General features: G+C 56.2%; 58 protein-coding genes (1 of these 58 only partly in view). 30 read left to right on the top strand and 28 right to left on the bottom strand.

Annotated elements, in window-relative coordinates:
* The 3 genes from NOR51B_RS08620 to NOR51B_RS08610 all read left to right on the top strand — a co-directional run.
* Positions 1–203, top strand: partial view of a hypothetical protein gene (locus NOR51B_RS08620; RefSeq protein ID WP_040481961.1) — the 3' end only. The gene continues 487 nt to the left of window position 1, outside the view; only the last 203 of its 690 coding nucleotides appear in the window; its start codon lies beyond the left edge, outside the window; it ends in the stop codon at positions 201–203.
* A 518-nt stretch (positions 204–721) separates the two neighbouring features.
* A complete protein-coding gene (locus NOR51B_RS08615) occupies positions 722–1213 on the top strand; it encodes a GNAT family N-acetyltransferase (protein WP_040481960.1) in 492 nt (163 codons plus the stop codon).
* A gap of 154 nt (positions 1214–1367) precedes the next feature.
* Entirely contained in the window at positions 1368–2624 is a 1257-nt protein-coding gene (locus NOR51B_RS08610) for a GGDEF domain-containing protein (RefSeq protein ID WP_009021025.1), read from the top strand.
* Between the two features lie 320 nt (positions 2625–2944).
* On the opposite strand, the gene NOR51B_RS08605 is transcribed toward NOR51B_RS08610, so the two are convergent.
* From NOR51B_RS08605 to NOR51B_RS08590, 4 genes are all read right to left on the bottom strand, one after another.
* The gene (locus tag NOR51B_RS08605; RefSeq protein ID WP_009021329.1) at positions 2945–3529 is read right to left on the bottom strand and encodes a YSC84-related protein; all 585 of its coding nucleotides are present in this window, start codon (positions 3527–3529) and stop codon (positions 2945–2947) included.
* 285 nt (positions 3530–3814) lie between these two features.
* On the bottom strand, positions 3815–4795 hold the full coding sequence (locus tag NOR51B_RS08600; protein WP_009020567.1) for a polysaccharide deacetylase family protein: 981 nt from the start codon (positions 4793–4795) through the stop codon (positions 3815–3817).
* Between the two features lie 52 nt (positions 4796–4847).
* The gene (locus tag NOR51B_RS08595; RefSeq protein WP_009021720.1) at positions 4848–5513 is read right to left on the bottom strand and encodes an N-carbamoylsarcosine amidohydrolase; all 666 of its coding nucleotides are present in this window, start codon (positions 5511–5513) and stop codon (positions 4848–4850) included.
* Positions 5514–5605: 92 nt separating this feature from the next.
* A complete protein-coding gene (locus tag NOR51B_RS08590) occupies positions 5606–6361 on the bottom strand; it encodes an SDR family NAD(P)-dependent oxidoreductase (protein WP_009018943.1) in 756 nt (251 codons plus the stop codon).
* A 104-nt stretch (positions 6362–6465) separates the two neighbouring features.
* On the opposite strand from NOR51B_RS08590, the gene NOR51B_RS08585 reads away from it, so the two are divergent.
* A complete protein-coding gene (locus tag NOR51B_RS08585; protein WP_009019720.1) occupies positions 6466–6933 on the top strand; it encodes a nucleoside deaminase in 468 nt (155 codons plus the stop codon).
* 29 nt (positions 6934–6962) lie between these two features.
* Here NOR51B_RS08585 and NOR51B_RS08580 read toward each other — a convergent pair whose 3' ends face one another.
* The 4 genes from NOR51B_RS08580 to NOR51B_RS08560 form a co-directional block, all read right to left on the bottom strand.
* Complete coding sequence (locus tag NOR51B_RS08580; protein ID WP_009021105.1) at positions 6963–7592, bottom strand: alpha-ketoglutarate-dependent dioxygenase AlkB family protein; 630 nt, start codon at positions 7590–7592, stop codon at positions 6963–6965.
* Between the two features lie 111 nt (positions 7593–7703).
* Positions 7704–8612, bottom strand: coding sequence for a ferric reductase-like transmembrane domain-containing protein (locus NOR51B_RS08575; RefSeq protein ID WP_009019779.1), 909 nt, complete (start codon positions 8610–8612; stop codon positions 7704–7706).
* 442 nt (positions 8613–9054) lie between these two features.
* The gene (locus tag NOR51B_RS08565) at positions 9055–11091 is read right to left on the bottom strand and encodes a hypothetical protein (protein WP_230198432.1); all 2037 of its coding nucleotides are present in this window, start codon (positions 11089–11091) and stop codon (positions 9055–9057) included.
* Positions 11092–11120: 29 nt separating this feature from the next.
* A complete protein-coding gene (locus NOR51B_RS08560; RefSeq protein ID WP_009020932.1) occupies positions 11121–12359 on the bottom strand; it encodes an ATP-grasp domain-containing protein in 1239 nt (412 codons plus the stop codon).
* A 135-nt stretch (positions 12360–12494) separates the two neighbouring features.
* Here NOR51B_RS08560 and NOR51B_RS08555 point away from each other — a divergent pair, with 135 nt between their 5' ends.
* The 4 genes from NOR51B_RS08555 (at position 12495) to NOR51B_RS08540 (ending at position 18454) form a co-directional block, all read left to right on the top strand.
* Complete coding sequence (locus tag NOR51B_RS08555; protein WP_009020213.1) at positions 12495–15134, top strand: acyl-CoA dehydrogenase; 2640 nt, start codon at positions 12495–12497, stop codon at positions 15132–15134.
* A 307-nt stretch (positions 15135–15441) separates the two neighbouring features.
* Complete coding sequence (locus NOR51B_RS08550) at positions 15442–15864, top strand: YqaA family protein (RefSeq protein ID WP_009021622.1); 423 nt, start codon at positions 15442–15444, stop codon at positions 15862–15864.
* Positions 15865–16097: 233 nt separating this feature from the next.
* Complete coding sequence (locus NOR51B_RS08545) at positions 16098–17579, top strand: SulP family inorganic anion transporter (RefSeq protein WP_009020171.1); 1482 nt, start codon at positions 16098–16100, stop codon at positions 17577–17579.
* An 11-nt stretch (positions 17580–17590) separates the two neighbouring features.
* Positions 17591–18454, top strand: a complete 864-nt coding sequence (locus NOR51B_RS08540; protein ID WP_009020338.1) for a universal stress protein — start codon at positions 17591–17593, stop codon at positions 18452–18454.
* Between the two features lie 111 nt (positions 18455–18565).
* On the opposite strand, the gene NOR51B_RS08535 is transcribed toward NOR51B_RS08540, so the two are convergent.
* Both NOR51B_RS08535 and NOR51B_RS08530 read right to left on the bottom strand, forming a co-directional pair.
* Positions 18566–20362 (bottom strand): DEAD/DEAH box helicase, encoded by a 1797-nt coding sequence (locus NOR51B_RS08535; RefSeq protein WP_009021367.1) that lies wholly within the window; start codon positions 20360–20362, stop codon positions 18566–18568.
* A 169-nt stretch (positions 20363–20531) separates the two neighbouring features.
* Positions 20532–21041 carry a hypothetical protein gene (locus NOR51B_RS08530; RefSeq protein WP_009019077.1) on the bottom strand — a complete coding sequence of 170 codons (510 nt, stop codon included), beginning with the start codon at positions 21039–21041 and terminating at the stop codon, positions 20532–20534.
* 217 nt (positions 21042–21258) lie between these two features.
* On the opposite strand from NOR51B_RS08530, the gene NOR51B_RS08525 reads away from it, so the two are divergent.
* Both NOR51B_RS08525 and NOR51B_RS08520 read left to right on the top strand, forming a co-directional pair.
* Positions 21259–22272 (top strand): NAD-dependent epimerase/dehydratase family protein, encoded by a 1014-nt coding sequence (locus tag NOR51B_RS08525; RefSeq protein ID WP_154647648.1) that lies wholly within the window; start codon positions 21259–21261, stop codon positions 22270–22272.
* A gap of 24 nt (positions 22273–22296) precedes the next feature.
* Positions 22297–23394, top strand: coding sequence for a DUF2855 family protein (locus tag NOR51B_RS08520; RefSeq protein WP_009018859.1), 1098 nt, complete (start codon positions 22297–22299; stop codon positions 23392–23394).
* A 142-nt stretch (positions 23395–23536) separates the two neighbouring features.
* Here NOR51B_RS08520 and NOR51B_RS08515 read toward each other — a convergent pair whose 3' ends face one another.
* On the bottom strand, positions 23537–23980 hold the full coding sequence (locus NOR51B_RS08515; protein WP_009020530.1) for an HIT domain-containing protein: 444 nt from the start codon (positions 23978–23980) through the stop codon (positions 23537–23539).
* A gap of 264 nt (positions 23981–24244) precedes the next feature.
* Between NOR51B_RS08515 and NOR51B_RS08510 the strand changes: the two genes are divergently transcribed.
* The gene (locus NOR51B_RS08510; RefSeq protein ID WP_040481958.1) at positions 24245–25153 is read left to right on the top strand and encodes an META domain-containing protein; all 909 of its coding nucleotides are present in this window, start codon (positions 24245–24247) and stop codon (positions 25151–25153) included.
* 207 nt (positions 25154–25360) lie between these two features.
* On the opposite strand, the gene dtd is transcribed toward NOR51B_RS08510, so the two are convergent.
* On the bottom strand, positions 25361–25798 hold the full coding sequence (gene dtd, locus NOR51B_RS08505; protein WP_009019829.1) for a D-aminoacyl-tRNA deacylase: 438 nt from the start codon (positions 25796–25798) through the stop codon (positions 25361–25363).
* 116 nt (positions 25799–25914) lie between these two features.
* On the opposite strand from dtd, the gene glpE reads away from it, so the two are divergent.
* The 7 genes from glpE to NOR51B_RS08470 all read left to right on the top strand — a co-directional run bounded on the left by glpE (position 25915) and on the right by NOR51B_RS08470 (position 31549).
* On the top strand, positions 25915–26238 hold the full coding sequence (gene glpE / locus NOR51B_RS08500) for a thiosulfate sulfurtransferase GlpE (protein ID WP_009020572.1): 324 nt from the start codon (positions 25915–25917) through the stop codon (positions 26236–26238).
* Between the two features lie 7 nt (positions 26239–26245).
* On the top strand, positions 26246–27388 hold the full coding sequence (locus NOR51B_RS08495; protein WP_009020219.1) for a methionine aminotransferase: 1143 nt from the start codon (positions 26246–26248) through the stop codon (positions 27386–27388).
* Positions 27376–28149 carry an amidohydrolase gene (locus tag NOR51B_RS08490; protein ID WP_009020765.1) on the top strand — a complete coding sequence of 258 codons (774 nt, stop codon included), beginning with the start codon at positions 27376–27378 and terminating at the stop codon, positions 28147–28149. The genes NOR51B_RS08495 and NOR51B_RS08490 overlap by 13 nt, the downstream gene beginning before the upstream one ends.
* 182 nt (positions 28150–28331) lie before the next feature.
* On the top strand, positions 28332–29969 hold the full coding sequence (locus NOR51B_RS08485) for an amidase (RefSeq protein ID WP_009019674.1): 1638 nt from the start codon (positions 28332–28334) through the stop codon (positions 29967–29969).
* A gap of 59 nt (positions 29970–30028) precedes the next feature.
* On the top strand, positions 30029–30820 hold the full coding sequence (locus NOR51B_RS08480; protein WP_154647646.1) for an AsmA family protein: 792 nt from the start codon (positions 30029–30031) through the stop codon (positions 30818–30820).
* A 97-nt stretch (positions 30821–30917) separates the two neighbouring features.
* Positions 30918–31142, top strand: coding sequence for a hypothetical protein (locus NOR51B_RS08475; protein ID WP_009019824.1), 225 nt, complete (start codon positions 30918–30920; stop codon positions 31140–31142).
* 2 nt (positions 31143–31144) lie between these two features.
* The gene (locus tag NOR51B_RS08470; RefSeq protein WP_009019237.1) at positions 31145–31549 is read left to right on the top strand and encodes a hypothetical protein; all 405 of its coding nucleotides are present in this window, start codon (positions 31145–31147) and stop codon (positions 31547–31549) included.
* Between the two features lie 7 nt (positions 31550–31556).
* Here NOR51B_RS08470 and NOR51B_RS08465 read toward each other — a convergent pair whose 3' ends face one another.
* Positions 31557–32615, bottom strand: a complete 1059-nt coding sequence (locus NOR51B_RS08465; protein WP_040481957.1) for a threonine aldolase family protein — start codon at positions 32613–32615, stop codon at positions 31557–31559.
* A gap of 146 nt (positions 32616–32761) precedes the next feature.
* Here NOR51B_RS08465 and NOR51B_RS08460 point away from each other — a divergent pair, with 146 nt between their 5' ends.
* From NOR51B_RS08460 to NOR51B_RS08445, 4 genes are all read left to right on the top strand, one after another.
* The gene (locus tag NOR51B_RS08460; RefSeq protein WP_081443923.1) at positions 32762–33955 is read left to right on the top strand and encodes a 5-(carboxyamino)imidazole ribonucleotide synthase; all 1194 of its coding nucleotides are present in this window, start codon (positions 32762–32764) and stop codon (positions 33953–33955) included.
* 28 nt (positions 33956–33983) lie between these two features.
* On the top strand, positions 33984–34487 hold the full coding sequence (gene purE, locus NOR51B_RS08455) for a 5-(carboxyamino)imidazole ribonucleotide mutase (protein ID WP_040481956.1): 504 nt from the start codon (positions 33984–33986) through the stop codon (positions 34485–34487).
* Positions 34484–35668: an MFS transporter gene (locus NOR51B_RS08450; protein WP_009019906.1), complete on the top strand. Its 1185-nt coding sequence runs from the start codon at positions 34484–34486 to the stop codon at positions 35666–35668. The genes purE and NOR51B_RS08450 overlap by 4 nt, the downstream gene beginning before the upstream one ends.
* 205 nt (positions 35669–35873) lie before the next feature.
* On the top strand, positions 35874–37514 hold the full coding sequence (locus NOR51B_RS08445; protein ID WP_009020123.1) for a BCCT family transporter: 1641 nt from the start codon (positions 35874–35876) through the stop codon (positions 37512–37514).
* 23 nt (positions 37515–37537) lie between these two features.
* Here the strand turns inward: NOR51B_RS08445 and NOR51B_RS08440 are convergent, their stop codons facing one another.
* Together NOR51B_RS08440 and NOR51B_RS08435 are read right to left on the bottom strand one after the other, a co-directional pair.
* Positions 37538–38146, bottom strand: coding sequence for a LysE family translocator (locus NOR51B_RS08440; RefSeq protein WP_009019006.1), 609 nt, complete (start codon positions 38144–38146; stop codon positions 37538–37540).
* Positions 38146–39048 (bottom strand): cation diffusion facilitator family transporter, encoded by a 903-nt coding sequence (locus NOR51B_RS08435; RefSeq protein WP_009021599.1) that lies wholly within the window; start codon positions 39046–39048, stop codon positions 38146–38148. Before NOR51B_RS08435 ends, NOR51B_RS08440 begins: the two co-directional genes overlap by 1 nt.
* 152 nt (positions 39049–39200) lie before the next feature.
* On the opposite strand from NOR51B_RS08435, the gene NOR51B_RS08430 reads away from it, so the two are divergent.
* Positions 39201–40085, top strand: a complete 885-nt coding sequence (locus tag NOR51B_RS08430) for a DMT family transporter (RefSeq protein WP_009020015.1) — start codon at positions 39201–39203, stop codon at positions 40083–40085.
* 49 nt (positions 40086–40134) lie between these two features.
* On the opposite strand, the gene NOR51B_RS08425 is transcribed toward NOR51B_RS08430, so the two are convergent.
* Entirely contained in the window at positions 40135–40986 is an 852-nt protein-coding gene (locus tag NOR51B_RS08425) for an alpha/beta hydrolase family protein (protein ID WP_230198431.1), read from the bottom strand.
* Between the two features lie 125 nt (positions 40987–41111).
* Between NOR51B_RS08425 and NOR51B_RS08420 the strand changes: the two genes are divergently transcribed.
* Positions 41112–41681, top strand: a complete 570-nt coding sequence (locus NOR51B_RS08420; RefSeq protein ID WP_009020289.1) for a hypothetical protein — start codon at positions 41112–41114, stop codon at positions 41679–41681.
* Between the two features lie 109 nt (positions 41682–41790).
* Entirely contained in the window at positions 41791–42474 is a 684-nt protein-coding gene (locus NOR51B_RS08415; protein ID WP_009020387.1) for an enoyl-CoA hydratase/isomerase family protein, read from the top strand.
* A 6-nt stretch (positions 42475–42480) separates the two neighbouring features.
* Here NOR51B_RS08415 and NOR51B_RS08410 read toward each other — a convergent pair whose 3' ends face one another.
* Positions 42481–43668 (bottom strand): phosphoglycerate dehydrogenase, encoded by a 1188-nt coding sequence (locus NOR51B_RS08410; RefSeq protein WP_009019983.1) that lies wholly within the window; start codon positions 43666–43668, stop codon positions 42481–42483.
* Between the two features lie 215 nt (positions 43669–43883).
* Between NOR51B_RS08410 and NOR51B_RS08405 the strand changes: the two genes are divergently transcribed.
* A complete protein-coding gene (locus NOR51B_RS08405) occupies positions 43884–44246 on the top strand; it encodes a rhodanese-like domain-containing protein (protein ID WP_040481954.1) in 363 nt (120 codons plus the stop codon).
* Positions 44247–44278: 32 nt separating this feature from the next.
* Positions 44279–44875: a methyltransferase domain-containing protein gene (locus NOR51B_RS08400; protein WP_009021382.1), complete on the top strand. Its 597-nt coding sequence runs from the start codon at positions 44279–44281 to the stop codon at positions 44873–44875.
* Here NOR51B_RS08400 and NOR51B_RS08395 read toward each other — a convergent pair.
* From NOR51B_RS08395 to NOR51B_RS08370, 6 genes are all read right to left on the bottom strand, one after another.
* Entirely contained in the window at positions 44858–45100 is a 243-nt protein-coding gene (locus NOR51B_RS08395) for a zf-HC2 domain-containing protein (protein ID WP_040481953.1), read from the bottom strand. The genes NOR51B_RS08400 and NOR51B_RS08395 overlap by 18 nt on opposite strands.
* Positions 45084–45713, bottom strand: a complete 630-nt coding sequence (locus NOR51B_RS08390; protein WP_009020972.1) for a sigma-70 family RNA polymerase sigma factor — start codon at positions 45711–45713, stop codon at positions 45084–45086. The genes NOR51B_RS08395 and NOR51B_RS08390 overlap by 17 nt, the downstream gene beginning before the upstream one ends.
* A gap of 87 nt (positions 45714–45800) precedes the next feature.
* Positions 45801–46289: a DoxX family protein gene (locus tag NOR51B_RS08385; protein ID WP_009020138.1), complete on the bottom strand. Its 489-nt coding sequence runs from the start codon at positions 46287–46289 to the stop codon at positions 45801–45803.
* A 12-nt stretch (positions 46290–46301) separates the two neighbouring features.
* Positions 46302–47072 (bottom strand): HvfC/BufC N-terminal domain-containing protein, encoded by a 771-nt coding sequence (locus NOR51B_RS08380; protein WP_154647645.1) that lies wholly within the window; start codon positions 47070–47072, stop codon positions 46302–46304.
* Positions 47069–47956, bottom strand: a complete 888-nt coding sequence (gene bufB, locus NOR51B_RS08375; protein WP_009020911.1) for an MNIO family bufferin maturase — start codon at positions 47954–47956, stop codon at positions 47069–47071. The genes NOR51B_RS08380 and bufB overlap by 4 nt, the downstream gene beginning before the upstream one ends.
* A 27-nt stretch (positions 47957–47983) precedes the next feature.
* Complete coding sequence (locus NOR51B_RS08370; protein WP_009019886.1) at positions 47984–48283, bottom strand: BufA1 family periplasmic bufferin-type metallophore; 300 nt, start codon at positions 48281–48283, stop codon at positions 47984–47986.
* A 270-nt stretch (positions 48284–48553) separates the two neighbouring features.
* Here NOR51B_RS08370 and NOR51B_RS08365 point away from each other — a divergent pair, with 270 nt between their 5' ends.
* The 3 genes from NOR51B_RS08365 to NOR51B_RS08355 all read left to right on the top strand — a co-directional run bounded on the left by NOR51B_RS08365 (position 48554) and on the right by NOR51B_RS08355 (position 51872).
* Positions 48554–48874 carry a hypothetical protein gene (locus NOR51B_RS08365; RefSeq protein ID WP_009020691.1) on the top strand — a complete coding sequence of 107 codons (321 nt, stop codon included), beginning with the start codon at positions 48554–48556 and terminating at the stop codon, positions 48872–48874.
* Positions 48875–48914: 40 nt separating this feature from the next.
* Positions 48915–50987 (top strand): TonB-dependent copper receptor, encoded by a 2073-nt coding sequence (locus tag NOR51B_RS08360; protein ID WP_009019852.1) that lies wholly within the window; start codon positions 48915–48917, stop codon positions 50985–50987.
* A gap of 162 nt (positions 50988–51149) precedes the next feature.
* Positions 51150–51872 carry an OmpW/AlkL family protein gene (locus tag NOR51B_RS08355; RefSeq protein WP_009020646.1) on the top strand — a complete coding sequence of 241 codons (723 nt, stop codon included), beginning with the start codon at positions 51150–51152 and terminating at the stop codon, positions 51870–51872.
* A gap of 84 nt (positions 51873–51956) precedes the next feature.
* Here the strand turns inward: NOR51B_RS08355 and modC are convergent, their stop codons facing one another.
* From modC to NOR51B_RS08330, 5 genes are all read right to left on the bottom strand, one after another.
* Positions 51957–53051 (bottom strand): molybdenum ABC transporter ATP-binding protein, encoded by a 1095-nt coding sequence (modC, locus tag NOR51B_RS08350; RefSeq protein ID WP_009021445.1) that lies wholly within the window; start codon positions 53049–53051, stop codon positions 51957–51959.
* Entirely contained in the window at positions 53048–53728 is a 681-nt protein-coding gene (gene modB, locus NOR51B_RS08345) for a molybdate ABC transporter permease subunit (protein ID WP_009021020.1), read from the bottom strand. The genes modC and modB overlap by 4 nt, the downstream gene beginning before the upstream one ends.
* Positions 53725–54489, bottom strand: coding sequence for a molybdate ABC transporter substrate-binding protein (gene modA, locus NOR51B_RS08340; RefSeq protein ID WP_009021238.1), 765 nt, complete (start codon positions 54487–54489; stop codon positions 53725–53727). The genes modB and modA overlap by 4 nt, the downstream gene beginning before the upstream one ends.
* 127 nt (positions 54490–54616) lie before the next feature.
* Positions 54617–55462: a 2OG-Fe(II) oxygenase family protein gene (locus NOR51B_RS08335; protein ID WP_230198430.1), complete on the bottom strand. Its 846-nt coding sequence runs from the start codon at positions 55460–55462 to the stop codon at positions 54617–54619.
* 25 nt (positions 55463–55487) lie between these two features.
* Positions 55488–56705, bottom strand: coding sequence for a NupC/NupG family nucleoside CNT transporter (locus tag NOR51B_RS08330; protein WP_009019976.1), 1218 nt, complete (start codon positions 56703–56705; stop codon positions 55488–55490).
* Between the last annotated feature and the right edge of the window lie 82 nt (positions 56706–56787).

Genomic DNA, 56787 nt, shown 5'->3' with positions numbered 1-56787 from the left:
CCGCTTTACCTGGCCCTCCCAAAACACCTAGCGAATTCGTTCAATGCGAAATGGCCAAGGGGGTCCAAATATTTGTTATTCCATCTCTAGCATTACCCGGCTATCAAAATTGGCCGAGTTCTCCCTATCAGTCCTTCTGCAACTGGGCGGATGAATATCTGAACGAGATTTCTAGGAAGGTGGCCAGTACATGTTCCGCCTAACAAGTCAGGGTTACGGACGCCTCAGGAAGCCAGAGAACAATCCGTCAGAAACTCTACTTTTGAACTGTCCACTTGACGGGGAAGCTTACGGAATGACCCCGGAATTAACCGGAATGGGGGAAACGAGCGCGCTCCCTCTAATAAGCTGTTATGTTTACTTTAGTTTGGAGTATTAAGGAGATAATGTGCCAATAAAAAAATGAATTTTTCAATATGCGATAGGTCTACCAGCTATTTTTGTCCTGCTAGCAGGTGTTCAGCACTTGAAAGGCAGAAGTCTAGAGTACTCAATTGAGTTCGGTGTATTGTGGGCATTGATATCGGTAACAGTTTTTGCATTATGGCGTTTTTATAGTTTTCGCAAAAATATTCATTGCGCTATTTGCAATGACTTACCTAATGACAATAAAAGCTCCAATGGTAGGTAAACATAACAAGGCGCATCACTCGCGGCCTGCGGCGGCTGGGACGCCAATCCGCTGCGCGGCTCGTCGCCCGTGTGCTTTGCGTTATGCGACATGACTAGTCTACCGACAATCAGAAAAGCCAAACCCAACGAAATCGAAGAGTTAACTGGATTAGCCCTTCGTTCAAAAGCCTATTGGGGGTATTCGCAATCATTCATGGAGGCGTGTCGTGATGAATTGACCGTCACAGAAAGATCCTTGAACTCTGTAGATCTTCATTACTACGTCGCCGAGAAGGAAAGCGAACTTCTAGAATATTACGCAATTGAAAAACTTAATGACCAAGAATTTGAACTAGAAGCCCTGTTCGTCGAGCCAGTCTTCATTGGGAAGGGAGTGGGCAGAGCATTGATTGATCATGCAAAGAACCTGGTGAGAGAGCTAGGTGGTAAAACATTAATTATCCAAGGTGATCCAAACGCTGAGAAGCTTTATCGCGCGCCAGGAGGCAAGCCAAATGGCACGAGAGAATCAGCCAGCATCCCGGTTCGAGAATTGCCTTTTTTCACGGTAGATTTGTCCAGAAGCTATGTCTCAGATTAGAGGAAGTAGACGTCAAACTCAGCACACGACGCGCACTACGCAAAAACACTATCAATAACAGCCACCACGCTATAAAAAACCTACTTTTTGTTGTCTATGCAACGCTATCTAGTGATACGGTGAGGGGCACTGAATCAAAGGTGAATCATTATTAATGTCGAATAATAATGGATTTGCAGCAGGACCATTCCGATTTGCTCGATTGTTTATGCGGCCACAGGGAATATTCTTGATCGCTGCATTTTTTATGATGCCCTTGGTTTCCGGTTACTCCTTGCTTACCAGCAGCAAACAGCAACTGGATGAGGAGCTGTCCCTGCTCTGTCGAGAAGTCGTCTCGACCTTCACAGCCGAATCCTATTTGGAGTTTGTGAGTGATCCCTCGCGCACCGCGCTGGCACGCTACGACTTTATGGAAAAGCTCGGGATAATCCACAAGTCAAACCCGAAAATAGAATATATCTACACACTAAGGGGCAGTGGCGATAATTGGTACTTTTTGCTGGATACGCTGCAAGACCCCAACACATACGCAGCGGTTAGCCAGCGTTCTCCGTCAGCGGTCGCATCTAACTGGCTTGAGCCCTATGAATACCCCGACGACTTTTTGATGTCCATTGAGGTGCTTAAGCAAGGTGAGGTTTGGGTTGATCCAGCGATATTTACCGATGATTATGGGTCGACCGTGGGTTGTATGATTCCAATTTATCAAGATAAAGATGTGATGCATGTTCTTGGACTGGATTACCGTGCGGATCAGCTTCAGGCACTCAAGAAACCAGTCGTACTCGCGATCGGGTACGGTGGTGTAGTAGGGTTAATTCTGCTCCTGGTCAGCCAGTATTACCTGCGCTCCTATCTATCGATCAAAGAGAAGTTACTTGAGCAGCTAAAAATTACATCAACCACCGATACGCTGACAGGTATCGCCAACCGCAATGCACTGTTTGAAAGCGCCCGAGCGTTGATCCAACAGCGCCAGCCAGGAACCTTTCTTGCGGCCGCCATTATCGATTTAGATTTATTCAAAAACATCAATGATACCTATGGTCATCAGGCGGGAGATGAAACCCTAATCGTCTTTGCCCGACTTTTAGACGAATACTGCAACGCCAGGAAATTTGTCGTCGGGCGTATTGGGGGTGAAGAATTTGGCGTGGTTTGTGTGACGCGAAACAGAGACGATATGTTGAATACGCTGTCGTCGTTAAAAGCCGCCTTGAAAAAAGTGACCATATCGTCTGGAGAGCAGACGTTTGACGTGACGTTTAGCGCCGGGTACGCCGTCAGTACCGACAAAGAAGAGCTGCATGAACTGATGAAATTGGCCGATTTTGCTTTGTATGAATCAAAGGACAGCGGAAGAAATCGAATTACACTTTACCATCCAGAAGTGGTCCCAGAAATCTAAAAAGTGTGATCAGCAGTCCTGAAGTTATCAGTCGAAACGGAGTGGGATTCGCAGGGGGAACCCCAGCAACTCTTTAGAAAAAAATCGTGAAAGACGCTGATGCCGCGTTCCTTGAAGCAGAGACATCCGGCCTAAATCGGTTAGTTTTGCATGGGTAATCCCATTGATCTGGGAAAGCCAGGATCTCAGAATTGAAGCAAGCAATCGGCATAAAAAAGGCGACCCCGAAGGACCGCCCGTTTCCTAGATTTACTAGCCGGCCTGGTTCGTCGAATTACCGACGCCGTAGCCCCAAGCGAGCTACCCATAACCCAATGGTTTCAATCCAAAGCCGTGTATTTGAACTTCTGGCCGCCCAGTGTGGCTTCGTACATCGCACCACCCTTGGCAACGGTAAAAGTCGCCATTCCCTTTCGGTAACCTGTCTGAATTTGTGAGGCATCATTTTTACCACCGCTGGCGGTAGCGGAAACACCGCCGCCGGTTGTCGCTTCCGCAGAGACCCCCGCGGTAAGCGCCACCGCCGATGCCTGAGCACCGAACTCGAAGTTACCGGAGGTGAACTCTGTAAGCGCCCGTTCATCCTCGAAAAAAATAACCATGCTGTAGGCTTGGCCACCGAATTGCAATCCTATGCTCAGTTGCGACATCGAAGCGTCACCGATATAGGTGCCCTGCTCGTAAACCCGGCCCTTGCCATAGGCACCACCAATGCCAATGCCTCCTTTTCCAATCGTTGGGAACAGCGCGTAGGCGTGCGCCGCTTCAAAATAAGGCGAGGTCTCCTCCTGCAATTTAAAGCTCTGTAGCGCCTCATCGAAGTTATCCGCTGATACCGTCATTGCCCAGAAAAGGGAGGTTAGTAGCGCAGTTACTGTCATTACTGATTGCTTGAAGACTTGCATGGTTTTCCCCTAAAAATGTCCCAGTATATTTTTCACATGGCATAGACCAATCCATACCAAAGAGCGGTAATGATGAAGCATTCGTACTACTTTCACCATGTGCAATGGGAATCGAATCATTCATTCCTGCATGACATTCGCTGGCTAATGAAAAAATGTGCAACCAAGCCGTAGGGCGATGCTCTAAACCCGCACCAAACCTAAACCTTCGGGCTTTCGCCGATGTTACGCACCCAGCCGCTTCACCCAATGAACGCGCTCCGAAGTCAGGCACCCTCCCCTGCACTACTTTTTCTTTCCCATGTACTCTTTACGATACCAGTCATTGACCTCGTCACCCGTGGTTAACCAAACATCATCGTGTTTCGCGATGTACTCAAAGGCCCGTTTGAGGTGTTTGAACTTATTGGGTTGACCGACATGGAATGTGTGTAGACAGATCGGCATGCAGCGGGCGTTGGTAGCGCCCTCTTCGTACAACACATCAAACTGATCGATAATCATGTCGCCAAAGACCTCTGGCGAGACCCCGAGGTTAAGAAAGGCGGGGATGTCGTTCAAATCGACGGTATAGGGCACTGCAATAAGATTTTTCTTCGGCGTATTAAAGCGGAAGGGATGATCATCCGCCGTGTAGTCGCAGAGGTACTCGACGCCATATTCCTCGAGCAGACGTGGTGTATTATCGGTATGCGTGAGGAAGGGGGACAACCAGCCTTTGGTCTTTCTACCGAGCACTTCCTTCATGCCATTGAGTGTGAATTCGAGAATCTCGCGTTCGCGGGCTTCATCCAACTCACTCAAAGAACCATCGGGGTTGCGCACGTTACCAATAAAGTTGGCCGGGGCGTTGTTGATACCATGGCCAATCCACGCCCAGTCGCGCGCCTCGCCCTCTTCTATAATCCGGGGGTACTCGCGAATGATTTCACCGTTGAGGCAAACCGTACCGCGCATGCCCAATTCATCCATCATATCCATCATGCGCCAAAGGCCCACGCGATTACCGTAGTCGCGCCACCCATAATTCAGGGGATCGGGACTAAACCCTGCTGTACCGGGAACCAGCGGCGTTCCACCGATAGCCGCAGGGAAATGTTCGATATTGACGTACGGCATTACCGCAACGCGCGCGCCTTTGGGCAAGGTAAACGGCTTGCGATCAACGATCGGCTGAAAATCGTAATGCTTACTCTGCGTCAGCTTGCTTTTGGCGGACTTCCTGACTTTGACCTTGCGGCCCTTGATAGGTGTAAAAAACGCCATAGCTAAATCCCTCGATGGTTAATGAGTTTTGAAATAATGCTTTTAGTGAAGACTACAAACTTGAACAGTAGTCGAGCGCCTCCTGCTTGCTGATGACATCACCGTACTTTGCATTGATATCAAATAGATTCGCCTCATGGGGGTCAGGATGCCGGTCGCCACAGCACTCCCGCACGCACAGCGGACGAAACCCATACTGGCAGGCATCGACGGCCGTGGCGCGGATACACCCCGATGTGGTGCAACCCGTGATAAGCAGCGTGTCGACGCCCGCAGCGGTGAGGGTTGAGCTCAGCGATGTACCAAAAAAGGCGCTGGCGTAATTCTTGGTAATCAGTAGCTCTTCCGGAAGTGGCTCCATACCCTCACAAAATTTCGTCGACGGATCGCCTTCGACCAGCGACTTGAGTACCGGTGCCTTTTTCGTCCAAACGCCACCATCCACAAAGGTATGCGGGTTGTAGCGGACCTGGGTATGGATAATCATCATCTGCGCTTTTCGGGCCGCTGCCAGAAGCTCGTGCATCTCGGACACACACTCAACCACTCCCGGCGCGTATAGCGGCGCGCCCTCTGTGGTGTATCCCTGAAGAAGATCAATAACAATCAGGGCCGTTTTGTTACCAAAGCCGAGTCGTCCGTCCCAGACACCCTGGTAATTATCGTTGCGTTGTTCCGCCATAAGGTCCTCACCGATTCGATTGTGTGTAGCAAGCATAACTCAGCCCGCGCCGTGCGCTACCTGTTTTTACCACCAGGTCGCGTGGGGCTGATCAACCGGACAAAAACCGCCCGCCCCTACGCCTCACATCAATACCCCGCGGTAAGACCACCATCGATCGACAGTGCAGAACCGGTGACAAAGCCCGCCTGCTCGGAGGCGAGATACAACACGGCGGCGGCGATCTCCTCGGGGCGCCCCAGTCTTTTCAGCGCGGCATAGTCCTCTACCTGCGACAGCAGTTCCTCGGGATCATCCGCCTGGTCAATGTAGTCTCGACGCACCATGTCCGTATCGACAAAGCCCGGACACACACAGTTCACACGTATATCGGGAGCCAGTTCTCTCGACCAGGCACGCGCAAGCATGAGCACGCCTCCTTTCGATGCACAGTAAATTGACATGTCCGCAGTGCCCATGAAACTTGAATCAGAGCCCACATTGACGATGTTGCCGCAGCTCTCGCGCAGGGCTTTCACAGCGGCACGGGAACAGAAATAGGTCCCCTTGAGGTTTATATTCATGATGGCGTCCCAGACTGCCTCATCGCCCTCTTCAAGCGAGGCGCCGATATCGATGCCGGCGTTGTTCACCAGAATGTCCATTCCGCCAAGACTCTCTATGGCGGTAGCCACGATCGCTTCGCAGCCAGCCACCGAACTCACATCACCGGGTATCGGCATCAGTTGATCGCCCCCACCCAGTTTTGCAATCGCACTTTCAGTACTTTCCGCCGTTCGGCCATTAACCGCCACTCGGGCACCGGCCTCAAGAAATGCCTTTACAATGGCGAATCCGATACCGCGACTGCTACCGGTGACCAATACACGTTTGTTTTCAAACATCGCTTCATCCTAAGTTGCTCGAGGGGTGATCGCTCCGGTGCTATCGTGGCAAAACTTAAAGCGGTTTTCGACTGCAAACGAGTAACTCAATACCCGAGGCCGATATGCAGATAACATTTCTCCACAGGGCGATTCAACTTGCCAGCGACAATATCGACAGCGGGAAGGGGGGGCCCTTCGGTGCCGTCATCGTCAAAAACAATGAGATGATCGCCGAATCAGCCAATCGAGTACTCGCGCACTCGGATCCGACCGCACACGCGGAAGTGGAAGCTATTCGAAGCGCTGGTGAAGCATTGGGCACCTTCGATCTCTCGGGCTGCACCCTTTATGCATCCTGTGAACCCTGCCCGATGTGCCTGGGTGCCATTTACTGGGCCAGAATTTCAGCCGTTTACTTTGCCGGCGACAGAAAAGACGCGGAATCCGCGGGGTTCGATGACAAACTCATCTACGACGAGATTGCGCTACCCGTTGAACAACGGCGACTCAGTATGATTAAAGTGTCAGGCACCGATGTCGGCACCGTGTTCCAGCGCTGGCGGGAAAAAGGGGACAGGCAGCTTTATTAAACAACCCCTTGTTGGGTTCGGAGGCTGTTTTAGGCATGTACCCAGCGGAAGGTTAGATTGATCCGCGCATCCCCAACCTTTTTGGTCCGCGGCACCTGGTGCACCCAGTCGGTCTGGGTTTGGCCCGACATTACGAGTATTGACCCATTGGGCAGCCAGGAACGGATGGTTTCCTTTGTCCTTTTGTGACGTAGATCGAAACGACGGGATGCACCGAAACTCACCGATGCTATCGTTGGATTCGTACCGAGTTCCGTTTCGTTATCGCTGTGCCACCCCATCGCATCATTGCCATCCCGATACTGATTCAGCAGGACGCCGTTGAACCGCGCGCCAGCGACAGCTTCACACGCGGTCTTGATCTCCATCAACGGTACTACCCACGGCCGTGGTCTTAGTTTCAGACCTGAGTAAGTGTAGGACGCTCCCCCGTCTCCGTACCAGGCGATGAGACGCGGCTGAAGATGCCGTTTGCCAAATAGCGTAATTTCGCGCTGCTCCCAGGCAATACTGTGCGCGAGATTATTAAAGAGCGTCCTGCACTGCTCATCATCGAATACGGACCGATATAGTTTTGCTGAACTCGCAAAATCCGACTTATCGTCAGGGATGAGCTCTTCAACCGAAAAACCATCAGAGGGTTTTACAAAGAGATCCACGACGACACCGCTGTAATGCTGTTATTGCCTATTAATACGTAAGGATCGATCATTGCGTATCGTATGCGAAGACTTCTCGACTACCTGAATACCGAAGCACGACATCTATGATCAGGAGGCGGCCGCCTCCAGCTTCTGGCTTACCCGCATATCGACAACTCGAAGTGAGCCCGTCCATAACCAGGTGCCCAAACCAATCGCGATCAAGGGTAAGAAAGGCTCAAAAGGCCAATAGGGCAGCCACAGTTCCAAATTAGCCGACCACTCGGGGCTTAATAACCATTGGCTTACCGACTCCCGCCATGCTGACCCGGTGACCGATGCCATCAAACCGAGCGTAATCAATGCAAAACCCCCGCCGCGGGAAAAGGATCCGGGCCTCGCCATCGCGGAACGCGCGATGGCGCTCTGGCGTTTTTTACCCCACGCGGCAATGCGTGCAAGAAACGCCAAAAAGCCCATGGCGTAGTAGACGTAATCGAGAGTAACGGGATTTCCGTAATAGTACAGATTCCACCAATAAACACTGAATGGATAGGCCCACAGAAAGTAGATCCCTGAACGGTGCAACACTTTCCATTGATTGGGGGTGATACGTCGACGGCCAAAATCGAAGGACGTCAGCACCATGGCGACGAGGAAAATATAGCCGCTACTGCCCTCGAGCTCGTCTCGCAAAAAGTAAATGTCACTGTAGTAATAGGTCGCATGCGTCGTCGACACCCAAAAAATAAAAGCGCCCTGCCACGCCATGGCGACGGCGAAAATCAGCCCAATATAGCGCCGATTGCGCAAACACCAGCGACTGGCAGTCGAGGGAAACAGCACGGGCAATGCAGTAGAGGCAACCACAATAAATATAAAGGGAACGGCGAAGCGGACCGAGAACTGAATCATGTGTGAGACACTTTCGGGATTCGCCATATCGAGTGCCCGCATTTCCAGCAGCATCGCCGCTGTAATCGGCACACTGAGAAGCCAGAACAAAGGCCACCCGTTAAGAAGCCAGCGCAGAGTCATTTCCAAGCACCTGAGAGTGTGAATACCGTTGTGTAGATCGCGTACATTCGTGATACCCCGCCCTACTGAGACCAAATACCCAAGGCAGTCAACATGGCAACAATCGTCCGCCGCATCTTTCGTGCGTATAGGCCACTTAGTCAGGTGCGATGGACGGCGGCTACACTAGCGAATCAAACAAGCGGGTCCCAGTGATGAGTAACCCCTATGCTATCCTCACCAGAAAACTCGGAGCCATCGCACTGGGCCTGCTGCCGTGGGCGGCGTCTCTGCTGCTATTGTATATCCTTGAGCGTGAGCACCTTTGGTCGCCCGACGCGCCTTTCCGAGCGTTCGTTTCCGCTCTGATCATTGCCGCTGGAATGGCGTCGTCCTTTTTCCTGTACACGTGGCTCAAGCGAAGAGATCGTTAGTCCCCTCGATTGCCCAGCACGGGCCGGTGTCAGCCGACCGAACGTTCCGAGGGTTCGCTCAATGGGGCGGGTAACCGATCCACGGCCCAGGTTCTCCTGACTCGCGCGGCGCAATCGTCAATCATCGGCCCATCCACGGCTTCGGGCTCACCCGGCTCGAGCGGGTCAAAATGAAAGATATACAGCCGCGAGGCGAATTCTGCGAACGACAGTGACGACTCGCCATAGCGCTCGCCACAGCCACCGGTGCTGACCACCGTGCCATCGCCCCAGTCCTGGCCACCATCATTATTTGGGTTATAAAAATACACCCGCATATCATCGTGCTGGTCGAGAGCCACACGGAGAATGGTAATGGCGTGCCAACCGATAAAGCGAGCCGCACTGTCTGTGACTGCAATACCTGCAGGCTGGGGATGGATCAGCGGCTGCACACCGTTGTAGTAAGGGTGATAACTGGCAAAGAAATGCCGCAGAAAATCCTCGAGATTCGCCAACTTCCCGGTCGCGACATCGACGTTGATCTGAAAGCCGCGTCCGGTCCACCACCCATGAAACTCGGGATTAACCCAACAATGGGGATCTTCCGCGCGGCCGACACATCGGGCCATCATCTGACTGTAAATTCTGTCGAGGTGCGGCACTACCACCAGCGATACAGGATCGAGATCAAAGCCCAGGAGGGGTCGGACCAGCTCGGTCTCGCCCCGTGAGGATATTCCCTCGCCCTCGAAATGCATGACGATTTCATCGTCGCGCGCCGCCCAAATTACCATCTGGAGCAGATAATCCGGGTCGTTGTAAGCCCACATCGACAGGGCACGCGCAGACTGGCAGGTCGGGTTATTGCCCTGACCAATACCCAAAGGCTGACCCAGCACCGAAAGCACGCCCGCCACCAAATGGGTTTCCGGAGGTAACGCTTCGCCAAAGGTGAGCCGCAGTCGCTCCCTGGCCTGGGGCGCGAGCCGTACTTTCAACTGCCGCCATAACCCGGGGGCAACCGGCGGCTGATAGAGGATCCCCCGCTCAAGTAATAACGCAAGTCCATAAATCGACTGGCAGGTGTCGGGATAAATTGCCTCCCTGATCAGGGTCTGCACGAGACTCTGGTAACACAACAGGCAATCTCGCCCAGTGCTCGATAAGCCCAGTATGTCGGGCAACAGTATCGCCCTGTCATCGCTCTCAAGCAGGTGGCTGATTGCCACTGCGTGATACGGCGAAACCAAGCCGGTGTCGTGCATTGAACGCGCCAAGCCCATGACCTCACCCTGAAGGCCCACAGCATCCATTGCCCGCAGTCGCTCGGCATAAGTCGCAAGTCCAGGGTCTTCGCCGCATGCGCGGGTGGGTCCGTAAAGGCTGCTGACCAGTCGCTCCGCACCGCGACCGCTGGCACCGAGGTCCTGCTCTGGATCCTGCAAACAACGCGCGATTTGCGTAATCATTTCGCGCACCGGTGCTACCTGGATCGGGCGCTGCTCAAGAATTCGCCAGATCTCAGCAATCAAGGCATCAACCACCTGATCGAAGCCCAACTGTTCGAGAATAAATTGCAGCGATCCACGACTCACCGCAGCCAACTTCTCCCCCTGTTCGCGCACGGCCTCGCCCTGAATCCCGTAGAGAATGGAGAGATTGAGCGCCAGCACCCGAACCAGATGTTCCCGTGACTGCTCTACCCCGACATTCGCGCCTGGATAGTCATCCTCAACTACCGACAACAGCCGGAGCAAACTCAGGACTTCTATCACCACAGTGGCAGGGTCGCGGCTCGTCAGCGCCTGCCGGGCGAGCGTGGGCACCAGATTTTCGGGGTAATCCCAGTCTGAACCGCGGAAAATCCCCGCCTCAGTGAGTGACACAATACGCCGGCGCAACGCCAGGGGGCCACCCGGCTCGCCCAGCACCTGCCGCGCTGCATCAAGCACGCGGGGCACTTTACTGAGGTGGGCAACCCGACTGGCGCGAGTCAGCTCATCGAGTGCCGCGTCCAGCCGCTTACAGCGCAGTTTGAGCCGCTCATCTGACACTGGATCAACCATGGCAGGCACATGACCCACCGAAAGACTGTCCAGTGAGAGAGATGCTGCTACACATAAAAGTCCAACTCTTCCTGTTGCTTCAGGAGATCTCGCATGGTGTATGCATCATCACCCTGGAAATAAACCAGACCCCAATGGGTACCAAAGGCGGTTCGCTTGGTCACGGTTTCCTCCAGGGGCGGGGTCAATTCGTGTGACTCGAAATACGAATGATCCTCGGTTTCCGTGGGAATCTCCAGCCGGCTGACCACGCGGCGGCGGGGATAAACCCCAAAGCAACCCGCGTAGTTTTTCGCATCGACGACCTCCTTCGGGAAGAACGCCTTGATTTCCTCATCGGTGGTCTTGGGATCAAAGGCAAGGATCAGCCCCTGATAGGCATTGAAGCCATAGGACCGCTCGAGCAATTCGAACACCTTGAAACCGGGCGGGCGATAGGCCACCTCACCGAAGTACATGGTGCCGTCGCTGGTCACAAAGTACTCGGGGTGTACAAAACCAAATTCGATATCAAAGGTCTTGATGAGTAGTTCGATCTGTTCACGAATCTGCTCACGGTACTTTTCAAGATCGGGGGTGGCAGGCACGAACACCGAATAGCCGAGAGTGACGTACTCCGAGATATTGAGAAACGCGATCTTGCCATTGTGAATCCAGGCCTCGACAGCAAACTCCCACCCATCGAGGTGCGACTCCATCAGCACCGGAAATTCCTCATCTGGAATGGTATCCACTTCGTCGGGTGTTCGAATCACCCGGTGGCCCAGGCATCCCGCCTTGTCAAAGGCCTTCAGGTGGATGGGATCATCGGGATCACCCTCCAGCTTGAGCAGGGTCTGGTTCACCCGCTTTAAAAAGCGGATAACGTCATCGCGGTCATGGGCTTCCTCAAAAATACCGACGCGAATGCCACCAAGCTGAGCGCGACGCTTCATCAACGCCTTGTCACGCAGCAGCATAGCTTGTCCAAACAACCGCGGCTTATCCATTAACACCGAGTTAATGGCGCCGGCCCACTCAACGGTCTCCTCGAAAAGCGGGATAGAGACATCTACTCCCATGTCCTTAAGCGTTTCGGCGATCTCCATGGAGCGGTCGTTGAGTCGCTCAAAGTTCCACGCCACGTACGGTATGTCGTGCTCCTTGCAGTAGTCTTCTGCCCACTCGGGCGCGACGACAACATAGCGTCTATCAAACGTGTCCGCAGCCTCGACGGCGTTGAGACTCCAACCCAGTAGCGCTACATAGCCCTTTTCCGGATTGATCGCTTGCTTGCTGTTCGACATAGGTCCTCCATTCGCAAAGTTAACCGCACACCGTACCGACTCTGCTTGCCAATTCCAAATTGCGCGCTTCACTGATCGCTGGACATTCGGCACAAATTCGCTACCGTGGCGAGACGAATCCCTGGGAGTTACGCAATGACTTTTGCGCTATTTTTTATCGCCGTTTTAACCGCCATTTACCGAAGATCGACACTTAACAACAGTCGATTGATGATTTTAGGCGCGACTTTTCTTGGCCTTGTCAGCGATGGCTTTGCCCTGGTGAGCGTCGTTGGCGGTGCCCTACTGCTGGCACTGGCCCTCCTGGTCATGACCCCGTCCCCTACCCGAAAGCGGTACTTGAGCAAGCCGCTACTGGGAAAGATCCGCAATATGCTGCCCAAATTGTCCGATACGGAAGCCACCGCACTGGAGTCCGGCTCTGTCGATTGGGATGGCGAGCTGTTTTCCGGGCAGCCCGACTGGTGGCGTCTGCTTGACGCCCGCCCGGCCCAATTGAGCGACGAAGAACAGGCCTTCATCGATGGCCCGGTGGAAGCGCTTTGCGCCATGCTGGACGATTGGGCGCTGGTTCATGAAGACTTCGACCTTCCCCCTGCAGTGTGGGACTTTATCAAGCACGAAGGGTTTCTTGGTCTGATGATACCCAAGGAACATGGCGGCAAAGGGTTTTCGCATACCGCCCATTCCGAGGTCGTCATGAAAATTTCGACCCGCAGCGTGTCCGCGGCGGTGACAGTGATGGTCCCCAATTCCCTCGGACCGGGCGAGTTATTGCAGGAGTACGGTACCGAGGAGCAGAAGGCACACTATCTACCGCGGCTCGCCAAAGGCGACGAGATTCCGTGTTTTGCGCTGACCTCGCCGGTGGCGGGCTCCGACGCCGGTGCTATTCCTGACAAGGGTATTCTTTGTCACGGAGAGTGGAATGGAGAGCAGGTCCTCGGCCTGCGTGTTACCTGGAACAAGCGCTATATCACCCTCGCACCGGTAGCGTCACTGATTGGCCTCGCAATCAAGGTTTACGACCCCGATCATCTTTACGGTGACAACGACCTCGTGGGCGTCACCTGCGTTATGGTGCCGAGGGACCTCGAGGGTGTGAATGCGGGGGCTCGGCACCTGCCCATGAACACGGTATTTATGAATGGACCCACCTGGGGCAATGACGTTTTCATCCCTCTCGATCAGGTGATCGGCGGACCCGATGGGTTGGGCAAGGGCTGGACCATGCTGCTCGAATGCCTGTCTATTGGTCGCTCAATCTCGCTGCCGGCGATGGGTACGGGGGCCGGGAAACTGGCAAGCCTGGCAACGGGCTCCTATGCCTATGCTCGCGAACAATTCGGGCGCTCCATTAGCGCCTTCGAAGGCGTACAGGAAGCCCTCGAACCGTTGGCGGGACACACCTATCAGATGAACGCCGCGCGACTCCTGACCGTTGGCATGCTCGATCGCGGTGTTCGACCGGCTGTGCCATCGGCACTACTCAAATACCGCAACACCGATTTAATGCGGCAGGCGATTAACCACGCCATGGATGTAGTCGCTGGACGCGGCGTGATCACGGGACCACGGAATTTTCTCGCACGCGCCTACCAGGCTGTACCCATCGCCATTACGGTGGAAGGTGCCAATATTCTCACCCGCTCACTTATGGTCTTCGGCCAGGGCGCGGTGCGGTGCCATCCCTTTATCACCGAGGAGATAGCGGCCGCGCAGAATCCGAATGCCAGCGCCGGAATTGCGCAGTTTGATCGCGTGTTTTATCGGCATCTCGCATTTACTGCACGCAACGCGTTGCGCGCACCCATTCTCGCCTGGACCGGCGGTGTTTTTGAGGCCGTCCCGCGGCAGGGTAACCTGACGGCTTATTACCGCCGCCTGTCGCGCTTCTCCGCGGCATTTTCCCTACTTACCGACGTCACTCTCTTGTCGGTGGGTGGTGGTTTGAAAGCCCGCCAGCGACTCTCGGGTCGTATGGCCGATGCCCTTGTACAGCTGTACTACTCATCAGCAGTGATCAAGTTCTGGCACGATCGCAACTACGCCTCGGATCAGCGGCCGATCGTCGAGTGGTGCCTGCAGCAAAACCTTGCCGAGCTGCAGGATGCACTACGCGATGCGATCGATAACTTCCCGGTCAAACCACTGCGCTGGGCATTGAGACTGCTGGTCTTTCCGCCATTTCATCGACGACTGCGCAAACCCGATGACCAACTGGGGCAACAGGTTGCCGCTGCCATCGTTGAGGACACTCCCTTGCGCGACCTGCTCGCCGAAGGGTGTTATCGCAATGAATCGCCAGATGATCCCCTTGGTCGGGTACTCAATGCCTACAAGCTGGCGCGACAAACGCAGCCTATTCGCGATCGCCTGCATGCTGTGATTCGCAAACAGAACGAGGATGACCTTGATGGCATTGCACTGCTCATGGGACACCAACGGAAAGAGCTGGTGGACTGGGCCATTGGTGAAGGTATTGTTAAGCATGAAGAAGGCGAGCCGCTGCTGGCTGCGCTGAATGCACTTTATGATGTGCTGCGCGTGGATGCGTTCGATGCCGAGGGAATGCAGGAGTTGGCGGAAGCCGCGCGCGGTAAGCGCCGAGTGGTTGAACGACCACCCTACGACGACGCGACAACCCCGCCGCCGCTGGTCACCCCGCTGGGAGAGGCTATCGATGACGTTGCGCCGGATCCGGTAATCGAGGCCGTCAATCCTGCGGAAGGCGTCGAAGAGGAATCTGAGGACGATTCGCAGAAAAGCGCGTGAGCCCTGCAAAAGCCGATCGGTTGGCAGGGTCGGTGGCACTGGCTCAAGCTCCTGCACGAGGCGGCGAAGGCGGCCCTCTCTGTCCGGGTCTGGCGATCCAAAACGGTGATTGGGTTTCCAGGCGTTAACTCAAGGCGGGGCGACTAACGATCGTCGGTCCCTCAATCGATATCCCTTGCGTGATGGCCCATGTCCGTGCGCGCTGGACTGCGCTAACAGGCACCGCACCGGCTATCCGACAGCGGCCTCAGAGGCTGTGCCAGTGCCCAACGTTTCGTATTTTCATCCATTCGGATTCGGGTAAGCCGTGATCAGCGACTATTTAATATTGTTCAGCTCCTCTTTCCTGGCGGCAACCATACTGCCGTTCTATTCGGAGGTGACGCTTTATCTGCTGTTGCGTGACGGCGCCGACCCCACGGTGCTGCTGTTCGTTGCTACGGTCGGCAACACGCTGGGCTCGGTGGTCAACTGGGCACTGGGACGCTACCTGCTTCACTTTCAGGACCGGCGATGGTTTTATTTCAGTCGCGAGCAGATTGCGCGAGCACAGAGCGCCTATCAAAAGCGCGGCGTATGGTCGTTGCTGCTGGCCTGGTTGCCCATTGGGGGGGATGCCCTGACATTGGTAGCGGGCATTATGCGGGTGCGGCTGTCGCTTTTCATTATTCTGGTGGGTATCGGTAAGGGGCTTCGCTACCTGTTTGTCATCGGTGTCGCCCAGGTCTAGCACCGCCGGCGCGTATCTCGCGCAACTCCTAACTTTCACAGCCATTACCGCGCTATCGTCGACAATTATCAACTTCCTGCTCCGGTCGTGCCCCAAAATCGCTTTGTGTCCGTATAAACCGCCGATTAGTGAATATGGCATTTCGCCGGACCCTGCATTAGCGCTACCCTTGCCGGCTTTGCGCGTGGCGGTCCCGCCTTGGACGCACACACCTAACAAAACCGGAATGATTCATGTCGCTCAGCACGATTAAACAAGAGTGGTTTTCCAATATTCGCAATGACCTGCTCGCCGGCATGGTCGTCGCTCTCGCACTGATCCCGGAGGCGATTGCCTTCTCGATTATCGCGGGCGTGGATCCGAAAATTGGACTCTACACGTCATTTTGTATCGCCGTAGTCATCGCTTTTGTCGGCGGTAGGCCAGGCATGATCTCTGCAGCCACCGGTGCCATGGCCTTGTTGATGGTCACGCTTGTCAAAGAGCATGGGCTTGAATATCTGCTGGCGGCGACCGTGTTGACGGGTGTCCTGCAGATCATTGCCGGCTCGGTAAAACTTGGCGCGCTGATGCGATTTGTATCCCGCTCGGTGGTCACGGGGTTCGTCAATGCCCTCGCCATTCTTATTTTTATAGCCCAGCTACCCGAACTGACTAACGTCACCTGGCACGTCTATGCCATGACGGCCGCCGGACTGGCCATTATTTATGGCTTCCCACTGTTGTCACGAACCATTCCATCGCCACTGATCGCTATTATTGGATTAACCGTCGTGGCGATCGTACTCGACCTCGACATTCGCACGGTAGGCGATATGGGCCAGTTACCCGACAGCCTGCCGGTTTTTTTGATTCCCGACGTGCCCCTGAACTGGGAAACACTGGCCATTATTTTCCCCTACTCACTGACCTTAATGGCGGTTGGCCTGCTGGAATCCCTGATGACCGCCACCATTGTCGACGATCTTACCGATACGCGTAGCGACAAGAACCGCGAGTGTGTGGGCCAGGGTGTTGCTAATATCGCTACTGGCTTTATCGGAGGAATGGCGGGCTGCGCCATGATCGGACAGTCGGTCATCAATGTGAAATCAGGGGGTCGCGGCCGGCTCTCAACCTTTGCAGCCGGCATATTCCTACTGGTGATGGTGGTGTTCGCTGACCAATGGGTCGGGCAAATACCGATGGCAGCCCTGGTCGCCGTGATGATCATGGTATCGATTGGTACCTTTAACTGGGCCTCTATCCGTGACCTTCGGGAGCATCCCAAAAGCTCCAGTGCTGTAATGCTCGCGACAGTATTCGTCACCGTTTTCACCCATGACCTGGCAATGGGTGTATTGACGGGCGTATTACTCTCAGGCTTCTTCTTCGCCCATAAAGTCGGTCAGATCCTGCGCATCAGATCGCTGGCCGAAGAGGAAGGCCGCAGCCGGACTTATACCATCCTCGGTCAGGTCTTTTTTGCCAGCGCTGACCGCTTTGCCAATGCATTCGACTACAAAGAGGTCATCGACAAGGTAACGATTGATGTGAGTCGTGCCCACTTCTGGGATATCACCGCCGTAAGTTCACTGGACAAGGTGGTCATGAAATTCAGACGAGAAGGTACTGAGGTTGAGGTCATCGGACTCAACGAGGCTAGCGCAACGATGGTGGATCGCTTCGCGGTCCACGATAAAGACGATGCCGAAGATATGCTGCTGGGACACTGAGGAAGAGCGCTATGGAAGTGGAACGCCAAGTCCTTGCCTGTGTTGATCAGTCCGGCTACGCCGAATTCGTTGCCGATTACGCCGCCTGGGCGGCTCGCAGTATGGATTACGAGCTCGAGCTGCTTCATGTTATCGACAGACACCCTGAAACCGCGACCCGAGTTGACCGGACTGGCACGATTGGCTTTGACGCGCAGGAGAATCTGCTTGAGCAGTTGTCCAGCGATGATGAATCCCGAAGCCGCGAGGCCCGGGAATCCGGACGCCTATTCCTTAATGCTCTCCGCGAGCGGGTGGCTGCTACCGGGGTTAAATCCGTCGATATCCGCCAGCGCTATGGCGGGCTCGAAGAAACCCTGATCGAGCAGGAGGATGAGGTGCGTCTGTTTGTACTCGGTCGACGTGGCGAGTCCGCCGACCAGACCCAGCGCGACCTTGGACGTAATGTGGAAAGTATCGTCCGTGGACTCAAAAAGCCCGTGCTGACCGTTACGGACACCTTCCGCGAACCGAAAAGCGCACTGATTGCCTTCGACGGCAGCACCGTAACGCGCCGAGGCGTCAAGATGATTGCCGGCAGCCCCCTGTTTACTGGCATGCCCGTTCATATCTTGATGTCGGGCAAGCTGCGCGGCGACGCAAAAAAACAACTGAACTGGGCGCAGGAAACGCTACAGAATGCAGGCTTTGAGGCGCCGGCAAGTCTTGTTGCCGGCGATGCGGAGCGCGAGATTGCGCGCTACATCAAAGAAAAAGAGATCGATATCCTGACCATGGGCGCCTACAGCCATTCTCCGCTACGAAGCTTGCTATTCGGCAGTAAAACCACCGACCTGTTACGCGTGGCCACCATTCCCACGCTGCTTTTGCGCTAGCGTAGACTACGTCCCCAAGCCCCGGGGCCAGCCGGTATCGCTCAGCGATTCTCGTCGGTATTGGGGAGGGCGTCTTCCACGCCGGGGTAGCGGCCTGCGTTGTAAGAACTTTCAGGACTGCTGCGAATTCGCCGGGCGTTTTCGAGGCTTTTTTGACGCCGTCTTTTTCGGCTTGCGCTTTGCGGGTGCGTCGCCGGTTGCGCGAACAGCGGGTGCCTGATCCGATTCGCCAGCCTTGGAAATACGCAGTTGCTGCCCAGACACCCAGACCTTTTGCAGGTGCTTGAAGATCTCTTTGGGCATTCCTTCGGGTAAGTCGATGATGCTGTGGTCGTCAAAAATTTGAATACGCCCAATATATTGCGACTCAATTTCTGCCTCATTGGCAATTGCACCCACGATATTACCGGGCTTAACACCATGGTCGTGCCCGACCTCAAGCCGGTAACGCATCATACCCGCCTCTGCATCCCCCTCTGCACGCTTGGGACGCGGCTTCGCCTTCGCGTCGCTGCGGGGGGGGCGCGGCGCTTTCGAGCTGCTGTCATCCCGCTCTGCACGGGCGGTTCTGGGTTTTCGTTCAGGCTCAGGCGCCGGCGTCAGCGCATTACCCTGGCTCATGACCACCAGTGCGGCGGCAACCTCAACCACCGGGACGCCAAATTCCTGTTGGTAGGATTCCACCAGTTCACGGGCTGAGGAGAGTTCGGAAGCAGCCAGCGTTTCAGTGATCCGGGCTTTGAAGCGAGCCGCCCGCTTGTCGACCACCTGCTCCGCCGAGGGCAAGGTCATTTGATCAATCTTCTGGCCCGTCGTGCGTTCGATCGCATGCAGTAGCCGTCGTTCCCGTTTGGCCGCAAACAGAATCGCCTCCCCGGTGCGACCTGCCCGGCCGGTCCGACCAATGCGATGGATATAGGCCTCGGGATCATTGGGAATATCGTAATTGATCACATGACTAACGCGATCAACATCGAGTCCCCTCGCCGCGACATCGGTGGCCACCAGTAAATCGAGCTGCCCCCGCTTAAAGCTGTCTACGGTTTTTTCTCGCTGGTTCTGGGCAATATCGCCATTCAATGCGGCAGTAGCGAAGCCACGTGCGGCGAGCTTGTCAGCAAGTTCCTGGGTCGCGATGCGGGTCCGCACGAAGATGATGACCCCGTCGTAGTCTTCCGTCTCCAGTATCCGCGTCAATGCATCGAGCTTTTGCACGCCCGCCATGATCCAGACCCGCTGGCGGATCGACGCATTAGTGACGGTCTTCCGTTTGATGGTGATTTCCTGTGGGCTCTGCAAATGGGTCTTGGCAATGCGGCGGATAGCATCCGGCATTGTTGCGGAAAACAGTGCAATCTGGCGGGTTGCCGGGGTCTGCTCGAGAATCCACTCAACGTCATCGATAAAGCCCATACGCAGCATTTCATCGGCTTCGTCGAGCACCAGGGTCTTTAGTGACGACAGGTCCAGCGAGCCTCTGCGCATATGATCCATAACGCGGCCAGGGGTGCCGACAATAATGTGGACGCCACGCTGCAGTTGCCGCAGTTGGGTGCGGTAGTCGGATCCGCCGTAAATCGGTACGACCTTGAAACCCTTGCTGTAGCGCGCGTATTTTTGAAAGGCCTCAGCGACCTGAATCGCGAGTTCTCTCGTTGGCGTAAGCACCAGAGCCTGCGGTCCCCCGGCCTTGGTATCCAACCGGGCCAGAACGGGCAGCGCAAACGCGGCAGTCTTGCCCGTACCCGTCTGTGCCTGACCCACCAGGTCGTGGCCATCGAGCAGCGGGGGAATAGTCATCGACTGAATCGCCGAGGGAGACTCATAGCCGACATCGGCGAGGGCTTTTAGCAAAAAATCAGGCAGGCGCAGCTCGTCGAAGCGGCCAAGTTCTTCAGGGGTATTCATGAAAGCGTACCGAGGTAAAAAAGAAGACGTCACCCCGTCACGGGCACTACGGCACTATACAGGTAAGCGTGTCTGCCAGGATGTGATTAGTTGGCGAAGCGTCGCTTGAGGCCCCACTAAAACTCAGCGTCCTCATCGGCGCGACGTTCAAAGAGGCTGGAACAGCGGATTACTCCGAAGAGGGACCCGGGCTCAATGCCTTTTGGGCCTTTTCCCAAAGACCGGCCTCGCCGCTTTCTCCGCCTTGCCGTCCACCGGTCACTCCAGCTTTCCGGTGGGCCTCGGGCACGCCGTACTGCTGATAGTAAAGCTCCCATTCATGGGGAGTCAGGGTTGTCGGTACATACCCATCTGCGGCACGCTCTAACGCCTGCTGCTGCAGGGAGCGGGCGCTTACGGGCTCACTACCCTCCCCTTGGGCTTTCTCCAGAAGACCGGCTTCGCCGCGCGCTCCGCTGCCGGTCACCCCGGCTTTCCGGTGGGCCTCGGGCACACCGTGCTGCTGATAGTAGAGCTCCCATTCATGGGGAGTCAGGGTTTTTGGTACATACCCGTCTGCGGCACGCTCTAACGCCTGCTGCTGCAGGGAGCGGGCGCTTACCGGTTCACTAACCTCGGATGAGGTGTCGACACTCTCTTCGAGCGCGTCGCGAATAACGCTTTGCTGTGTATTTTCCATGGCATCTATACGGGGTGTATTCGCTATCGGTTTGCAATGATCGTGCCCTTTGGATAACAGGTCTGATTAACCTGCCGTGACTGTTGCGATCACCCTCTACAATGCCGGCCGTAACCGACGATAGCGTGCCCATTAATTTTCAGTCCCGCCCCATTGCGCGGTCGAATTCACCCCAGTCGTGGGTTACTGTTATCGGGCTATGTACAGGGATAAACCGATGCAATCACCTCCCATTGAAATAGATACCCGATACCCCGCGCTCGTCACCGGAGCCACGGGGTATATTGCCGGCTGGCTGGTCAAGCAACTCCTGGCAGCGGGGGTCACGGTCCACGCTACCGTTCGCGATCCCGATAACATTGAAAAAGTCGGGCACCTGATTGACCTGGGCGACTCTTCACCCGGAACGCTTCGCCTGTTTCAGGCAGATCTATTGCAGGAGGGCAGCTACGATGACGCTATGTCGGATTGTCAGGTGGTCTTTCATACCGCGTCACCGTTTACCCTGACCCACTCGGATGCGCAAAGGGACCTGATCGATCCCGCACTCGAGGGAACACGGAATGTGCTCGCCTCCGTCAACCGCTGCCCTACAGTGACCCGGGTGGTTGTCACCTCTTCGGTGGCCGCGATTTATCACGATAATCATGACTGCGACAAAGCGCCGGGGGGAGTACTGACCGAAGCGCAATGGAACACGGGTTCTACCCTCGACAACCTTCCCTACGCCCTCTCAAAAACACTGGCTGAGAAAGCCGCGTGGGCGTTGGCGGATGCGCAGGACCGGTGGTCCCTGGCGACAATCAATCCAGCGTTAGTGGTCGGCCCGGGCCTTGCCCCCGGGCAAACATCGGGCTCTTTTGAGTTCCTGACCCTGCTTACCGACGGTAGCTTTCGCGATGGCGCACCCCACCTGGACCTGGGCGCCGTCGACGTGCGCGACGTCGCCGATGCCCATTGCAGGGCGGGCTACCTCAAAACCGCGAAGGGACGTTATATCAACTACGCCACTACCCTGACGCTCTACGATATCGCCGAGGCATTGCACCCCCTATTCCCCTCGCTGCCGCTACCCGAATACCGGGCCCATGAGGGTCCGCGGTGGCGAGCGGATAACCGTCGAAGTATCGACGATCTTGGGGTTAACTACCGTGACCCCGTGCCCGCCATTGTCGACATGGTTCAGCAAATGATCGATAACGGTGATATCAAAGTACCCGCATCAAAGTAACCGTTAACAACCGAGAAGCCTTACATGTACGAATTTCAGGCCAGTAAACAGGACATCCGAAAGACGCGTCTGGTCGACGTCCCGCTTGATTCAGCCGGGCCACTCGAACCGGGCCAGATCCTTATCGATATTGAACGTTTTGCCCTGACGGCAAACAACGTGACCTACGGACGGATCGGTGAACAGTTGGGTTACTGGAATTTTTTTCCGCCGACACAGGAAGCCGATCGCGGGGAGTGGGGGTTAATTCCGACCTGGGGATTTGCCCGAGTGAAGGCAAGTCGACATGACCAGATCGCGACCGGGACAAGACTTTACGGTTTTTTACCCATGGCCGACCAATGGATGATGACCCCCGGTGATATCGATGCGCGCCAGATCATCGATATCACGCCGCACAGGGTGTCGCTGCCGCCGGTCTACAACCGGTATCTTCGACTCGACGGCGCGGCCGATGAACAGCGAGACGGATTGGCGGCACTGCTGAATCCGCTTTACGGGACATCCTTCTGCCTTTGCGATGCCTTGCAACAGGCCGACTTTCATGGCGCCGAGCAGGTGATTCTGCTATCCGCCTCCAGCAAGACCGCGATTGGACTGGCCTGGGGCCTCTCTCAAGCCAATACTGGACGCCAGCCTCGGGTTGTGGGTTTAACCGCCGACAAGCACCGGCCGTTTGTTGAATCGCTCAATCTCTATGATCAGGTATTGAGCTACGACAACATCGGAGATCTCGATAATAATATCAACACTGTCATCATCGACATGTCGGGTAATGGTCGGCTCCTTGGCGAGCTGCACCGTGTCCTCAATGATCACATGCGTTGGAGCCATCAGGTCGGGCTCACCCACTGGCCAGACGATACCCCCACGGCCGAGGGTTTGATCGAAGACCGCACCGGAATGTTCTTCGCCCCCGGACATATCGAACAACGGATCGGCGAATTGGGCGCTGACGTCTGGCAGCAGCGGGTGCAGGCCTTCATGGAGGATGGGCTAGCCCATGCCAGCCGATGGCTCGATGTACAGACCCACAACGGTATCGAGCACATAGCACATGTTTACCAGTCGCTGATCGAAGGTGGTGCGCCACCCGACAGAGGTCAGGTTATCGCTCCCTGATCATCAAGCCTTGGCTCACGTTATAAAGCTTCGCTACGACCGGCGAAAATCACCGCGCATAACCTACGCCTTAACGCTCTCTGTCACAGAGGTGGCCGGCCAAACTTGCTTCAGATTACTTCCTGTTCGGTATTGGGCAATTCTACCGAGTCGAGCCCGAAAAAATCAGTTCAGGCGCTAAGCCCCGCTGACAGAGCGCCACCTTCTCAGCCAGCGCTGTAGGCGTGTAGGGCTGAGCAGTCCCACTCCCCCACACGGGTCCGGGCCACGCCGAATCCCCAACCGAACGCGCCACATGATGCACATGGAGCTGGGCGACGATATTACCCAGCATACCGATATTTAGTTTGTCGCCAGTGAAAGTCTCGGACATCCATCGTCCGAGCACCATCGACTCACGCCAGAGATGCGTTTGCTCGCTTTCGCTGAGATCAAAGGGCTCACGGGCATCCTCAATACGGGGAACCAGAATTAGCCACGGGAAGCGGGCATCGTTCATCAGCAGCACTTGACACAGCGGCCAGTCAATAATGAATTCCGTGTCACCGGATAATCGACCATCCACATTAAATGTCTTCGATAACATGCCGTTTCACCCCACCTGATAACCCGGATCTGCTCACCAGCGAAGGAACCAGACCCCGATGTTTAACCCACCGGACACGATGTTAACAGTGAATTGTCCTGCCCCGGCGCTTGCCCAGAGATGGTCTGCCCGACATCTGATAAATGGGACGATTCGCCAGTCGCGCAAGTGATGGGCTCAGCAGTGCTATTCTGGTCAGACCGCACTAGAGTTGCCCGCAGCAGAATCGGGGCATGCAACAACTATCGATTGGACTTATTCGCCATGACACAGCCCTATTCGGTCCGTTTTATGATCGCTGCACACTTTCTTTTGCTGGCGCTAGTCGCAACCCACGCTGCCCAATCCCGATCACAGTCCCTGGTACCCGCACCAGCACTGACGGAGATTGCGAATACTACAGTCAGGGGGCTACCGGGACTGCAACCCGTAAAACTTGTCGCTGGCTTGTGGGAGGGACCGCCAGCAGTAGCGGGCGGAAGCAGTAGAGATACCGTAACGCTGGCTTCAGAGTTCGAAGTGAATGGTGATATTGACAATGACGGTATTGGCGACACTATCGCGCATTTGTCGCTCAATCGTGGCGGCAGCGGCACCATCAATATGCTCGCCGTCTTCAGCGAAGCTCGTGGTGTCGTCGTTCAAAAAGCCATCTTTACACTCGGCGATCGGGTACAAATCTATGCCTCTGACCTTTACGATAATCAGCTCACCGTAACAGTCATCGAGGCTGGCCCCACCGATGCAATGTGTTGTCCCACCCAGATGACTCGCAAGACACTGCGCCTCGAAAACGATGAACTGGTGGAGAAGGACTCAACCGTACTGGGTTTCTTGTCTTTTGAGACACTCGCTGGAAGTCGATGGACGTTACACCCGGAGAACGAGGATCAACCGCCGGAAGGAACAACGGTAAACATTAAATTTTCAAACCAGCTCATCAGCGGTAATGCGGGTTGTAATCGCTTCAAAACTATCGTTTCCCAGGGCGCTGAGAATACGGCCCTATCCACGGGGCAAGTAGCCCTGACGAGACGCTACTGCAACGCACCACTTGATGTCTGGGAAAAACGCTTCAGCGAACTCCTGGGTAGCGCGACGCGGTTTCAATTCCTGCTGGGCGACTTACTGCTGATCGGCGAGAGCGGCAGATTGCGCTTGCGACGCGCATGAGACTAGCCTTTTATGCCCACCTTGACCAATCCGGCGACGACCAGACCATCGTGCGCTCAACCATTGAACTGGGTCATAGTTTTGGATTGCATGTCATTGCCGAGGGGGTGGAGGCAAACGATATTCCCCTACCCGGTCCAGAACCGGGTGCTGGCTCGTCTTGCGCCACTGCGCCCCGAGGTCATCGGCCGGTAATCAACCGCCGAGCTAGCACTCCAGCAAAAAGGTAACGGGCCCGTCATTGATCAGGGAAACCACCATTTCGGCGCCAAAACGCCCGGTTTCCGTTCGCAGACCGCTTTCACGGCAGCAGGCAATTAGCTCTCCAAATATGACAGCGGCTTCCTCGGGGTCAGCCGCGGATGAAAAACTGGGACGGGTGCCTTTTCGGGTATCCGCCGCCAGCGTGAATTGGGAAACCAGAAGTAAGTCTCCTCCCACATCGGTGAGACTCCGATTCATACGGCCCTCGGTATCCGAAAAAACCCGGTAGGTCAGCAATCGCTGCGCCATTCGCACCACAGAGGCGGAATCGTCACCCCGCTCCACCCCCACAAAGGCGAGCAAACCACGGTTGATGGCACCGACCGTACTATCATCGACCTGCACTTGGGCCTGTGTCACTCGCTGAATCAGGCTCTTCATCGGCACTCTCCGTGTTGAAGGCGAACAGGGTTGCCCTGTGAAAAGATGTCACTGGCATTGGGCTTTTGCGCTCCAGTTTGGCACAGTGGCGCCATCGAATATAAGTGGACCAATCCATGGCGAATTTTCAGCACCTGAGCGTTAGTGAGCTGGTAACCCGGCTGGAAACCGGATCAGTGCGACTGGTCGACATCCGCGATCCCCATGCCTATGCGGCGGGCCGCATTCCTGCCGCAACGCTGCTCGACTCAGAGAGCGCGCCCGACTTTATTGCTCAAACGCCGCCAACCCAACCCATTGTGGTGTGCTGCTATCACGGCATCTCCAGCCAATCAGCGGCGGCTTTTCTCGCTTCCCAGGGATTTGAAACCGTTTACAGCCTCGATGGCGGCTTCTGCGCCTGGGAAGACACCTACCCCGAACGCATTGAACGCGGATAAACCGCCGATGCTAACCAGCAAACTGCCCAAAGTAGGCACCACTATCTTCACCCAGATGTCGGCGCTCGCCGCTGAGCACGGTGCGATCAACCTGTCCCAGGGCTTCCCCGACTTTCCCGCTCCCGAGCGATTGCGCCAGGCCCTTGGGAAGGCCGCGATGGCCGGGCGAAACCAATACCCGCCGATGAGCGGCCTCCCCGAACTCAGAGAGGCCGTGGCCCGACAAATTCAGCGCTTTCGCGATGTGGTTGTTGATCCGGTTAACGAAATTACGATCGTACCGGGAGCCACCGAAGGTATTTTCTGTGCGATTACCGCCGTCGTGAAGACCGGCGATGAGGTCATTTTGCTCGACCCCGCCTACGACAGCTACGCACCAGCGGTTGCGCTGTCCGGCGGACTTCCCGTTCACGTGCCGCTTGGCGGGACAGGTTTTAAACCGGACTGGGGACGCATCGAAGCCGCAATTACAGCGCGTACCCGACTGATCGTGATCAATTCGCCGCACAACCCCAGCGGCAGCGTTTTTACCCAGGCAGATATGAAGCAGCTCGATCATCTGGCCGGGCACTATGATCTGCTGGTCTGCAGCGATGAGGTCTACGAATTCCTGGTGTTTGATGATCAACGCCATTACAGCGTACTGGAGTTCCCGGCGCTGCGTGAGCGATCGTTTGCGCACTTCTCCTTTGGCAAGACTTTTGGCGTTACCGGCTGGAAGACCGGGTATTGCGTTGCGCCCCCCGCGCTCACCCAGGAACTCCGAAAGATTCACCAGTATGTCGCTTTCGTGGGGGTCACTCCGGTGCAGGCAGCCCTCGCCCAGTTTATGGACGAGTACCCCGACTACCCGGCGACACTGGCGGGGTTTTATCAACAAAAACGAGACCTCTTCTGCCAGGGTTTGGCTGCGTCGCGCTTTCGTTTCACCCCGAGCACGGGCAGCTACTTTCAGGTATTGGATTATTCCGATATCACGGACACACCGGACACCCGGCTTTGCGAGCAGTGGACCCGGGAAATCGGCGTTGCATCAATTCCAATGTCGGTGTTCTATCAGGAACCACCGAAGAAACAGCAACTGCGCTTCTGTTTCGCTAAAGCCGACGACACGCTTCAGGAGGCCGCACGGCGACTATGCAAAATTTAAAAACAACTCTCGTTCAGTGCCGCCTTGCCTGGGAGAGCGCTATCGATAATCGACACCAATTCGAGTCCATGCTGTTGGCACACCCGGAACCCGGCGACCTCGTGGTCCTTCCGGAAATGTTCACCACCGGGTTTTCAATGAACGCGCTGGCCAATGCCGAGCTACCCGGTGGAGAAACCGAGCAGTGGATGCAATCGCTGGCCACGAAGTTGAATTGTGCGATCACCGGCAGTATCGCGGTCAAGGACGGTGAGGTCGTGTTTAACCGAATGCTGTTTGCAACACCGGACAGAATCACCCATTACGACAAACGACATCTCTTTCGCATGGCCGGCGAACACCAGCGCTACGCTGCCGGTGACCGTCGTGTCATCGTCGACTGGCGCGGCTGGCGACTCAAACTTGAAGTGTGTTACGACCTTAGATTTCCCGTGTTCAGCAGAAATCGTGGGGATTACGATGCACTGATCAACGTTGCCAATTGGCCGTCCAAGCGTGCGCACCATTGGCGTGCCCTGTTGCCCGCGAGGGCCATCGAAAATTCCGCCTATGTAATCGGCGTCAACCGGATTGGCGAGGACGCCAATGGCCTCAGCTACGTCGGCGACAGCGAAGTCATCGACTTTACCGGCGAACGACTGTTGGTTTGTGGGGACGCAGAGGGCTGTCACACCACCACGCTTGATGCCGAAAAACTCATCGACTATCGCAGCGCTTTTCCGGTACATAGGGATGCCGATGACTTCATTATCGAACTCTAAGTATCGCCGGACCCCTCTGCTTCGCGATTTTTTTGAACGACATCAGCGTCTCCAAAGGGCGGCCCATCCGCACTCCGGCTTGGCTTCATTGCCAACGTGCTGACAGCAAAGCTATCTTTATGGCGTGCGGCTGTTGATCAGCCCCTTACAACACTCGTCTTCAACCCGGGAGAACACTTATTTTGCAATTTCTGATAACCCTCTTTGCAGTCGCTATCGGACTGCTGTTAACCGCGTGTGAGCCCGCCCCGGAAGACACCGTGAACAATGAACACGTAACGACAACTTCGGAGTATCAGGCACGAGGCCTTGTTGCAAAAACACTGCCGGAACTCTCCGAAGCCCTGGACAAAGGTGCTATCAGTGCCGTTGAACTCACCACCATGTACCTCAATCGAATCGAAAGTATTGACAGAAATGGCCCCGAGTTGCGCAGTGTTATTGCAATCAATCCACTGGCGCTCGAGCAGGCGTCAGCCAGCGACAGTCGTCGACAGGCCGGAGCCAATCTGGGCCCACTCGATGGGTTACCGATACTGCTTAAGGATAATATTGAATCCCTGGATCCAATGGCCACCACCGCAGGTGCACTTGCACTAAAGGACAACCTAACGGGTCGAGACAGTCCTTTGGTCGCTGGATTGCGGGCTGCGGGTGCCGTCATTCTAGGTAAGACGAATCTGAGCCAATGGGCTAACTTTCGCTCAAATTCATCGATCAGCGGGTGGTCCGCGCTGGGCGGACAAGTTCAAAATCCCCATGTGCTCAATCGGTCACCCTGTGGTTCCAGTTCGGGCTCGGGCGCCGCGATTGCCGCCTCACTCAGTGCTGGCGCGGTAGGGACCGAGACCAATGGCTCGATCATCTGCCCCTCAAATGTGAATGGTATCGTCGGCTTCAAGCCCACCGTGGGCCTGGTTTCCGCTCAACACATAGTGCCCATTTCACCGTCGCAGGATACCGCCGGGCCCATGACCAAAACGGTGCGTGGAGCCGCGATGATGCTCGATGCCATGGCCGATACCGAAATTAAATTTTCGGCCAACCTCGGTAAAGACAGTCTTGGTGGCAAAACCATCGCCGTGTTGCGTTTTGATCAGGGCGAAAATGCCGACATTGTGTCCGCTTTCAATGCCGCACTGGACACTCTGCTCGAAGCCGGAGCAACCCTTGTGGATGTCGATAGTTTTGATCTTGCCGACGATAGCTTTTGGGCCGATCAGTACCGGTTTCTCCAATATGAATTTAAAGCTAGCCTTAATGCGTATCTATCAGAACTCCCCGATGGGGTCACGACGCGCTCATTGAGCGATGTTATTGCCTTTAACCAACGATACGCCGATCGTGAACTCGTCCTGTTTAATCAGGATATTTTCGAGGAGGCGGATTTACTGGACGACCTGAATAGCGAAGATTATCGGGCCCTGCAGACCAAGCTCCAGCAAGCGACTCGTGAAGATGGCATCGACTATCTACTTAACACGTTCGAAGCAGATTTTCTCGTTGCACCATCGGGACCCCTCACGCCACCGCGCGACACCGTCAACGGTGATATCTGGCCACCCTGGGCCGGTAGTGGCTACCTTGCCGCGATTGCGGGATACCCTCATTTGACGGTCCCGATGGGTAGCGTACACGGCATTCCCCTGGGGCTCTCATTCATTGGCAGTGCGGGCGATGATGCAGACATCCTGTCCGCTGGATATGCGTTTGAACAGGCGACGCCCCGGCGCATCGCGCCGAAGTACCTCAGGAGCGCTGAGGAACACATCGAACTCAAGGCCGCCATCGAGGGTCGAGTGGGTGGAGTGAAGCAGTAAACTTGCTGCCCACGGATCACCTGGGCTATGTTGAAACAAACCTGGGAGGCAAGCGAAAAATGAAAGTGTTGAAGTGGGTAGGTATCGTTGTACTGGTGATTGTTGTGGTCGCGGGTGTTGGGCTGACCTATATCGTGGGAAACATCGATTCCATCGTCAAGGATATGGTTGCCAAAACCGGATCGGAGGTCACGGGTACCGAGGTTTCACTCAACAGCGTGGAACTGGATCTGGCCAGCGGCCGTGGCGAGCTCGGCGGACTCACCATCGCCAATCCACCGGGTTTCGAAGGCGCTCATGCGTTTTACCTGGAATCGGTAGCACTGGGCATCGATCTTGGCAGTTTACGGGGTCCTGTTATCATCATTGACGAGGTCAGCGTGAATGGCGCTTCATTAATCGCCGAACAAAAAGGGTCGCAAACCAACCTCACTGAAATCCTCGATAATGTGAAGGCAGCCTCGGGCGACACCGAAGAGCCCGCTAAGGAGTCGCCCGACGCTGAGCCCTCCGATGCCCGTCTCGCCATCCGCCGTTTTGTCTTTGCGGACACCTCGGCAACTTTGATGAGTGATACGCTCGGAGAGCGAAGGATTTCCGTGCCGGATGTCCGGAAAAACGCCATCGGCGATCCCGCTACCGGATTGAGCCCCGATGCCCTCGCCGCCGAGATCATGGCGGCAATTATCAAGGAAGTGCAAAAGGCCGTGCAGGACGAGTTGGCGAATATGGCGAAGCAGGCGGCCACCGATCGCATCAAGGAGGAGCTCGGAATACCCGATGATTCGTCAGCTGCAGAGGAAGCGGCAAGTAAGGTGGGAAGCAAGCTCAAAGGCCTGCTGGGCAAATAACCGGGGCATTGGTGGGACCGTAATAGATCTGTCGCCGGCGCAGCAAATGCAGTCGGTGGTAGTACAATGATGACTATCGGACTAATTGGAATGACAAATGCTGGGTAAGTGGAAAGACCAGCTGGTTGATAAATACCGGTCGAGAATTCGCGAAAAAGCCATCACCCGGGCGAAGGCCAGGATTGCCATTGCCGGTCGCTCCGTGGAGAGCTTCACCGAGGACGAGCTCGAGACCATTGTTCGCGAAGAAGAAGACAAGCTGCGATCGGATATTCTCAAGTCAACCGGACTGGCTGCGCTGCTCATACTCGGCATTACCTGAGCATGTTTCGCTATCTGTTTCGTGCGGCTTCGGCGTGGTTCCTTTGGCGCTGGCTGAAAACGCGATGGCGCGGCACGCTCGCTTTGATCGTCATTATTCTACTGACATCGCTGCTGCACGATGAGTACGTGGAGTACGTGGAGCTTACTGATAATGACGAATTACTGATCGCGTCATACCTCGTCAAATGGTGCATTAACCTGATCGCCCTCGGGCTTTACTTCGTCTATAGTTTTCGCCGCACCCTCGCGCAGCCACCCGCAGTGAAGGCGCCCGACAAAACGATCAGACCCGATGGCTCCGACAAGCGTCAGACTCGCCAGCCCGCGCCAAAAGGTGATGGATTTGATGCCATCCGAAACAAAGCCCATTTAGGAAGCAAGGCTGACAAGCTGCTCGAACGGTAATACCCGATCATTCAGCGTGGTGTCGTGCTCTTGCGATAAGATCCTCCACCGACGCCTCCTCGGTCGCGAAGCTGGTTACCAAACGCACCATACCGGGCTGTGTCGGCCAATCGTAGAATTCAAAACCCTCATCTCGCAGTGCTGCCGCCATCGCCGCTGGCAGTATGGGAAACACCATATTGGCCTCCACCGGGATCGATATCGAAATTCCCGGGACTTCGGCCAGACCGTCAGCGAGATTCCTGGCGAGTTGGTTGGCCTGTCGCGCGAGCTCCAACCACAGCCCATCGCTCAACCAGCCCTCAAACTGGGCCGCAAGCAAGCGATGTTTGGACCACAGATGCCCACCCCGCTTACGCTTGAACCCAAAATCCTCGGCCAGATCTCGATTGAAAAAGATGACGGCTTCAGCGGCCATCGCCCCACCCTTGGTCGCACCCAGGGTCAGCACATCCACTCCCTGCTTCCAGCTCAATTCGGCTGCACTCATGGCCTGCGATGCAAGGGCGTTAGCAAATCGCGCACCATCGACGTGCAAGGCCAGCCCATGACGCCTGCAAAACGACCCGTAGCGAGCCAGCTCGCCGGGGCCATAAATGGTGCCCATTTCAGTAGCATTACTTAAACTCAGAACACTGGGCTTTACCGAGTGAACCCCCCTGAAGGTCAGCTGCTCCATTCGGTACTCGAGGCCCGCCAGGTCAGGTTTACCCCACTCCCCCGGTACCGAGACCTGCCGGGCACCACCCGTGAAGAATTCCGGCGCCGTACACTCATCATTGACAATGTGTGCTTCGCGGTGGCACAGCACTGCGCCGTGTGGAGGACACAGCGCAGAGAGCGCCAGCGCGTTGGCGGCGGTTCCCGTACCCACCAGAAATACTGAGCAGTCGGTCTCAAACCGTTCGGATAGCTGCGCCTCGACCTGCCGCGTGAGCGCATCGTTACCGTAGGCGGAGGCAAAACCCTCCGCTGCCAAGGCCATTCTATTCATGACGGTCGGATGCACACCGGCCTGATTATCGGAGGCAAAGGCGCGAGACGACACCGGATTTTGACTAGTCATGATCTATCCCTAATGATCGGTAATTCAATGACACCACATCGCCACGGACCAAGTGATCCCCGAGGGCGATTTTTTCCGATGCGACTTTATCTTATCGAATCTCGCACTACACTACGCGCTTCTTACTATCAGACGACAGGCAGACCATGAATTCGCCTTCCATGACATCTGGAAAAACACAGCGACTGGGCATTATCGGTGGTGGGCAGCTCGGCCTGTTTCTATGCCAACGTGCCGCATCGCTGGGCGTGACCACGGCCGTACTTAGCCCCGAAAGCGACTGTCCAGCCAGCCATGTGGCTGATCTTATGATTGCAGCGCCCATGGACGACGGCGCCGCGGTGGAGCAACTGATCGAGGCGTCAGATGTCATCACTTTTGAGCTGGAGGCTGTCCCCGATAGCACACTCCAACAAATCCGCGACGCACAAGAGCAGGGGCGCGTGCGCAGCAACCCCGATGTCGACCTACTCGCACTGATCAAGGACAAGGGCTCCCAGAAGATATGGTTGCAGCAATCAGGTCTGGCCACGTTGCCCTTCGTCATGCTCGACGCTGATGCGGTCGCCGCTACGGTGCTGGCGAGTGGTATTGAATTACCCCTCGTGCAAAAAGCCCGCAGAGGTGGTTACGACGGCAAAGGCGTACAAATTCTGCGCGATCAATCGGACCTGGATGGCCTGTGGCCGGTGCCCAGCTATATCGAACCCGCACACACGGGCGTTACCGAAGTGGCGGTGGTTATTGCCCGTGATACCGAGGGTCGCCTGGTGAGCTATCCGCCGGCACTAATGGATTTCAATTCGGAATTCAATTCGGTGGAAACCATCGAGTATCCCGCCAGCTTGCCCGACACAGTACTGCGGCAGTGTGCCGACCTCGCCCTCGAGGCTATTACCGCACTCGCAGGGGTTGGCGTATTTGCGGTTGAGCTCTTTATCACCGAAGACCAGCAAATAGTGATCAATGAAATATCACCCCGGGTGCATAACTCAGGCCATCTGACGATGGATGGGTTTACCCATGATCAGTTTGAGCAACATGTACGTGCCGTCATGGGGATGCCTCTGGCCGAGCCAACCGCGGTCGCCAACGCCACCGTCATGTTCAACCTGCTCTATAACGACCGCTACCAGAACGCGCTGGCGCCGACGCCCTATGCGGCATCCCTGGGTGCGGGGAGCGTATTGCACTGGTACGGTAAGACAACGCCCGCGCCGGGGCGTAAGATGGGCCACCTGAATGCAACCGGTGACACGCTTGCGGCGGCGCAGCTGTCGATCGAATCCGCGTTGCGCACGCTGGCGCAGGGCGGCCCGATCAAGGGCGAGCAGCAATGAACATCTCAGCTACAAGGATAAATAGGCAGTGACAGCTCAGGTTGGAATTATCATGGGCAGCGACTCGGACCTTCCGGTCATGCAGGCCGCGGCGGACATATTGTCCGAGCTCGGTGTCTGCTGGACGCTGGATATCGTCAGCGCCCATCGAACCCCGGATCGTATGTTCGATTATGCGCGCAATGCGGACGGCAATGGTTTGCGCGTCATCATTGCCGGTGCGGGCGGTGCTGCGCACCTACCCGGTATGGTGGCTTCGTTGACCGAACTTCCGGTTATTGGCGTGCCCATTAGCGCCACCAAGCTCAGCGGTGAAGACGCCCTGCTCTCCATCGTGCAAATGCCTGCAGGAATTCCCGTCGCCACTGTCGCTATTGACAACGCGACCAATGGGGGGCTGCTCGCCGCGCAGATTCTGGCTGCGGGTGACAGTTCTGACGCTCAAACACTGCGCAAGCGCCTGCGTGCCTATCGCATCAGCTTGCAGGAAAAGGTTCTGGCCAAGGCAGCGACGAACCACTCCGAGGGATGAATCGCAACCTGGTAGTCCTGTTCCTCGCGCAGATGGTGTTTGTGTCCGGCGCGGCGATGACAGTAACGATGGGCGGCATCGTCGGGTCTATGCTGGCACCTGCGCCCGAATGGGCAACTTTGCCGGTATCCGCTTTGGTTGCCGGCACTGCCCTGGGCACCGTTCCCGCCACACTGGTCATGAGCTGGCTCGGCAGACGCACCGGTTTTACCCTCGCCGCACTGGCAGCTATGGGGGCCGCACTGATCGCTGCCTACGCCATCAAACACAGCAGCTTTAGCGGTTATTGCCTGGCAACCGCCCTCACCGGCTTTACCCTCGCCTTCAGTCAGCAGTTCCGCTTTGCAGCAGCAGAGAGCGTAACGACCGACCGGTCTGCGAGGGCCATTTCGTTCATCTTGCTCGGCAGCATCGGTGGCGCCATCGTTGGTCCGCAACTGGTTGCCAGTGGTGAGCGTATTTTTGCGGAGAACGCCTTTATCGGCGCCGCATTCGGCTCCGCGACCTTGTTTCTTGTTGCGGCATTGCTACTCGGACTAGGGCTTCGCGCCTCGCAGTCGGTCGCGGCACACGCCGCACACGCCAGTGACGCTCCTCGTCCGCTTTTGGAAATGGCGCTGAGTCCCTTCTTTCTACTCGCCGTTATGGCGGGGGTGATTGGACAGGGACTGATGACCTTTGTCATGACCGCGACCCCGGTATCGATGCACGTCATGGACGGACACAGCCTCGGCGATACTGCGGCTGTGATTCGCGCACATGTATTGGCCATGTACGTACCCTCACTGTTCTCCGGCATCCTGATCGGAAAATACGGCGAACGTACCGTCATGCTCTGGGGCACGCTGCTGTTTGCCGCCACCCTCGTAATCGGCTTTCTGGGTCGGGAAATCCCCCACTACGGTGGATCGATGGTCTTACTTGGCGTCGGCTGGAATTTCCTGTTTGTGGGCGGCACCTCCTTACTGGTTAAAACGTATTATCCCAGTGAGCGGTACCGTGCTCAGGCCATCAATGAAGCGGCTGTCTTTGGCGTCTCTGCGCTGGCGAGTTTGCTTGCGGGCAGTCTGCTCGCGAGTTGGGGATGGCAACCCCTGCTACTGAGCTGTATACCGGCTTTGGTGATCATGGCTGGAGGCTTGCTATTACTGCGCAAGCGACCGGTTCCAATCCAGGTCTAATCAACGCTTTCGCTGTCTTCATTGCCGATGGTTCCCGTGAAATCTCCTCGTATTCCGCGACAATGACGTCAATCGCATGAGGGTAAAAGGCCTGTCTTTACTTATCTGCTGCGTTACCATGGGGGCAAAACAGCAGTAGGAGCGGCCCATCTCAGCCCCAAAAGATCAGGAACACATCATCGATCCCATTACCTTTTACGGATCGGTGGTATTGCTACTTGCAGTTACGATTCCACTCATCATCTTTCCGGACGTGGGCGCCGCCTGGGTCAGTCATGCCAGGGACTGGGTGACTACCAACCTCGGTGTGCTGTACCTGATGCTCGGTCTCGGCGCCGGTGGCTTTATGTTGTTTATCATTTTCAGCGATATCGGCCATATCAAGCTGGGCGAGCCCGAGGAGCGACCCGAATTTTCCCGGCTGTCATGGGCGGCCATGTTGTTTTGCGCCGGAATCGGCGCGTCAATCCTCTACTGGTCGGCCATCGAGTGGGTTTATTATTATCAGAATCCTCCGTTCCACGTTGAACCGCAATCACCCGACGCCATGCGCTGGGCGGCCGCTTACGGACTTTTTCACTGGGGACCACTGGCATGGTCGATCTACCTGATACCCGCCCTACCCATCGCCTATTTCTACTACGTTCGCAACCACAGCGTATTGAAGATCAGCGAGGCGCTGATGCCGGTTCTGGGTGAAAGGCACGCCCATGGGCTGGTCGGCAAGCTGATTGATGTGCTCTTCATTTTCGGGATGCTCGGTGGCGGCGCAACCACGCTTGGGCTTGCGGCGCCGCTGATCAGTGAGGGGGTTTATGAGCTATTTGGTATTGAGCCATCACTCACCTCGCGGATCACCACACTGATGGTCTGTACGGCGCTGTTTGGGTATAGCGCGTTCGTTGGGCTCAAACGCGGTATACGAGTGCTGTCTGATATCAATATGTGGCTGGCATTTGCGCTACTCACATTTATCTTTGTCACGGGACCTACCCAGTTCATGGCAGAGACCGGGCTCGACGCCCTGGGCCGCATGGTTGTGAATCTGGTGCATATGGCCAGTTGGACCGAGCCCTTTGCCGGCTTCGACAATTTCGAAAACACCGGCTTTCCCGCGACATGGACTATATTTTACTGGGCCTGGTGGTTGGCTTTTGCACCCAGCGTTGGACTCTTTATAGCGCGTATATCCCGCGGCAGAACCATTCGTGCCATGGTGGTCGGTGCCGTTTTCTACGGCACCATGGGAACCTTTTTCTTCTTTACCGTGCTCGGAAATTACTCCATCTATTTACAGCTCTCGGGCGGGTTGGACGTGGTTGGCATTCTCAATGACCAAAGCCCCACCGCGGCCATCTTCGCCATTCTCAACACCCTGCCCATGAGCACCATGGTCATTGCCGTGTTTACGGTGCTGGCCGTGATTTTTACCGCCACCACCTTCGACAGTATTTCTTACATACTGGCTGCCGTGACGCAGAAAGCCGTCAAGGAAGAACCCGCAAGGTGGAACCGTCTGTTCTGGGCGTTTGCACTGTCATTTATGCCCGTGGTGTTGATGTTTTTAGGAGGCCTGGAGGCATTGCAGACGGCCAGCATTATTGGTGGAGCCCCGCTTCTGGTTATTGCGCTGCTGTTGTGTGTGTCTATTGTGCGCGCCGCCAGGTACGATTTACTGTATCAGCCGGATTACCAGATCAAGGATATTCATATCGACGATTTCCCCGATGATGATCCGTGGTCGAAAGACGGAAGTTGGGACACGTCGGTACCAGAGCACGTCGATATCCACGCTGACAAGCCACACATCGAGGGCGATCCAGACAGCCACCCCTCTCGGCTGTGATCAGGCCAGTACGGAACGGATTTCTAGACCGCTGACACCGTGGTTAACACACGTACCAGCACGCTAACGCCCAGCACGATTAAAATCGCGCCAAACAGTCGACCAATCGTCGAATATCGGGCTTCCAACCACGGCATGATGGAGCGCTGTGAAACCAGCATTGCCACAATCGCGTACCAGGCAGCATCAGTGAGTCCAACCGTTGCCACCATCAACGCCTTTTCAGTCGTGTCAGCGCTCACACTCAGGAACTGACTGAATACGGCCAGCATAAAGATCGCCAACTTGGGATTCAGGAAAGCAATCAAAAAGCCACTCCCCCCACGACTAGATTCCACTCCTCCAGCCGTGCTAGTGCGCAACGCACTCACGCCCAGCCATAGGAGATAGACCGAACCGACCACCTGAATGCCGGTGAATAATGACGGCGATTGAGTGATAATCAGGGCAAAGCCGCTGACGGTCAGTACTCCATATAGTGCCACGCCGAGGCCGTGGGCCACCGCGGTCTGTATACCGGCAAGGCGACCGCCGTTCATGGTGTTAGCAATGACGATGGCGAGGCTCGCCCCGGGTGACATGGCGCCAAGAAGGCAGACGGCGAACAACGATAGCCATTGCAGCGGATCCATTACTCGACCTCCGCGGCCTCATCCCTATCGCGGCATATCTCTTCGGGTAATTCGAGCTCCAGTGTCGTGTGAGCAAATTCAAAAACAGACAGTTGCTGGGCCATTCGTCGCTTGAGCGCTAATTGCTCCGCGGGGCCCAGGGTTTTCGCGAGTACGAGATGTGCGCTCAACACATGCTCCTCACCGTCGAGGGACCAGAGGTGGAGATGATGCACCTCGGTGACTTCAGTATCGGCGCGCAGCAGTTCGCCAACCCGGTTAGCCATGTTGGCATCGGGGACCGCCTGCAAAAATAAAAGCGTCGTTTTCCACAGGGTTTTACCCACGTTAAAGAGGATAAACAGCGTAAACACAATCGATAACAGAGGATCGAGAATAGGCCAGTCGACAAACATTAATATAATCGAGACCAGAAGAACCGCCGCCCAGCCCAGTGCGTCTTCCAGCAAATGCCAGTTGAGCATCCGCTCGTTCATGGTCTTACCGGCGCTCAGTTTCCAGGCGGCAAAACCATTGACGGCGATACCGAGCAGTGAGAGACCCAGCATTCCCTCTACCACGGGCATTTCAGGATTACTCAGCTTGGGGATTGCTTCAGATAAAATCCAACCCGAGCCCAGAAGCAATATAAAGCCGTTAATCAACGCCCCTAGCAGGGAAAAACGCCGGTAACCGTAGGTAAAGCGATTGTTCGACTCACGTGCAGACAGCTTGTTTAATAGCCAAGCGAGACCAATGGACAGGCTGTCCCCGAGATCGTGAACCGCATCCGCCATGATTGCTGTACTGTTGGTCAGCACCCCACCTATGAACTCGATAATGGTGAAGCTGACATTGAGCGCGAAGGCGATGCCGATTCGATCAGAAGCGAGATCATCATCATGATGGTGGTGGTGGTGCATCCCGATTTCGTGATCTCCAAGGTGCGTTATGGCTTTCAAGCGGGTAGTGAATGGCCTATCGATGGCCGCTCTGGTACCCTCACCGTAAGTCGTAACCGGCTGCCTAAGCAACCCTCTTGCCCATCGCTGCTTCAAAGACTAAGCGACATGCGATGGTAACGCTCGGCCCGAAATCGCAGCAGCGGGCCATCGGCTACGGTGTAATGGCGGTACTCATGTGGAGTACGGTGGCTACGGCGTTCAAACTCAGTCTCGAGTATCTCAGTCCGGCGCCCCTGCTCCTGATCGCCACTGCCGCTTCCTGGCTGTTCCTGCTGTTCTATGTGATCACCACGGGACGCTGGTCAGCCATCCGTCAACGACCATTGAACAACTCGCTTCGTGGGCTGACACTCGGTTTGATCAACCCGGCGCTGTACTACCTCCTATTGTTTTCTGCTTATGACCGATTGCCCGCGCAGCAGGCGATGGCTATCAATTACACCTGGGCACTGACACTCGGCTTGATCGCGATCCCCGTTCTCGGGCAATCCTGGCAGACGAAGGCGGTGCTGGCCGCACTCTTGAGCTATGCGGGTGTGCTGGTCATCGCCACCGATGGCGATCTGCTGAATCTGCATTTAACAGAACCCGTGGGTACTGCGCTCGCTTTACTCAGCACGCTGCTCTGGGCGGGTTATTGGCTGATCGGCGCCAGGGATACCCAGGAGCCTGTATCGGCGTTGCTGCTGAACTTCACCGGTGCACTCCCGCCCATGCTGCTATGGGTTGTCAGCGACCCCCCCGCCAGTTGGCCATTACCCGGAATAATTGGCGGGCTGTATATCGGCTTGATCGAAATGGGGCTGAGTTTTGTGTGCTGGCTCACGGCAATGCGGCTGGCACAAAATACGCTGCAGGTATCGAGCCTTATCTTCCTGTCACCACCCCTCTCGCTGCTGTTCATCTGGGCGCTACTGGACGAACCGATTCTGGCACCCACCCTCATCGGACTTGGCTTTATCCTGGCGGGACTACTGATCCAGCAACGCCGCTGACTCGACTCGCGCGAGACCACGCACTCAGGTCACCGGGCACACCCCGGCTTCATTGGCTTGCAGATACCAGCGTCTCAATCGCATCAAGTACCGCGGCGAAGGCCGGGGTCTCCGGATGCACCAGATCGAAATGCCCGGCATCCGGAACTATTGAACGGCTGGCCCCTGCCAACTCCATCTGATCGGGGCCGACAATGGAATCCACCTCGCCACGCATAAGAATAACGGGGTGGGTATAGGATCTAACCTGCGGTGATGCGACGTCATAATCGGTGCGGGAAAGACTTCCATCCCCACCCAGAAAAGGCACAACCATTTGCTGGCAGCTATTATCGCCCGCGCCATAGCGCCACAAATCAGTGATTCCAGCGAGGGCAACGTTACCGATCAACCGCGCTCCCAGCGCCTTCTGTCTCTCGGACTGCGCCAACAGTGCAAGATGTCCCCCGGCAGAATGGCCCATCAACAGTAAGGACCGATCGGACAGCGAAGTCGCAAGATCCACCGCTGCCAGGATGTCCGCAAGCGAACCCGGCCAGCCACCGCCCTCGTCGCCGACCCGACGATACTCAGGCAGCCATACCTCAAAACCCCGATCCTGCAGCGCCGTTGCCATGGGTAGTAGATAGTCGCGGCTATACTCGGCGGACCAACAGCCCCCATGGACCAGCATAATCATCGGCCGGGTCGATGGACCCACCTCGTAGCGCAGCACGGACTGCGTGGGCGCCTCGCCGTAAGTAATGGCTTCCCCGGATGCGGGCTGAATCAATGCCTCCAGGTCGCCGAAGCTCACGGGCATTTTCACGGCATCTGCCTTCACCTCTGCCCCCGATAAGAAAGAAAGAGTAAGCACTGCAAAGACCGAAAGACGCGGTAACAATAGAGAAGAAAAGGGCAAAATGACCTCCTATAAGATCCAAGAGCGTAGCACGGCCCCGCGCCAAACCATCCCCCAAGGCGTAAGCGGAACCTCAGAGAAAAGAGTATGCTTTGGCAACGATATCTTTTTTACAGGTCATTACTATGCCTATTTATCATCGATTATTCCTCGCAGTACCCGTAGTGGTTTTGATGGGTGTGGGACAGGTTCAGGCGCAGGACGCCATTTCAGCGGATTCATTTGGTTGTGTGCGGGATATGACACCAGTGGAACACTTTTATGTCGATAACCTACTCGGTGATGTGGACGCCACTGTTGCCGTGGCGCAATCAGCTGACGGCGGAACCTACCCCGAGGGCTCTGTGGTCCAATTGGTACCCGCTGAAGTCATGGTAAAACGGGAAACAGGCTTTAACCCGGTAACCAACGACTGGGAGTTTTTTGAGCTGGATGTTTCCGATCAAGGCACGGCTATTCGTGTTCGTGGTTTCGCCGAGGTCAACAATCGATTTGGCGGTAACTGCTTCGCCTGCCATGTAAAGGCGGAGCCGAAGTGGGATCTGATCTGCGGATCCGATCACGGCTGTGATCCTATTCCCATCACACGGGATATGATCTCGGCGTTACAGAAAACCGATCCTCGCTGCGAGCCTGTGGCACTCACTGACGCGGAAAAATCAGGACTCAAATCACTGCAGGCGCTCAGCCCATGACAAGGGAAGTGGCAATGACATCGCATGACTCTGCGAAAAGTCCATGGCTTGTTACCCGGTAACACGGCGCCTTTACTAAAAACGGTTACTGGTTCGCGAGTCTATGGCTATGAATGACCCCGGATTCACCGTGGAGGGCGACGTTGCCACTATCCGGTTTAAACACACCGGTGTGTTTAACAACAAGACGCTCGCCGCTGTTAACTGCGCGCTGGATCAGGTTGAAGCCAATGACGACATTACGCTTCTGGTTTTCACCGGCGAGGACAAGAATTTCTCTCAGGGCTATGACCTCGAGTTTCTGGCCAGTCTACCCAGCACCGAGCGTCGTATGGAATTTGTGCATCGATCGATGCTGATGATCGGTCGATTACTGCGCTTCCCAATCCCGGTCACCGCGGCCATCAACGGTCATGCATTCGGTCTTGGCGCCATGCTGGTTCTGGCGGCGGACTACGCCGCAATGCGCCGCGACCGCGGCTATTTTTGTCTGCCTGAGGTTGATCTGGAGATGACACTGACGCCAAGACTCAACGCACTGGTCACCCACAAAATGACGCCGCGCGCGATCCGGGACACGCTACTGACCGGCGGTCGACTCGGTGCTGAACAGGCACACGCCTTTGGTATCATCGACGCGGGGTGTGCCGGGGACGCAGTTCTGACAACCGCCATCGAACTGGCAGCGCCGATGCGTGGTAAACATCGGCCCACCGTTGGCGCACTCAAGCGCGGCGCCAATCTGGCTGTCATCGACGTTATTGAATCGACGCTACCCGAAAAAACGATGTAGCCGGGTTCAGGGACAGGCCGGCGGATCAATCACCCGGACGTTAACCACACCCTCCACCTGCTCCAGTTGCTGGACGAGATCCACTCCTGGCGCCGTATCGATATCGATCAGGTTGTAGGCGATACTGTCGCGACTCTTGTTCAACATATCGACAACGTTGATCTCGTTGTCACCGAGAAGCGTGAGGATATGGCTCAACACGCCAGGCTCATTGAGGTTGGTAATCGCGATACGACAGCCCTGGGTACGTTCCAGCTCAATCGTCGGAAAATTGACCGAATTGCGAATATTACCGTGGTCGAGAAAAGCGCGGAGTTGATCCGCGGCCATCACCGCACAGTTCTCCTCGGCTTCCGCAGTGCTGGCGCCAATGTGAGGCATTAGAATCACATCATCGCGCTGCAGCAGGCTGGGGTGGGGAAAGTCCGTGACAAATCGCCCTAGAGTGCCCTCTTCGAGGGCCTGCACAACGCCCTCGGTATCCACAATTTCCTCCCGGGCAAAATTCAGAAGCACCGTACCCTGTCGCACGCCGGCCAGGACATCGGCATTAACCAGCCCACGCGTAGAATCAAGTACCGGCAAATGCAATGAGATAAAATCGGCGCGGCCAAACAATGAAGCCATGTTCTCCATTCGCTGCACGTCGCTGGGAAGTCGCCAGGCGGCCTCAACCGACAGTGCTGGATCGTAGCCAATCACTTCCATTCCGAAATGCAAGGCCATTCGCGCGACCTTGCTACCAATCGCGCCAAGGCCCACCACGCCCAGCGTCTTGCCGCGGATCTCTGAGCCGGCAAAGCGCTTCTTCTCCTTTTCAAGCAGTTTCCCCATGTCCGCAGGTGGCATGGTGTCGGACAACTCGTTGACGAAACGTATCCCGCCCACGACATCTCTCGAGGCCAGCAGCATGCCCGCGGCGACCAGTTCCTTGACCGCATTGGCATTTGCACCGGGCGTATTGAACACCGGAATACCGCGCTGGGTGCAGGATTCGAGGGGGATGTTATTGACACCCGCACCCGCGCGCGCAATCGCCTTGACCGACGGCAATATTTCATCCTCGCCGAGCTTATGGCTGCGTAAGAGGATGGCATCGGGGTGGCCGAAGTCACTGCCGACCTCAAAGCAATCTCGCGGGAAACGATCGAGCCCTTTTACCGAAATCGCGTTGTAGGTTTGTATGCGAAACATTGGAAACTCCTTGCACCTTCTGGGAGAGCGATGGCAATTGCGTAGCGTGGACGGGTTACCCCTGATCGGGGCGGCGATTCTAGCAAAGCCCGCGGCAGTTTGCTGGAATACGGTTGATCAAAGGCGCCGCCTGCCCAAGTCAGTAAGACACGCATCAATTGACCGCCCATAATGGATCGTTCAGGATCGGAAGCCAGACCCCTCGGAGATTCGACATGCGGAAATCGGTTCGCACCAGCCTGTTAGTTGTGGCCTTTTTGCTCTCGGCCTGTCTATCCGAAGGTGCGGAAATGGCCTCGGCAGTCGACGCCATCAAAGAAGGCGCCGCGTTGATCGATGTCCGGACCGCCGAAGAGTACGCCGGGGGGCATATTGAACATTCAACACGGATCGGTCACGGCGCCATTGTTGACGGCGTTGCAAAACTCGGGCTTGAAAAAGACGATGTCATCGTAGTGTACTGCCGCAGCGGTAATCGCTCGGGTAAAGCCAAGGCGGCGCTGGAATCGGAAGGTTACCAACACGTGATCAATGGCGGAGGCTACCGGAGTTTGCAGCAGGGCTTGGGCAATGGCTAAGCCCCTCCTTTTACTGAAAAAAGCTCGCAAACATGAATGAGGCCGGCGTTGACTGGGAGTCGCTTTACCGTTCGCAAACCACCGGATGGGAACGCGGCGAGCTCAATCCTGCGTTCTCGCACTGGTCCGATACCTTTAAACAACTCGCTGCTTCAGGATCGGCATCGGTCATCGTGCCCGGGTGCGGCCGCTCCCCGGAGCCTATTGTCTTCGCGGACTATGGCTACCGTGTGACGGCCCTCGATATCGCCGAATCGGCGATCGCCTTTCAAGAGCGCGCGCTGGGGGTTGCGCAATCGAGGCATTGTGTCGAGCACGCCGACGTATGCGAGTGGCGACCCGAACAACACGCCGATCTGGTCTACGAACAAACCTGTCTGTGCGCCATCAACCCCGACAAACGCGCCGCCTATGCCGAGGCGCTCTATCGCTGGCTGAAGCCCGGCGGGGTACTGGCCGCGCTATTCATGCAAACGTCGATTAAAGACGGGCCACCGTTCCATTGCGCTATCGATGAGATGTACGAGCTATTTCCGGATCAGCGCTGGGAATGGGGTAGCGATACCGTGACTTCACCGCACCCGGTGGCAGAAATCAGTGAATTGGGGATACTACTGACCCGGCGGTGATGAGCCATGAGGGGAGTCACTGACGTCCGGGGTGTCACTTTTGGTGGGCACGTCGGCATCGAGAAACTGCCGCGATAAACCACCCAACACAGCGACCTGCGACTGAAAACGCCGACAGGCGCCACACATCGCCGTGTGGAACGCCAAACCCCAGCGCTCGCGACGAGTCAGCGGTCGATCCTGACTCTCAGACATGAGCTGGGTAGCATTATGGCAGTTCAGCATGGCTATCCCCCTCGAACCAGCACTGCTCGAGACAATCCCGCAGCCGCAATCGACCTCGATGCAGTGATACATTGAGATTGCTGAGCGTGATTCCCAATTCCTCACAGATGGATGCCGATTCCTGCTGCAGCATTTCTCGCATCATAAAAGCCTGCGCCTGCTTCGGTGGCATATCGTCCATGCAGTGCTGAAACACCCGCCAGAAATCGGCATTGTTCCCCGCCGATTCGGGATCGCTCCAGGGCGCAGGCTTGGCCGCTCCCAGCCAATGACCTGAGCGATCGAAAAATTCATCGACGGAGCCCTCGACGTCATCGAGCTGCTCGCGGTCGGCAACCCGTCGCCGCTGCCTGAGCTGATCGGCTATTTTGTTGCGCAATATGGCGAATACCCAGGTTTTGAACGCCGCTTTGCCACGAAAGGTATCGGCACCTTTCATAGCGGCGATAAACGCGTCCTGAACCGCATCCTCTGCTCCCTGCGGGTCACTGAGACACGACGCGGCATAGCCCATCATTTGCTGTCTCAGTGCAGCAATAAAATTCGTATTGTTTGCCGCAAAAATAGCGGCGGTAGCCCCTGATTCCGCCATGCTGTTCTGGCCCTGCACCATGCCGCCTGCTCCACCCGCCGACTTCGCACCGTCGATCCACGACGAGCATCGGTAACCAGTGTAACCTGCTGATCACGCAGGGGTCATTCATCGTCGGGACAACACCGCATCAAAAGAAAGCGCGCCGGCCCCGCGTGACATAAGCCACATCAAAATAGCGGCCCAGGTTCCATGCAGCGCATAGGCATCCGGGTAAACGAAAATCTGGATAACCAGCGTCATGAGAAAAAGACCAAACGCGGCGAATCGCGTCGCCAGTCCCAGCAGTAGTAAAAGGGGTAGTACATGCTCTGCGACTGCGGTCAGGATTGCCGCAGGCTCGGCGGGAATCAGCGGCAATGCATATTCATACTCAAACAGGTAAACCACACTGTCATTGAGCGCGGGGATACCCACATCAAACTCACCCGTCAGGATATTAATGGTGAAGTTATCCACTTTGGTTTGCCCCGATTGCCAAAAGACCGCCGCCACTGAAAAACGGCCGAGCAGAGCAATCACGCTCTCCGGAATGCTGGCCAATATATTGGTGAGCGCATTGAGTATCTTGTTTCCTTCGGTCACTACCGTATTCATGGCTACGAATTCCTATTGTTGATGTGTAAATCCAGCCACCACTCCTGACTGAATCAGAACAAGCAGAGTCTCATCCAGGGCGGCGTTGTCTGGGGAGACTTTATCAATCGCGGCACCCAGCGTATCGCCCTCCATGAGCCGATGACACAGGGCTGCTCCCGCCTCCGATAATGGCAGTGCAGTTACCGTCCACTCGGATCGTGCAATCAAGGCATTTTCCCCCTGTGCAAGATCAATACCCGCGAGAGATATATTCTGCACTGAATCGTGCTGATGTGCCTGCCATAGACTCAATAGGGCAAATTTCGAACGAATCAGTCTCGATGCGGGGATAAATTCGATCGATATTTCCAGGAGCCTATCGGGATCGGCGAGCAACTCGTGGAAAACGCGCGCTTCCATACCGTTCGCATCGCATGCATTCATCACGGTAAGCCGTGCCATTTCAAAATCCGCCATATCCCCCAGATAAGGCAAACCGGAGGCTGGCTCGAAGTCGCGAATAAAATGCGGAAAACGCCGACCATACTCCGCCATCACCGGTCCCGTTGGCGGCGAAACCGCCACAAACTCCCCGGCCATGGCACGAAAAAAATCTGTGCCTACAATAGCGGCGGTCACCGGAAAAGTAGCCAGTAAAACCTCTATCAATGATGACAGTACCGTATTGCGATAAACATCGACTCGCACCGACGGGTCCGATCGATTCCAGGTAACGAAGTGGTCGGGCAATCGCTCGCGATTATTGCGTAGCATCCGTGTGAAGTCAGCCTGTGAGCTCACGGCCTGGAACCCATTGCCCCATCGAGGATCGCCTGCGCCTTGGCGGCCTCTTCGACCAACAATTGAAATGACGGTAGATCCTGATCGCGCTCAATGAGTGTCGCAATGGGGCCCCTCTCATCGATGATGCGTTGGTAGAGAAACCATACGGGATTGGCGACGGCGTGACCGTGGTCGTCAATGAGCAGCCTGTCGCCGAGGGCATCGCTGTCTTCAGCGAACCCCGCCAAGTGAATTTCCCCCGCCATGGCAGTGGGTAATCGCGCCATATAATCCAGCGGATCCCAGCCGTGATTGACGCAGCTGACATAGACGTTATTCACATCGAGCAGCAATCCACAGCCGGTTCGCTGAATCACCTCTCCCACAAATTCAGGTTCGAACCAGTTGGAATCACCCCACTCGATATAGGTCGATGGATTTTCCAGTAACAGCGGCCGCTGCAAGTAGCTTTGTACCTGATCGATGTGCTCACAGACGCGGAGCAAACTTGTGTTGTCATAGCACAGTGGCAACAGATCGTTATAAAAATATGGGCCGTGACTGGACCAGGCCAGATGTTCGGAAAACAGCGCTGGCGTGTACCGGTCCAACAGTGCGCCAAGCCGCTGCAGATGAACGCGATCGGGTGCCGATTCACCGCCAATGGAAAGTCCGACACCATGGATGGACAAGGGATAGCGCGCGGCAATTTGACCGAGGTAGTGGTGCAGAGGCCCCCCGTCGACAAAATAATTTTCCGCGTGTACTTCAAAAAAACCCAGTCCCGGGTTTTGATCGAGAACCGTGTCGAAATAGGCGGGCTTGAGTCCTACCCCGGCGACACCGGGTAACCCTGATCGCTCCTCGGCGACCGGATTCGGCGTCACTCGCGGCTGAACCATGACTCAAGCCCCCGGGTGGATTGCGAATTATTTGCCGTCGTCGTAAGCATCGAGCTGACCGTAGCCGGTCGGTGATGACGCTGACTCGGTAGTCTCACAGGTGCCTGCGGGGACCAGTTTCCACGCATTACCCTGATAATCGCGCGTTGAACTGCCCGCGCAAGAGGTACCGGGGCCCGCCGCGCAATCATTTTTGCCCGCAAGAGCGATGCCATAGCACTTCTCTTTCGCGCCCTTTTCGCCGTGACCATCGGCCATCACGCCGCCGCTGCTCAGTGCCGCGCCCAACGCCAGAGCCAATGCTGCACTTGTGGTTGTCTTATTCATAGTCATTCTCCAGTAGGTTGATGGTGCAGTACTCAGTGTACTGTCACCGTATTAGTCGTCGCGGCAAACCAGTTTCTTACACTTTTTTTTTAAAAAAATATTGTGTTGCCCTGAAAATCACCGATGCCTATCAAAAAACCAGGTGCAGAACCCCGCGCATTGGTGCAGAATCGCCGCGTGCGAAATCACTCTACCCTGCTGCGGACCCTAACCGTCCAACCACCATCGAGCAAACAGCTCGGCGGGTGGGTATTGCTTGCAGGACTGCTGATGCAATTCTCGCTGGGGTTTTTTACCGCGCCGCAGCTTTCCCACCAGAATCATCACGGCCAAACCGTCACCGTCGTGCTCTGCACCCTTCAGGGTGAAACGCAAATCGACGTCAATATGCCCGCTTTACTGGGCGATACTGACGAAGAGCGGTGTCCGGCACTCGAACTCGTCGACATCCTGAGCTCGAGCGGTATCAGTGCGGTAAAGGCACATCAGCTCGTGTTACCGAGCCCGGGTAAATCGATACTATCGATACCTGAGGTCTCCCTTGACAACCTTTTTGCTCCGCACTCGCCTCGCGCGCCTCCTCTGGTCTGAACTCACTCCAAACCCCTTTTCAGACCAATGAGGCACTACCATGAATTCCACGCTTTCACCGGCGTTTGCGCTCTGTCTTGCGTTTGCGGGCAGTATGGCGCTCGCGCAGGACGATTCTTCAAAAACATCTCCCGACGCCATTGAGTCAGTTTCTGTGGTCGCTCAGGCCATGCCACCCACTATTTCGCGAAAAGAGGCAGCCGATATTGCGCCGGGAAGAGAAACCGGTGAGCTGTTGCGCGATAGTCTGGGGCTATCCGGCTCTCGTATGGGTGGACACGGCACCGATCCCAGTATCCGGGGTCTGAGTCAGAATCGAATCAACGTACTCATCGACGGTGCCTACATCCACGGTGGCTGTCCCAATCGCATGGATCCACCGACCTCCTATGCACCCAGCGGAAACTTCGAATCGCTAACGGTTATTCGTGGAATGCAGACGCTGCAATACGGCGGCGGCGGTCCGGGCGGGACCATTTTGTTCGAACGAAGAACCGAGCGCTTCGGCCATGACCTCGCCCTGCGCGGAAACCTCAGTGCGGGCTATCGGAGCAATAGCGAAACCCAGTCACTCAATGGCGATATTGCCGCGGGCAACGCTACGGGTTTTGCACGCCTCCTCTTCGGGGTCAACGACGCGGGTAACTTCGAAGACGGCGACGGTGAACGGATCCGATCCAGTTATGAGGATAATTCGATCGCCGCGATCGTGGGATTTTATCCGTCGGCGGACAGCCGTATAGATATCAGCTTCGATCGACAGCAGACCAAAGATGCCCTGTTTGCCGGCGCCGGAATGGACTCCCCGGATGCCACCAACCGCACATGGCAAATCAAGGCCGAAAACAGCGCAGGATTCGGTCCGTTGTCGGCGGTCTATTTCTCGGCCTACCACTCCGATGTCAGCCACCTCATGGATAATTTTTCATTGCGCCCCGCCGGCATGATGCGTGCCTTCGTCCCCTCGCAGTCAGTCACCGCTGGCGGACGTCTGGTAGCAGACTTCACTGTGGGGACTACCGAGTGGAAAGTCGGCAGTGATATCCAGCACAACAATCGCGATGCCCGTCGTTCGCTCGCACGGGAGTCCGGGACGCAACTGAACTCGGTACTGTGGCCCGATGCCACCATCGGGCAGTGGGGCGTATTTGCGGAAGCGATTCACCCGCTGGACAACCAAAGTCGCGTCATTACTGGTCTGCGCTACGATCGTATTCGTTCAGAAATTGCCGATGCCAGCGTTGACCCACCGGGGATGGCGCTCAGTCCCAGCGCGCTCTACGACCGGTACTACGGGCTGGCGACTGAGAGCGAAGATACCGATGACAACCTCAGCGCGCTGCTCCGCTACGAGCGGGAGCTGGGATCACCGTACACCTCCGGTTATGTCGCCATCTCGCAAACCATGCGCGCCGCCGATGCCACCGAACGCTATCTCGCCTCGAATGGAGCTACCCCCAGCAGCCGTTGGGTTGGTAACCCGGGTATCGACTCTGAACGTCATCGCTCCCTCGAAATTGGCCTACTTCAACGCAAACCTCGAGGCTCTTTCGAGGCATCCCTGTTCTACAACCGGGTGGACGACTATATTCTCAGGGATCGCTTCACCGCCACCAATGACAACGCCACTATTTATCGCAACGTCGATGCCGCTCTGTTCGGTGGCGAGGCGCAGCTGTCCAGGGCGTTCGGTAGTGCCTGGCGTGCCACCGTGGGCGTTGCCTATGTGCACGCGGAAAACACGTCGGACGATCGCGCCATCGCGCAGACCCCGCCGCTATCGTTAAACGCCAGGCTGGAATTTCAGGAGGGCCCCTGGGTTTTCTCCGGCGAAATGCTGTCCGAAGCGCGACAATCCCGTGTTGACCTTAATTCGGCCACAGGCATTCCCGGACAGGGACTGGATATTCGCCAGACGCCTGGCTGGTCGGTGATCAATCTTATGGGGCGCTTCGAGGCCAGCGACACCCTGACGCTGGAGGCTGGCGTGGATAATCTGCTCAACCGTAACTACTCGCAACACCTCAATCGCGGCAATGCTTTTGACCCAACTCAAATTCAGGTGAATGAACCGGGAAGAGCATTTTGGGCGAGGGCAAATTTGACTTTTTAACAGGGTATGCTGAAATCCTTGTTATGCCTCAGGGGCATGGATAATATCCACAATATACATAGGGGTTTATGGCGGCACTGCTTTACACTGACAGAAAGTAGACAAAGTCGGGGGCGGACCTCGGCAGCACAAGCAAGACGATCGATCTAAGGGGAAGTCACCATGAAAACACTATTCACAACACTCACTATTGCCAGCGCTACGCTCCTGTCAGCGCCAGCATTCGCCTATGAGCCCGGCGACTTCTTCGTGCGCGCGGGGGCGGCAATGGTCGACCCCAACGGAGACAGCGACCCCATTGCCATTCCCGGCCTGGGTCTTGGCCCCATTCCCGATACGAGTGTTGACGTCGATGACGACACTCAACTGGGGCTGACGGCTACCTACATGTTTACCGCCAACCTCGGTCTGGAATTGCTCGCCTCCACCCCGTTCAAACACGATATCAGCGCGGATCTGGGTGGCGCGGGGCTGGGCACGGCACCTGTTGGTGATACCAAGCACCTACCACCGACGGTGAGTGCCGTCTGGTATATCGCCGGATCGACGGATGCGTTCAAACCCTATTTGGGTGTGGGCATCAACTACACTACGTTCTTCAGCGAGAGTGTTTCCGGAGATCTTGAAGCGCTGGTGGGCGATCTCGCGGGAGCCGGTGGCCCGGTGCCGCTTGAAATGGAGCTTGATGATTCTCTCGGCGTGGCATTTACCGCGGGCTTTGATTACGCGATTGATGCCCAGTGGCATCTCAATGCGTCTGTGCGCTGGATTGAAATCGACACTGAAGCCGAAATTACCAACCGCGATCTCGGCACAATCATCACCGTGGACAGCGTCGATATCGACCCCTGGGTGTACCAGATCAACGTCGGTTACAGTTTCTAAACCACCGTTATCACCAAAGCCGCTTTCGGGCGGCTTTTTTTTGCGACGCTATTCTATCGGTGGGTAATGTAACGAAACCCAGTATCAGGCAAGGGGTAATGCCTCTTCAATCGATACAGATTTCACCAGCGCGATAATGGAACATTGCGGTTCAATCCCCAGCGACTGCAGCGCTTCTCGCGTAATGCGGGCACGCAGCACACCAGCACCGATGTCCACCAGCACATCCGCATACGCGGACTCACTGTCCTCCTGGACCTCCATCACATGGCCTGGAAACCGGTTCCTGATGGAAATCGACTCGGGCATCGCCATGGCAAGCGCGATATCCTTCGCAGCAAACTGGAGTCGCAGGCGCGCACCGACTTCGGCCTGAACCTGAGGCACGGTCAGACGCTGCTCACCCATACCCAGCATCGTCGTTTTCAAGCGATGATTCTGCACGAGGACCTCGCCGTCAAAGACGGATACCGCGGCGTTATGGCGGTCGAAAACGGAAATATCCAAACGCTGAAGAACCGTTGATATCGAGTCCTGGGCAATCACGTCGCCAGCGTCGAGTACCAGCAGCGTATTGGCAATAGCGGCCAGCTCATCGAGTTGATGCGATACATAAACCACAGGCAGACCGAATTCACCCGCGAGACGACTGATATAGGGGAGCAACTGGGTTTTTCGCTGCTGGTCGAGGGCAGACAATGGCTCATCCATTAACAACACGGCGGGCCGAGACAGCAGCACCCGTCCCATCGCCACGCGTTGTCGCTCGCCCCCGGAGAGCCCCGCCACGCCGCGATGCAGCAGGGGTGACAGATCAAGCGCTTCGATAACGCGCTCCCGCGTAATACTCGAGTGAGCATCTCGGCTTCTGCTGTCAGCAAAGTCGAGATTTCCAGCGACATCGGTAAAGGGAAACAACCGCGCATCCTGAAACACAAAGCCCACCGCTCGCCGGTGCGCAGGCACAAAAACGCCGGCTTGCGTATCAAGCCAGTGCTCACCCGCAAAGATGATGCTTCCGCTCACATTCTTCTCAAGACCCGCAATGGAGCGCAGCAATGAGGTCTTTCCGGAGCCACTGGGACCATAGACACCGAGGATGCCAGAACCCTCCAATTCGCTTTTCACAGACAATGAAAAATCACCGCGAGACACCCGGATATCGACCTCAAGTGTCATGCGGCATCACCGTGGTCATATAGAGACCGTCGATTGCTGGCATAGACCACGAGCAGCACCAGAAACGAAAAAAACAGTAAGCCCGCCGCGAGCGTGTGCGCGCTCGCGTAATCGAGGGTTTCCACATGCTCGTAAATCGCGATCGACAGCACCCGCGTTTCCCCCGGAATATTGCCGCCAATCATAAGCACCACACCAAATTCACCCAGCGTATGCGCGAAACTGAGCACGCCCGCGGCGAGGAAACCGCGTCGACTCATCGGCACCACGACATGCCTGAAGCAATCCGCAGGGGACGCACCGAGGGTTGCACCCGCCTCAAGGAGCGCGCTACTGACTCCGGAAAATGCCGTTTGCAGCGGTTGCACCATAAACGGCAAGGAATACAACACCGAGGCCACCACCAAACCGCTGAAGGAAAAAGTCAGGCTGCCTCCAGTAACAGTGACCCAGAGACCACCAATCGCCGACTGTGGATTGAGCAGGATCAGCAGATAAAATCCAAGTACGGTGGGAGGCAATACCAGCGGTAGGGCAACAATCGCTTCAGTGATTGGGCGAAAGCGCGAGCGTGAGCGCGCCAACCACCAGGCCAATGGCGTACCCACGAGGAATAGCACTACTGTGCTGACCAGGGCCAGGTGAAGACTCAAGAAAACCGGCGACCAATCGATCATGGCGTAACGGGGGCGAAGCCCCACTGCTCCATTAACTGTGAATAAACATCGCCCTCGAACGCCCGCATAAAGGCATGGACGGCGGGGTTTTCGGCACCGGGCAGCAATACAATCGCCGCCTGTTCGATAGCAGTATATGCATGGTCAGGTACTCGCCAGAATTCAGCCGGATCGGCACCGTAAGCCAGCAAGCTCGACAAGGCGACGAACCCCAGATCCGCACTACCGGAGGCCACCAGCGTAAACGCCCCTCCTACCGACTCGGCCTTCACCAGCCGCTCCCGCCAGCGCTGATCCAGCCCCAGCGCGTTCAATGCTGACATCGCGGCGCGGCCATAGGGGGCCAGTGCTGGATTGGCGATAGCGACGTGCTCGGGCTTGAAAGTAGTCACCGTCTCTTCGTCAGGATGTTGGGCGCCCGGTATCCAAACCGCAAGACGACCGCGCGCGAAAATCCGGGGGGGCCCTGATGCACTAAAGCCGCGGTCAAACAACGCCTGGGGCCGCTCAACATCAGCGGCGAGAAAGACGTCAAAACGCGCCCCGTTAACAATCTGCGCGTACAGCTTTCCCGTTGAGCCGACCACGATGTGAAAGCGGTGTCCGGAATTGGCTTCGACCGCATCGGCAATGGCTCGTGCTGGAACCGCGAAATTACTCGCCACGGCAATGGTCGCCGTCTCGGCGAAAACCGCACCGCTTAGACCAAAAGAACAGACCAGACTGCACCACCGCACTACTCCCAGAACCCGCTTGGTCACAGCGAAGCAATCCCTAACCGCGATTAGCGATCTCATAGGGCCCGGCGCTCTTCGGCGCTGCAACAGCGATACCGCTCCGCGTGAGCCCTTACCATCAGCCTCGAAATGCGTTCTCGAGAGTTCCTCATCAAGAAACTACACCCAACTCCCCAAGACGCTCGCTCAGATAACTGCCGGCCGTGTATCGCTCCGACAGCACGACTTCCGGCCTCGGGTGAAGGAAAAGCGGCAAGGACATTCGGCCCTTACGAATGTCGTCCCCGGAAGGCGGAGACACCTGGTGTGTCGTCGACGGAAAATAGCCACCAGATGCCTCCTGCAGCATGTCACCGATGTTGATCAACACCTGATTTTCCCGGTTGGGCACCGTCAGCCATTCGCCATTGCGCTGCAATATTTCAAGACCAGGACCATCCGACGCGGGCAGCAGGGTGAGCAGATTAATGTCTTCGTGGGGAGCAGCGCGCAAAACCGAGCGCCCCTCGGGTACCGGCGGATAATGCAGCACCCGGAGCATGGATTGCTGACTACCCGCAATCATTGCCGGTAACGATTCACTGAATCGCGCCACAACGTCCTCGGGAGCATATCGCTCGACCCAGGAAAGCAGGCTTGATGCCACATCCAGCGCCTGTTGGAAATGATCCGCCAGGTCCTGACGTAAGCCATCCGGGCAACGGCCCCAGGTGTAGTACTGGAAATATTCTTTGAAGTCGCGGTCGTTAAACCCCTTGGCGTGCTCAGCGCGCTCGGTAGAAAAGTAGCCATCCTGACGCTCGGGGTCCATCGCGTAGGCCTCGGCGCCACCATCGCGAAAGCAGGTCTGCCATTCGCTGTATATCCGCCGCACCCGTTGCATGTCCAGGGGGTGATCAATCAGCGCCGCGAAGCCGTAATCACGCAGCGATGCAACGAACCGCACACCGCAGTTCGCATCCCCATAGGAGATGAGCGGAAGTACCCTGTCAGTCACAATAATCCTCAGTTCTCAGGTTTGATCACGCCGCGAGCGATACAAAAAAGCCGGCGAGTGCAGCACTCATCAAATTGGATAGCGTCGCCGCCAATAGCGCTCGGAATCCAAAACGTGAGATCTCATCTCTACGCATTGGTGCAACCGCGCCCAATCCCCCAAGCAGAATAGCGATTGATGACAAGTTGGCAAAGCCACAGAGTGCGAAGATCACCACCGCCTGAGCGGTCGGCGAAAACGAATCGGCGATATCCATGTAGGCGACGTAAGCGACAAATTCGTTGAGCACCAATTTCTGCCCAATCAGACTGCCCGCGAGATCGGCCTCTTCCCAGGGCACGCCAAGAATAAAAGCGAGTGGTTGAAAAAGCGTCCCGAGCATACCTTCGAGTGTCAGATCTGCGAAGCCAAACAGCCCTCCCACCCAGCCAAAAATACCGTTGATCATCGCAATCAGCGCGATGAACGCGATCAGCATGGCGGCAATAGCTGCGGCCATCTGCATTCCGTTCATTGCGCCCGTGGCCGCGGCATCGACCACGTTGACATAACCTTCGGCAGATACGCTATCGTCGGCTTCCGGCTCTACCGGCCGGTGAGTCTCGGGCTCAAGCAGTTTTGCCATGAGTAAGCCACCGGGCGCGGCCATAAAGCTGGCGGCGAGCAGGTACTCAAGCGGAATGCCCAGAGCCACATAACCGGCCATAACCGATCCCGCGATTGATGCCATCCCCCCCACCATAATGGCGAACAATTCCGAGGTCGTCATACCGGCAATATAGGGTTGAGCAACCAGCGGCGCCTCCGCCTGGCCGACGAACACATTGGCCGCCGCCGACAGCGATTCGGTATGGCTGGTACGCAGCAGACGGCGTAATGCCCCCCCCATGATGCGCACTACCCACTGCATTACTCCGATGTGGTAAAGCACCGCAATCAGCGAACTGAAAAAAATGACAACGGGCAGGACGTTGAAGGCAAATACGAAACCGATGCTGTCACTCCCGACCAGCCCGCCGAACATGAAGCTGATACCTTTCTGGCTGTAACCGAGTAATACCCCGACGTATTCGGAAGCGGTTTTGAGTGCCGCATAACCCCAGTCCGTGAAGAGCGCGATCCCGCCTATCATTGCCTGCAAAGAGAAAGCCAGGCCAACGGTGCGTATTCGCACGGCACGCCAATTAGAGGAGAACGCCAAGGCAATAAGAGGCAGCGCGATAATACCAATCAAGCTGGTCATGGGCGGGGAACTGGCCAAAGGAAACAGCGCTAACCTTAGCGTTGATGGCACGCGAACTAAAGCGCTTTGCTGCCCTAATGCG

The organism is Luminiphilus syltensis NOR5-1B (genome assembly GCF_000158175.1).
In the GTDB taxonomy this organism is placed as follows: domain Bacteria; phylum Pseudomonadota; class Gammaproteobacteria; order Pseudomonadales; family Halieaceae; genus Luminiphilus; species Luminiphilus syltensis.
This window is presented reverse-complemented; position numbering and strand designations above follow the sequence as displayed.

Excerpts from the sequence above, each read along its gene's own strand:
- NOR51B_RS08610 (WP_009021025.1), top strand. The coding sequence starts at position 1,368 with ATGTCGAATAATAATGGATTTGCAGCAGGACCATTCCGATTTGCTCGA.
- NOR51B_RS08435 (WP_009021599.1), bottom strand. The coding sequence starts at position 39,048 with ATGCACCACCACCACCATCATGATGATGATCTCGCTTCTGATCGAATC.
- NOR51B_RS08370 (WP_009019886.1), bottom strand. The coding sequence starts at position 48,283 with ATGAATAAGACAACCACAAGTGCAGCATTGGCTCTGGCGTTGGGCGCG.
- NOR51B_RS08520 (WP_009018859.1), top strand. The coding sequence starts at position 22,297 with ATGTACGAATTTCAGGCCAGTAAACAGGACATCCGAAAGACGCGTCTG.
- NOR51B_RS08400 (WP_009021382.1), top strand. The coding sequence starts at position 44,279 with ATGAATGAGGCCGGCGTTGACTGGGAGTCGCTTTACCGTTCGCAAACC.
- NOR51B_RS08510 (WP_040481958.1), top strand. The coding sequence starts at position 24,245 with ATGACACAGCCCTATTCGGTCCGTTTTATGATCGCTGCACACTTTCTT.
- NOR51B_RS08430 (WP_009020015.1), top strand. The coding sequence starts at position 39,201 with ATGGTAACGCTCGGCCCGAAATCGCAGCAGCGGGCCATCGGCTACGGT.
- NOR51B_RS08365 (WP_009020691.1), top strand. The coding sequence starts at position 48,554 with ATGCAATTCTCGCTGGGGTTTTTTACCGCGCCGCAGCTTTCCCACCAG.
- NOR51B_RS08330 (WP_009019976.1), bottom strand. The coding sequence starts at position 56,705 with ATGACCAGCTTGATTGGTATTATCGCGCTGCCTCTTATTGCCTTGGCG.
- glpE (WP_009020572.1), top strand. The coding sequence starts at position 25,915 with ATGGCGAATTTTCAGCACCTGAGCGTTAGTGAGCTGGTAACCCGGCTG.
- NOR51B_RS08480 (WP_154647646.1), top strand. The coding sequence starts at position 30,029 with ATGAAAGTGTTGAAGTGGGTAGGTATCGTTGTACTGGTGATTGTTGTG.
- NOR51B_RS08495 (WP_009020219.1), top strand. The coding sequence starts at position 26,246 with ATGCTAACCAGCAAACTGCCCAAAGTAGGCACCACTATCTTCACCCAG.
- NOR51B_RS08590 (WP_009018943.1), bottom strand. The coding sequence starts at position 6,361 with ATGTTTGAAAACAAACGTGTATTGGTCACCGGTAGCAGTCGCGGTATC.
- bufB (WP_009020911.1), bottom strand. The coding sequence starts at position 47,956 with ATGGTTCAGCCGCGAGTGACGCCGAATCCGGTCGCCGAGGAGCGATCA.
- NOR51B_RS08595 (WP_009021720.1), bottom strand. The coding sequence starts at position 5,513 with ATGCTTGCTACACACAATCGAATCGGTGAGGACCTTATGGCGGAACAA.
- modB (WP_009021020.1), bottom strand. The coding sequence starts at position 53,728 with ATGATCGATTGGTCGCCGGTTTTCTTGAGTCTTCACCTGGCCCTGGTC.
- NOR51B_RS08415 (WP_009020387.1), top strand. The coding sequence starts at position 41,791 with ATGAATGACCCCGGATTCACCGTGGAGGGCGACGTTGCCACTATCCGG.
- NOR51B_RS08605 (WP_009021329.1), bottom strand. The coding sequence starts at position 3,529 with ATGCAAGTCTTCAAGCAATCAGTAATGACAGTAACTGCGCTACTAACC.
- dtd (WP_009019829.1), bottom strand. The coding sequence starts at position 25,798 with ATGAAGAGCCTGATTCAGCGAGTGACACAGGCCCAAGTGCAGGTCGAT.
- NOR51B_RS08420 (WP_009020289.1), top strand. The coding sequence starts at position 41,112 with ATGCCTATTTATCATCGATTATTCCTCGCAGTACCCGTAGTGGTTTTG.
- NOR51B_RS08555 (WP_009020213.1), top strand. The coding sequence starts at position 12,495 with ATGACTTTTGCGCTATTTTTTATCGCCGTTTTAACCGCCATTTACCGA.
- NOR51B_RS08560 (WP_009020932.1), bottom strand. The coding sequence starts at position 12,359 with ATGTCGAACAGCAAGCAAGCGATCAATCCGGAAAAGGGCTATGTAGCG.
- NOR51B_RS08575 (WP_009019779.1), bottom strand. The coding sequence starts at position 8,612 with ATGACTCTGCGCTGGCTTCTTAACGGGTGGCCTTTGTTCTGGCTTCTC.
- NOR51B_RS08515 (WP_009020530.1), bottom strand. The coding sequence starts at position 23,980 with ATGTTATCGAAGACATTTAATGTGGATGGTCGATTATCCGGTGACACG.
- NOR51B_RS08450 (WP_009019906.1), top strand. The coding sequence starts at position 34,484 with ATGAATCGCAACCTGGTAGTCCTGTTCCTCGCGCAGATGGTGTTTGTG.
- NOR51B_RS08545 (WP_009020171.1), top strand. The coding sequence starts at position 16,098 with ATGTCGCTCAGCACGATTAAACAAGAGTGGTTTTCCAATATTCGCAAT.
- NOR51B_RS08440 (WP_009019006.1), bottom strand. The coding sequence starts at position 38,146 with ATGGATCCGCTGCAATGGCTATCGTTGTTCGCCGTCTGCCTTCTTGGC.
- NOR51B_RS08395 (WP_040481953.1), bottom strand. The coding sequence starts at position 45,100 with ATGCTGAACTGCCATAATGCTACCCAGCTCATGTCTGAGAGTCAGGAT.
- NOR51B_RS08530 (WP_009019077.1), bottom strand. The coding sequence starts at position 21,041 with ATGGAAAATACACAGCAAAGCGTTATTCGCGACGCGCTCGAAGAGAGT.
- NOR51B_RS08525 (WP_154647648.1), top strand. The coding sequence starts at position 21,259 with ATGCAATCACCTCCCATTGAAATAGATACCCGATACCCCGCGCTCGTC.
- modC (WP_009021445.1), bottom strand. The coding sequence starts at position 53,051 with ATGACACTTGAGGTCGATATCCGGGTGTCTCGCGGTGATTTTTCATTG.
- NOR51B_RS08535 (WP_009021367.1), bottom strand. The coding sequence starts at position 20,362 with ATGAATACCCCTGAAGAACTTGGCCGCTTCGACGAGCTGCGCCTGCCT.
- NOR51B_RS08585 (WP_009019720.1), top strand. The coding sequence starts at position 6,466 with ATGCAGATAACATTTCTCCACAGGGCGATTCAACTTGCCAGCGACAAT.
- NOR51B_RS08470 (WP_009019237.1), top strand. The coding sequence starts at position 31,145 with ATGTTTCGCTATCTGTTTCGTGCGGCTTCGGCGTGGTTCCTTTGGCGC.
- NOR51B_RS08465 (WP_040481957.1), bottom strand. The coding sequence starts at position 32,615 with ATGACTAGTCAAAATCCGGTGTCGTCTCGCGCCTTTGCCTCCGATAAT.
- NOR51B_RS08615 (WP_040481960.1), top strand. The coding sequence starts at position 722 with ATGACTAGTCTACCGACAATCAGAAAAGCCAAACCCAACGAAATCGAA.
- NOR51B_RS08385 (WP_009020138.1), bottom strand. The coding sequence starts at position 46,289 with ATGAATACGGTAGTGACCGAAGGAAACAAGATACTCAATGCGCTCACC.
- NOR51B_RS08390 (WP_009020972.1), bottom strand. The coding sequence starts at position 45,713 with ATGGTGCAGGGCCAGAACAGCATGGCGGAATCAGGGGCTACCGCCGCT.
- NOR51B_RS08490 (WP_009020765.1), top strand. The coding sequence starts at position 27,376 with ATGCAAAATTTAAAAACAACTCTCGTTCAGTGCCGCCTTGCCTGGGAG.
- NOR51B_RS08475 (WP_009019824.1), top strand. The coding sequence starts at position 30,918 with ATGCTGGGTAAGTGGAAAGACCAGCTGGTTGATAAATACCGGTCGAGA.
- NOR51B_RS08360 (WP_009019852.1), top strand. The coding sequence starts at position 48,915 with ATGAATTCCACGCTTTCACCGGCGTTTGCGCTCTGTCTTGCGTTTGCG.
- NOR51B_RS08355 (WP_009020646.1), top strand. The coding sequence starts at position 51,150 with ATGAAAACACTATTCACAACACTCACTATTGCCAGCGCTACGCTCCTG.
- NOR51B_RS08600 (WP_009020567.1), bottom strand. The coding sequence starts at position 4,795 with ATGGCGTTTTTTACACCTATCAAGGGCCGCAAGGTCAAAGTCAGGAAG.
- NOR51B_RS08410 (WP_009019983.1), bottom strand. The coding sequence starts at position 43,668 with ATGTTTCGCATACAAACCTACAACGCGATTTCGGTAAAAGGGCTCGAT.
- NOR51B_RS08405 (WP_040481954.1), top strand. The coding sequence starts at position 43,884 with ATGCGGAAATCGGTTCGCACCAGCCTGTTAGTTGTGGCCTTTTTGCTC.
- NOR51B_RS08540 (WP_009020338.1), top strand. The coding sequence starts at position 17,591 with ATGGAAGTGGAACGCCAAGTCCTTGCCTGTGTTGATCAGTCCGGCTAC.
- NOR51B_RS08460 (WP_081443923.1), top strand. The coding sequence starts at position 32,762 with ATGAATTCGCCTTCCATGACATCTGGAAAAACACAGCGACTGGGCATT.